This window comes from Phytopseudomonas daroniae (assembly GCF_004327275.1).
Classification (GTDB): domain Bacteria; phylum Pseudomonadota; class Gammaproteobacteria; order Pseudomonadales; family Pseudomonadaceae; genus Aquipseudomonas; species Aquipseudomonas daroniae.
In genome coordinates this window covers 505,619-559,227 of the sequence record NZ_QJUJ01000001.1, presented here as the reverse complement: position 1 = coordinate 559,227, position 53,609 = coordinate 505,619, and the positions used below count along the sequence as shown (strand labels likewise).

Sequence of the window (53,609 nt, the reverse complement as noted above, 5' to 3'; positions counted from 1 at the left end):
GGACGGCAGCTTCGACCGGCCCTTCGTGTTCTCCGCGGGCAGCAACAACGTCGAGGTGCGCAGCCCGGATGGCGGGCAGCGCCGCCGCGTGCAGTTCTACAACAGTGGCGGCGGCGAAACCCCGGCGCGCCTGCGTGTGGTGCTGTCATGGGATAGCGACAACACCGATCTCGACCTGCACCTGGTGACACCCGATGGCGGCCACGTCTGGTACGGCGGTCGCTCCCTGGCCAACGGCGCCGCCCTGGATGTCGACGTGACCACCGGCTACGGCCCGGAAATGATCGCCACCCCGACACCGCTCAAGGGCCAGTATCTGGTTTACGTCAATTACTACGGCGGCGGTTACAGCTATAACGAGGATGGCGAGAGCTCCGCTCAGCAGATTCTCACCACCGGGCAGATCACGGTGATCAGCGAGGAGGGTACGGTCGACGAAAAGCAGGAAAGCTTCCTTGTACCGATGCGCACTCCGGGCGAGCTGACGCTGGTGAAAAGCTTCAGCTACCCCTGAGAACCTGTTCATGATCTTTCGACGAACCCCCATATGCAATGACAGCAAAGTGGCGTAAGCGGACGGTCGTAGGATGGGTGAAACCCATCGGAAATTGATGGGTTTCACCCATCCTACGGGCTGTAGAACGTAGCCTGGATTAGCCGCAGGCGTAATCCGGGGCCGAAGGCCGTGATCCATGGTTCAACGCGGGTCACCGACCGGCTGCTCCCGCCTTATTGCCGTCGATCCATAGGGGTACGGGTTCCCAGGTACACAAAGATCATGAACAGGCTCTGAGGCTTGAAACTGCTCCTTTAATATCAAAAAAACCTTATATATCCTTCATTATTATTCGTTTGATGAAGTTGTCGTCGTTCGTCACACTCCATTTGTCCGAATCGGTTTCTCTGCTGAGGCGGACGCAAACAGACGATTACATTATCCAAGGATGGATACTCCTGTCGGCCGCCATTGGCGGTACCCAGCGAGCCTTTCGTTTGAAAGGCTCGCTTCTTTTTGACGATATCGATGAAGTCCCCAGCGTATTTTTCTCAATGGCTGTCTGCCTTCCTGCCTGACGCCCTGCATACCCGCCCCCGTGAATGGAGCCGTGCCGCGCTCGGCGCCGCTACGGGCTTTCTGTTCAGTACCTGGGTGTGCAGCCAACTGTTCGGCCTGCACATGGCGGTGCATTTTTCCGGCCCCCTGGCGGCTTCGGCCGTGTTGCTGTTCGCCGTCTCCTCGGGTGCGCTGGCGCAGCCCTGGTCGATTCTCGGCAGTTATCTGTGTGCCTGCGCGGTCGCGCTGACGGTCAGTCATTTTATCGACCACAGCCTGGTGGGCGCCGCCTTGGCGCTTGGCCTGAGCCTGCTGCTGATGTGCCCGTTGCGCTGCCTGCATCCGCCGGGTGGCGCCATCGCCTTTTGCATGGTGTTCGCCACACCGCTGCCGGGCGACCCCGTCTGGCAACCGGCACTGGCGGCCATGACCGCCGGTGTTGCACTGATGGCCTGCGCCCTGCTCTACAACAACCTGACGCGGGTGCCTTACCCACGTCCGCATCCGGGCTCGATCACCCTGCACCACACCCATGATCCACTGCCCAGCGAACGAACAGGGATCAATACCGATGACCTCGATCACGCGCTGGACGAACTGGGCTCCTTCGTCGATATCACCCGTGAGGATCTTGAGCTGATCGTGCGCAGCACCGAGAAGCATGCCCTGCGCCGCAGCATGGGTGACATTCGCGCTGGGCAGATGATGTCCCGCGATCTGGTCTACGCCACACCCGAAACTCCCGTTGCCAAGGGCCTGTACCTGCTCACTCATCATCAGCTCAAGGCGTTGCCGATTCTCGACAGGGACAAGCAACTGGTCGGCATCGTCAGCCTGGTGGATCTGGTCAGCGCCGTACGTTCCAACAGCTTCAACCTGCGCGCGATGCTCGGTCTGGAAAAGAAGCAGGTACTTGGCGAGTTGATGAGTTCGCCCGTGCAGTCGGTGGAGGTCGATGCCCATGTCGTCGACCTGATCGCGCTGCTCTCGGACGAGGGCCTGCATTGCTTGCCGGTTCTGGATAACGGTGCTCTGGTCGGAGTGATCACCCAGACCGATCTGGTGGCGGCGCTGCATCGCGATCTGCTCACACGTCTCAACTGAAACATCGAATGATCGGCCTGACACCCTTACACTGGGCGCCGGATCAATCTTGAGGAGTTGCCAGCACCCATGACGCTGGCCCAGTGACGATGGATATCGACCTTACCCGCACCTTTCTGGAAATCGTCCGCAGTGGCAGCTTCATCGCCGCCGCCGAACGCATGCACGTCACCCAGACGGCCATTACCGCACGTATCCAGAAGCTCGAAAGCCACCTCGGCAGCACGCTGTTCGTGCGTAACCGTGCGGGCGCGCGACTGACGGCCGATGGCGAGGCCTTCGTCACTTATGCCAACCAGATCCAGCAGACCTGGGAGGCCGCGCAGCGCGACCTGCCATTGCCGGATGGTTATCACAACGTCATCCACATTGGCGGCGAAGTCAGCCTGTGCAACCCGCTGATGCTGCACTGGGTGAGCGCGATTCGCCAATCCATCGACGGCTACGCGGTGCGCGCGCAGATCGGTGATGGCGCCGGCCTGCTGCGCCAGCTGGAGCTCGGCGTGCTGGATGCAGCGCTGGTTTACCAGCCCACCTATTGGGCGGGCATGCAGGTCGAGCAGATCCTCGAAGAGAAGCTGATCCTGGTGAAGGCGGCGAACCCGGAGCCTTACGTTTACATCGACTGGGGCGACAGCTTCCGCGCGCAACACGACCGCGCCTTGCCGGACAAGGCCAGGGCGCCGGTGTCCTTCAATCTCGGGCCGCTGGCCCTGCAGTACATCCTCGAACATGGCGGCTCGGGGTATTTCCGTACGCGAGTGGTGCAGAGCTATCTGGACAGCAAGGTGCTCAAGCGCGTGGCCAAGGCGCCTGAGTTCAGCTATCCAACCTATCTGGTCTATTCCCGCGAACGCGATTCGGCGGCCCTGCAGCAGAGCTTCGCGCTGCTGCGCGAGATCGCCGCTCAGGATGCCGACTGGTCGCAGCGCTGGGATCCGGCGATCTGAGCGGATTCTGTGATATCTGTGGGAGCCGCGACCTCGCGGCGAATATCTCTGGCAGCGCTGATATCACGGAACGATCACTATCATTTCGCGCCGGGGCGACGCTCCTACGCACTAGTGGCTGTTCTCACTTCAGGTTTTCGATTCTGACTGACACCACGCCGGAGCGAATCATGTCCAGCGCTTCGGCGGCCTTGTGCGAAACATCGATGATGCGCCCGCGAGTGAAGGGGCCGCGGTCGTTGATGCGCACCACCACGCTACGGTTGTTGTTCAGGTTGGTGACCTTGACCCGCGTGCCGAAGGGCAGGGTACGGTGCGCTGCGGTCAGGTCGTTCTGGTTGAAGCGTTCGCCGCTGGCGGTCTTGTTGCCATGGTGTGCCTTGCCGTAATACGAAGCCTTGCCTTCGGCCCGATAATCGCCGGGTACGCCGCCAAAGGGCAGGCCATTACAGCCAGCGAGCAGGCTGAACAGGATCAGCAGAACCGATAATCGACGCATTACTTCTCTCTCTTGGAACCTGTTCGCGACCTGCTACGCGCTGCCTGCAGATGTTTCATTACGGCCATGAAAAGGCGGTAGCGGCCGTTCGTAGGGTGGACGACGCTTCACCTGCGCGGCCCGACCCGTCCACCGCTCCGCAATCGCAATGGTGGATGAAAAAAGCGTCATCCACCCTACGCGAAGCCCGTAGGATGGGTGAAACCCATCAATTGTCGATGGGTTGCACCTGCGCCGCCCGACCCATGCTACGACCGTCCGCTTACGCCTTGTCGCGCCTCACCGACCGGTTCCTGGCATGGGCTCATGAGCAGGCCTTCTGCCAGACACAAAAACGCCGGGAATCCCCGGCGTTTTCAAATCGCTCAGCCTTCGAGCTTTTTCTTCAGCAGTTCGTTCACTTGCCCCGGATTGGCCTTGCCTTTGGAGGCTTTCATGGCCTGGCCGACGAAGAAGCCGAACATCTTGCCGCGCTTGGCTTCGTCGCTGGCGCGGTACTGTTCGACCTGCTCGGCGTTGGCCACCAGCACGTCGTCGAGCATTTTCTCGATGGCACCGGAGTCGGTGACCTGCTTGAGGCCTTTCTTGTCGATGACTTCGTCAGCCGTCGCGCCTTCGCCGGCAGCCAGGGCTTCGAAGACCATCTTGGCGATCTTGCCGCTGATGGTGTTGTCCTTGATGCGCAGGATCATGCCGCCCAACTGCTCGGCGGAAACCGGCGACTGGTCGATCTCCAGGTTGTCCTTGTTGAGCAGGCTGGACAGTTCGCCCATCACCCAGTTGGCGGACAGCTTGGCATCGCCGCAGGTCTTCTCGACCACCTCGAAGTAGTCGGCCAGTTCACGGCTCGCCGAGAGTACGCTGGCGTCGTAGGTGGACAGGCCGAACTGGCTCTCGAAGCGTTCGCGCTTCTGCGGCGGCAGCTCAGGCAACTGGCCGCGCAATTCGTCGAGGAAGCTCTGCTCGATCACTACCGGCAGCAGATCGGGGCAGGGGAAGTAGCGGTAGTCGTTGGCTTCTTCCTTGCTGCGCATGGAACGGGTCTGATCCTTGTTCGGGTCGTACAGGCGGGTTTCCTGCACCACCTTGCCGCCGTCTTCGATCAGCTCGATCTGGCGCTGCACTTCATGGTTGATGGCTTTCTCGATGAAGCGGAACGAGTTGACGTTCTTGATCTCGGCACGGGTGCCGAACTCGGCCTGGCCCTTGGGGCGCACCGAGACGTTGCAGTCGCAGCGCAGCGAGCCTTCGGCCATGTTGCCGTCGCAGATGCCGAGGTAACGCACCAGTGCGTGGATCGCCTTGACGTAGGCCACCGCCTCCTTGGCGCTACGGATATCCGGCTCGGAGACGATCTCCAGCAGCGGTGTGCCCGCACGGTTCAGGTCGATGCCGCTCATGCCCTGGAAGTCTTCGTGCAGGCTCTTGCCGGCGTCTTCTTCCAGGTGCGCGCGGGTGATGCCGATACGCTTGACGGTGCCGTCTTCCAGGGTGATGTCGAGGAAGCCCTTGCCAACGATGGGGTGATCCATCTGGCTGGTCTGGTAGCCCTTCGGCAAGTCCGGGTAGAAGTAGTTCTTGCGGGCGAAGACGTTGCGCTCGGCGATCTCGGCATCGATGGCCAGGCCGAACTGGCAGGCCATGCGCACCGCCTGTTCATTGAGCACCGGCAGGGTGCCGGGCATGCCGAGGTCGACCAGGCTGGCCTGGGTGTTGGGCTCGGCGCCGAAGGTGGTGGCGCTGGCCGAGAAAATCTTCGATTGGGTGCTGAGCTGAGCGTGGATCTCGAGCCCGATTACCGTTTCCCATTGCATCTGTAGTGTTCCTCGATCCTGTATGGCGTGCTGCCTTTGCCCTCACTCGGCGCTTCGCGCCACCCTCTCCCGTAGGGAGAGGGGGATGGGCTGCATGGCTACGCCATGACTTAGAAGCTTTTGGGTGCTTGTTTATGCCAGTCGCTGACCTGCTGGTACTGGTGTGCGACGTTCAGCAGGCGGCCTTCCTGGAAGTAGTTGCCGAGCAACTGCACGCCGACCGGCAGGCCGTCGACGAAGCCCGCAGGCATCGACAGACCCGGGATACCGGCGAGGTTGGCGGTGATGGTGTAGATGTCTTCCAGGTAGGCCGAGACCGGATCCGCGTTCTTCTCGCCAAGCTTCCAGGCCAGGTTCGGCGTGGTTGGGCCGAGAATCACGTCTACATCCTTGAAGGCCGCGACGAAGTCGTTCTTGATCAGGCGGCGGATCTTCTGCGCCTTGAGGTAGTAGGCGTCGTAGTAGCCGGCGGACAGCGCGTAGGTGCCGACCATGATGCGGCGTTTGACCTCGGCGCCGAAGCCTTCCTCACGGGAGCGCTTGTACAGATCCTGCAGATCCTTGGGATTCTCGCAGCGATAACCGAAGCGCACGCCGTCGAAGCGCGACAGGTTGGAGCTGGCTTCGGCCGGTGCGATCACGTAATAGGCCGGAATCGCGTGCTGCAGGTTTGGCAGGCTGATGTCCTTGACGGTGGCGCCGAGCTTCTTAAGTTCCTCGACCACGGCGATGATCTTCTCGCCGATGCGGGCGTCGAGACCCGCGCCGAAGTATTCCTTCGGCAGACCGATACGCAGGCCGGCCAGGGGTTGGGCGAGGGCTGCGAGGTAGTTGTCCACCGGCTGATCGACGCTGGTCGAATCCTTGGGATCGAAACCGGCAATGGCGCCGAGCAGCAGGGCGCAGTCTTCGGCGGTGCGCGCCAGCGGGCCGCCCTGATCGAGGCTGGAAGCATAGGCGATCATGCCCCAGCGCGAGACGCGGCCGTAGGTCGGCTTGATGCCGGTGAGATTGGTCAGTGCCGCCGGCTGGCGGATCGAGCCGCCGGTGTCGGTGCCGGTGGCAGCCGGTAGCAGGCGTGCGGCAACGGCTGCGGCCGAGCCGCCCGAGGAGCCACCAGGCACGCGGGTCAGATCCCAGGGGTTCTTGACCGGGCCGTAGTGGCTGGATTCGTTGGCCGAGCCCATGGCGAACTCGTCCATATTCAGCTTGCCCAGGCTGACGGTGCCGGCGCTGGCCAGCTTCTCGACCACGGTGGCGTCATAGGGCGCCTTGAAGCCGGTGAGGATCTTCGAGCCGCAACTGGTCAGCACGCCCTGGGTGCAGAACAGATCCTTGTGGGCGATCGGCGCGCCGAGCAAGGCATTGTTTTCGCCAGCAGAGCGGCGGGCATCGGCAGCCTTGGCCTGTTCGAGGGCGAGGTCGGCGGTGACGGTGATGAAGCTGTTGAGCTGTGGATCGAGCTGCTCGATGCGAGTCAGCAGGGTCTGGGTCAGCTCGGCGGAGGAGAATTGCTTGTCGGCGAGTGCGCGGGCGATCTCGGCCAGGGTCAATTGATGCATGGCGTGGCGCTTTCCTTACTCGATGACTTTGGGAACCAGGTACAGACCGCTTTCCACCGCCGGAGCGATAGCCTGGTAGGCTTCGCGCTGGTTCACTTCGGTGACCACGTCTGCACGCAGGCGCTGGGTGGTTTCCAGCGGATGCGCCAGTGGCTCGATGCCGTCGGTGTCGACCGCTTGCATGCGGTCGATCAGGCCGAGGATGCTGTTGAGGGTTGCGGTAGTATGTGGCAATTCGCCTTCACTCAAGCCCAGTCGGGCCAGGTGTGCGATCTTTTCCACCTCGGAGCGTTCAAGCGCCATCGGGTTCTCCCTATAAAGGCTGGCCGCTATCGGGCCGCCAGTGAAAATATGAGCAGGTGCCGTGCACGGAGGGCAGGGAACGGATGTGTCTGGCCCGCGGTCAAAGGCGGCGCTGTATGGCTCGGGGCATATGCTGGTCGCGCATGACAGTTTTTGTCACTATCACCACCATTGTACGAATATGCCTCAAAGCCGCGGAAAAACAGGCAATCTAACATATTGGTGCCTTGCTCAAAATCCCTGCCGTTGTTAGAGTTTGCCGCACTTTTTTACCTGCGTGTTTTCTTGCGCTGTATCTTTACCCACGCGTTGCCTAGGGTCCCTATCCCATGTTCAAAAAACTGCGTGGCATGTTTTCCAGCGATCTCTCGATTGACCTGGGCACTGCCAATACCCTTATTTATGTTCGCGAGCGCGGCATCGTCCTGAACGAGCCGTCGGTCGTCGCCATCCGTACCCATGGCAATCAGAAAAGTGTTGTAGCCGTCGGCACCGACGCCAAGCGCATGCTCGGTCGGACGCCAGGCAATATCGCCGCCATCCGCCCGATGAAGGATGGCGTGATCGCCGACTTCAGCGTCTGTGAAAAGATGCTGCAGTACTTCATCAACAAGGTTCACGAAAACAGCTTCCTGCAGCCGTCGCCGCGTGTGCTGATCTGCGTACCGTGCAAATCGACTCAGGTCGAGCGTCGCGCGATTCGTGAATCCGCACTGGGCGCTGGTGCCCGTGAGGTGTTCCTGATCGAAGAGCCGATGGCCGCCGCCATCGGTGCCGGCCTGCCGGTCGAGGAAGCCCGCGGTTCGATGGTCGTCGATATCGGTGGCGGTACCACTGAAATCGCACTGATCTCCCTGAACGGTGTGGTTTACGCCGAATCCGTACGGGTTGGTGGCGATCGTTTCGACGAAGCCATCATCACCTACGTGCGCCGCAACTACGGCAGCCTGATCGGCGAGTCCACGGCCGAGCGCATCAAGCAGGAAATCGGTACCGCCTACCCAGGTGGCGAGCTGCGTGAAGTCGACGTCCGTGGCCGTAACCTGGCCGAAGGCGTGCCGCGCAGTTTCACCCTCAACTCCAATGAGGTGCTCGAGGCTCTGCAGGAATCCCTGGCGACCATCGTTCAGGCGGTCAAGAGCGCCCTGGAGCAATCGCCTCCGGAGCTGGCTTCGGATATCGCCGAGCGCGGCCTTGTGCTGACCGGTGGCGGCGCGCTGCTGCGTGACCTGGACAAGCTGTTGTCCCAGGAAACCGGCCTGCCGGTGATCGTTGCCGAAGACCCGCTGACCTGCGTCGCCCGTGGCGGCGGCAAGGCGCTGGAAATGATGGATCGCCACACCATGGATCTGTTGTCCACCGAATAAGCCGCACGCCTTCCGCTGCAGCAGCCTGGATGCCGCATGCAGCTCCGGGCAGGCTGCCGCGAGGTAAATGCCATAAAGCCGCTATTCGCCAAAGGTCCTTCGCTCGGTGTACGCCTGTTGGTGTTCGCCGTGCTGTCGGCTGTGCTGATGGTCGTCGACGCGCGCATGACCGCCTTGCAGTCGGTGCGCAGCCAGCTCGGCCTGATCGTCGAGCCGGTGTACTGGCTTGGCCGCTTCCCGGTAACCCTGTGGGAAAGCGCGACCCAGGAATTCAGCTCACGCAGTGAGCTGGCGGCCGAGAACGAGAAGCTCAAGGCCGAGCAGTTGATGATGCAGCGCCGCCTGCAGAAGCTGGCTGCGCTGACCGAGCAGAACGTGCGTCTGCGCGAGCTGCTCAACTCTTCTGCATTGGTCGACGATGAGGTGCTGGCCACCGAACTGATCGGCATAGACCCCAACCCCTTCACTCACCGCATTCTCATCGACAAGGGCGAGAAGGACGGTGTGGTGCTCGGTCAGCCGGTGCTCGATGCTCGCGGTCTGATGGGGCAGGTGGTCGAGGTGATGCCTTACACTTCGCGTGTACTGCTGCTCACCGATACCACCCACAGCATTCCGGTACAGGTCAACCGCAATGGCCTGCGCGCCATCGCCAGCGGCACGGGTAATCCGGAACGCCTGGAGCTGCGCCATGTTGCCGACACCGCCGACATCAAGGAAGGCGATCTGCTGGTCAGCTCCGGACTGGGGCAGCGCTTCCCGGCGGGTTATCCAGTGGCCACGGTGACTGAGGTGGTGCATGACTCCGGTCAGCCCTTCGCCATCGTGCGCGCCGTACCGACCGCCAATCTCAATCGCACCCGTTACATGCTGCTGGTGTTCACCGACCCGCGAACGCCGGAGCAGCGCGCCACCGAGTCGGCCGAGGCGCAGGAAGAAGTCGATCGCCAGGCTCTCGAGCAGCCCGGTGGCGAAACACCTGATGCCGATACACCACCTGCTGACGCGCCTGTAACGGATAATCCGGCCACGGCTCCCGCCGGTGGTGAGGAGGCCAGCCAATGATCGCCGTTCGTTCGAACAATGTCTGGGTCATATGGGTCAGCATGGCACTGGCGCTGCTGCTCAGTGTTTCCACCCTGCCGCGCTTCATGGAAATCGGTCGCCCGCTGTGGCTGGCGCTGTTTCTCACCTACTGGGTGCTGGCAGTGCCGCATCGCGTCGGGATGACCACTGCCTGGTGCGTCGGCCTCCTGGCGGATGTGCTCAACGGCACCTTGCTGGGGCAGAACGCGCTGATCCTCACGCTGATCACCTTTCTGGTGCTGAGCCTGCATCAGCGTTTGCGCATGTTCCCCATGTGGCAGCAGAGCATGGTGTTGCTGGTGGTGTTCGGCGTCGCGCAACTGGTGCAGTTGTGGCTCAACGCGCTGACCGGCAGCCGTCCGCCAACCATGGCGTTCGTGCTTCCTGCGCTGGTCAGTGCCTTGCTCTGGCCGTGGATCTGTACGTTGCTGCGTGCCGTGCATCGTCGCCTGGGTGTCAACTGAAACCGCGCTGCGGCGCCTGATTGCGAGACGTCTGCATGCCAACGCTTTACCTGGCCTCCGCTTCTCCGCGCCGCAGTGAACTGCTGACGCAGATCGGCGTTCCTTTCATCACCCGGATCGTGCCCATCGACGAAACGCCGCAGGCCGGCGAAGCCCCGGCTACCTACGTCGAGCGTTTGGCGCGGGCCAAGGCCGAGGCTGTGCTGAACACCCAGCCTGAGCGCGATGGTGTGGTGGTGCTCGGCTCCGACACCGCCGTGGTGCTCGATGGCCGCATCCTCGGCAAACCCGTCGACCGTGCCGACGCCTTGGCCACGCTCGGCGCGCTGTCCGGGCGCGAGCATCAGGTGCTGACCGCCGTCGCTCTGGCCAGCGAAGAGCGGGTTGCCACGCGGGTGGTGACCAGTACGGTGCGCTTCAAGACGCTCAGCCAGACACAGATCGAAGCGTATTGGGATACCGGAGAACCGCGCGACAAGGCAGGCAGTTATGGTATTCAGGGTCTGGCGGCGGTCTTCGTCAGCCAGATGCAGGGCAGTTATTCAGCGGTAGTCGGCCTGCCGTTGTGCGAGACTGCCGAGCTGCTCGCGGAATTCGCGATTCCGTGCTGGCAATGACTGCCAGCGCATAACCCAGAGGTTGCAGGCCGCGATGGTCGGGCTCAACTGAGCCTGCCGCTGCTTTCAGCTTCATCTCAAGCAGAGATGGGCGCATGAGTGAAGAGATTCTGATCAACATCACGCCGATGGAATCGCGCGTGGCGGTGGTGGAAAACGGTGTTCTGCAGGAGGTACACGTCGAGCGCACCCAGCGCCGCGGCATCGTCGGCAACATCTACAAAGGCAAAGTGGTGCGCGTGCTGCCTGGCATGCAGGCGGCTTTCGTCGATATCGGCCTGGAGCGGGCGGCGTTCATTCATGCGTCGGAAATCTCCAGCCGTGAAGGCAGCGCGGTGGAAACCATCAGCGCGCTGGTGCATGAAGGCCAGAGCCTGACGGTGCAGGTCACCAAGGATCCCATCGGCAGCAAGGGCGCGCGCCTGACCACTCAGCTGTCGATCCCCTCGCGCTACCTGGTGTACATGCCGCGCACCAGCCATGTCGGCATTTCCCTGAAGATCGAAGACGAAGGCGAGCGCGAGCGCCTCAAGCAGGTGGTGGCCGATTGCGTCGCCGCCGAAGGCATCGAGGAAGCCGGTGGCTTCATCCTGCGTACCGCCGCCGAGGGCGCGCGGGCCGACGAGATTCTGGTCGATATCCGTTACCTGCGCCGCTTGTGGGATCAGATCGGCGAACAGATGAAGACCGCGCCCACGCCGTCGGTGATCTACGAAGACCTCAGCCTGGCCCTGCGCACCCTGCGCGATCTGGTTGGCCCGCGCAGCGAGAAGATCCGCGTCGACTCGCGGGAGACCTTCCAGAAGATCACCCAGTTCGTCGCCGAACTGATGCCGGAAATCGCCGACCGCCTCGAACATTACCCCGGCGAACGGCCGATCTTCGATCTGCACGGCATCGAGGACGAAATCCAGAAGGCCCTGGAGCGCAAGGTGCCGCTCAAGTCCGGTGGTTACCTGATCATCGACCCGGCCGAGGCGATGAGCACCATCGACGTCAATACCGGCGCCTTCGTCGGTCATCGCACGCTCGAAGAAACCATCTTCAAGACCAACCTCGAGGCGGCCACCGCCATCGCCCGGCAACTGCGCCTGCGTAACCTCGGCGGGATCATCATCATCGATTTCATCGACATGGAAGACGAAGAGCATCAGCGCCAGGTGCTGCGTACCCTGGAAAAGCAGCTGGAGCGCGATCACGCCAAGACCAACATCATCGGCATCACCGAGCTCGGCCTGGTGCAGATGACCCGCAAACGCACCCGCGAAAGCCTCGAACAGGTGCTGTGCGAGCCGTGCAGCCACTGCCAGGGCCGTGGCAAGCTGAAGACTGCGGAAACCACCTGCTACGAGATCTTCCGCGAGATACTCCGCGAGGCCCGCGCCTATCAGCCCGAAGGCTACCGCGTGTTGGCCAACCAGAAGGTGGTCGACCGCCTGCTCGACGAGGAGTCGGGCAATGTCGCCGATCTCGAAGCATTCATTGGGCGAACCATCAAGTTCCAGGTCGAAACCATGTACTCCCAGGAACAATACGATGTGGTGCTGCTATAACGAGACCCGGCCGGGCCGGGATGTGAACTGAATGGAGCGACAGGGGCTGGCGTTCGTCGCACTGTTGCGCTGGAGTCTGGGGCTGTGTGCGCTGGGCTTGGTGTTGGCCGCCTTTTACGTGAGCCTTGGCCGTCAGTTGGTGCCTTTGCTCGCCGAGTACCGGGAAGAAGCTGAAGCTCGCGCCACCGAAGCGCTGGGCATGCCGGTCGGCATCGGCGCGCTGGAAGGGCACTGGAGCGGCTTCTCGCCGTTGTTGACGGTGCGCGACCTGCACCTTGGCGAAGGTGAGCAGGGGCTGGTCCTTCAACAGGTGCGTGTGGTTCCCGATCTGCTTGGCAGTCTGATGGCCTGGCAACCCCGCATTGCCGAGTTGCAGCTCGACGGCGTGAGCCTGACGCTGCGTGAGGACGAGCAGGGCGCCTGGAGCGTGGAAGGCCTGCCGCAGCGGCAGGATCAGCCGCCGCTGGATATCGCCAAGGTGCTGCGCCAGTCGCAGATGGTCAGCCGTATCTCGCTGTTCGATAGCCAGATGAGCATTCAGGCGCACGATCGGAAACCGCTTGAGCTCACTGCCATCAACCTGAGCCTGAGCAATGGCAGCACCCGCCAGCGTCTGGATGCCCGCGTGCAGTTGCCGGACGGCAAGCCACTGGCCCTGCAACTGCGTACCCGTATTCAAGCCGAACATTGGCAGGATGCGCGCGCCGAGTTCTATCTCAGCGCACCGCAAAGCGATTGGGCGTCCTGGCTGCCACCGGCGTTGACCCGCGAGTGGCACCTTGAGCACCTGCAGCTGGGTGGTGAGGTGTGGGGGCTCTGGGACAAGCGCAACCTGCAGCGGGCCGTTACCCGTCTGCATGCTCCACAGCTGGCAGGGCATTATGGCGAACGCGAGGCCGTGGCGCTCGAGGATCTGTCCCTGAATGCCTATTTCGAGCGCAAGGATGACGATTTCGACCTGTTGCTCGACGACTTCGCCTTCAGCCGTGACGACAACCGTTGGGGCGGAGCGCGTATCGCCCTCGGCCATCAGGCGGCCAGCGGTGACGAGTCCCAGCGCTGGAGCCTGAGCGCCGATCGCCTGGATGTCGCCCCCCTGGTGCCGCTGGTGGAAGGTCTGGCGCCGATGCCGGAAAGTGCCCTGGAATTGCTGCAGACGCTCAAGCCCCATGGCGCCTTGCGCAACCTGAATGTCAGTTTTCGCCCAGAATTCGAAGGGCCGGAGCGCCTGCAGTTCTCGGCGAACCTGGAGCGCGTCGGTTTTTCCGCCTGGCATGCCTCGCCGGCCGTGGAGAACGGCAGCGGCAGCATCACCGGTGATCTCGGCCAGGGCGAGCTGAAGGTCGACAGCGAAGACTTCTCCCTGCACCTCACCACGCTGTTCCCCAAAGCCTGGGAGTATCAGCAGGCCAAGGGCCGGCTGACCTGGACGCTCAACGATGAAGGCTTCACCCTGCGTGCGCCTTACCTGCAGGTCGTGGGCGAAGAGGGCAAGATCGCCGGCGACTTCCTGATCCGCATGCTCAAGGATCCGGAGCGTGAGGACTATATGGATCTGCGTGTCGGGATGCGTGACGGCGATGCGCGCTTCACCGAGAAATACCTGCCGACACCGGTGCTCAGCCCGGCGCTCGACGAGTGGCTGAAAACCGCGATTCGCGGTGGCAAGGTCGATGAAGGCTATTTCCAGTATCAGGGCTCGATCAATCGCGACCCGGATCCCGCTGTGCGCAGTATCAGCCTGTTCTTCGCCGTGCAGGATGCCGAGCTGGCCTTCCAGCCCGGCTGGCCAGCGTTGCACGATGCCCGTGGCCAGGTGCTGATCGAGGACAGTGGGGTTCGTGTGCGCGTTTCGGAAGGGCGCATTCTCGACAGCCAGGTGCGTGAGGCCTACGCCGATATCGCCCATGTCGATACCGGTGAAACGCCGCACCTCAAGCTCAAGGGCAAGCTGCAGAGCAGTGTCGGCGACGGTTTGAAGATCCTTCAGGAGACGCCACTGGGTGTCGCCGACATCTTCGACGGCTGGAAGGGCGCGGGGGCACTGAATGGCGCTCTGGATCTGGATATCCCGCTGCACAAGGGCGAGCAGGCGAAGGTGATCGTCGACTTCAGTGCCGACAAGGCCTCGCTGAGCATCCGCGAACCGGCGCTGGAACTGAGTGACGTGACGGGTGATTTTCGCTACGACACCAGCAAGGGCCTTAGCGCGCCGTCGATCACCGCCCGCGCGCTGGGCCATGCGGTACGCGGCAAGGCCGTCGCCGACGGCCGGCCCGGCCAGGCCCGCAGCCGCATCGAGGCCAACGGGATCATTCCCCTGGGCAACCTGACCGGCTGGCTGGGCGTGAAGCAGCCGCTGCCGGCCCAGGGCAGCCTGCCGTATCGCCTGCGTCTGAGCCTTGAGGGTTCGCAGAGCCAGCTACGTGTCGATTCCAACCTCAAGGGCCTGAGCATCGGGCTGCCAGCGCCGTTCGGCAAAACGGCCAGCGAGGAGCGCTACGCCGATTGGCGCATGAGTTTCGGCGGGCGCGAACAGCGTTACTGGCTGGATTACGCCGACGTGGCCAGCTTCACTCTGGCCGCGCCGCCTGGGCAGTTCAATCAGAGCCGTGGTGAGCTGCGTCTGGGCGATGGGCCAGCGATCCTGCCGGCCGCTCGTGGCATACGGATTCGCGGTCGGGTCGCGCAAGTGAATCTGGCGGCCTGGCAGAGCGTTGCCAAGACTTACGAGCAAACGCCTCGTGAAGGTGCCCAACAGCTGTTCACCGATGCCGAGCTGCGTATTGGTCGTTTCGAGGGGCTGGGGCAAACGCTCGAGGATCTCGATGTGGGCTTCCGGCCCATTGACGGCGGCTGGTCGCTGAGCATGGACAGCGCCCTGGCCAAGGGCCGTGTCGATCTGTTCGAAGCGGCTGCTCGACCGATCATCGCCAACCTGGAATATGTGCGCCTGCCGGCGATCAAACCGAAAACCGAGGATGAGCCGGAGCCTGAGACTCCGGATCCGCTGGCCGATTTCGATCCACGGCAGATTCCGGCGCTTGATCTGCACATCGCCCACGTATTCCAGGGCGACGACGATATGGGGGCCTGGTCGCTCAAGGCGCGGCCGGATGCTCAGGGCGTGCGGTTCAGCGATCTGGATATCAACCTCAAGGGGTTGCATCTCGGCGGCGCCATTGGTTGGCAGGGTGTCCCGGGGCAGACGCGCAGCTGGTACAAGGGCCGTATGCAGGGCGAAAAACTCTCCGAGGTTTTGAAAGCCTGGGGCTACGCGCCGTCGGCTACCAGCGAGAGCTTCCGCCTGGATGCCGATGGGCATTGGCCAGGCTCGCCGGTCTGGTTCAGCCTCAAACGCTACTCGGGTAGCCTGGATGCGTCGCTGCGCAAGGGGCAGTTCGTTGAGGTGCAGGGCTCGGCCTCGGCGCTGCGGGTCTTTGGCCTGCTCAACTTCAACTCCATCGGCCGCCGTTTGCGTCTGGACTTCTCCGATCTGCTCGGCAAGGGCCTGAGCTATGACCGTGTGAAAGGCAATCTGAGTGCAACCGATGGCGTGTTCGTGACGAAGGAACCGATCACCATGACCGGTCCGTCGAGCAATCTGGAGTTGAACGGCACCCTGAACATGATCGACCAGGGCATCGATGCCAAGCTGCTGGTGACCCTGCCGGTCACCAACAACCTGCCTCTCGCGGCGTTGATCGTCGGTGCGCCGGCCATTGGCGGTGCGCTGTTCCTCGCCGACAAACTGCTGGGTGACCGTGTGGCGCGCTTCGCCAGCGTGCAATACGACGTGAAGGGCACTTTGCACGACCCGCAACTGACGTTCGACAAACCTTTCGAGAAACCCAACTGACGTGTCGTCATTCCTGACAGAGGAACCGTGATGTCTTTCGCCGTGATCCAGATGGTCAGCCAGGACGATATCGCCGCCAATCTGCTGCAGGCCCGGCGCTTGCTGGAGCAGGCCGCCGCAGCCGGTGCCCGGCTGGCGGTACTGCCGGAGAACTTCTCTGCCCTCGGGCGGCGCGATGCCGCCGACCTGGGGCGCCTGGAAGCCAGTGGCGAGGGCCCGGTGCTGCCCTGGTTGAAACGCACCGCACGTGACCTCAGGTTATGGATAGTGGCCGGCACCTTGCCGTTGCCGCCGGACGACCAACCCCGCGGCAAGCCGAGGGCCTGCTCGCTGCTGATCGACGAACAGGGTGAAACCGTCGCCCGCTACGACAAGCTGCACCTGTTCGATGTGGATGTCAGCGACAGTCGTGGCCGTTATCGCGAGTCGGACGACTACGCCCACGGCGAACAGCTGGTGGTCGCCGATACGCCCGTTGGGCGTCTGGGTTTGACCGTATGCTACGACCTGCGCTTTCCTGAGCTCTATGGCGCGTTGCGTGAAGCGGGGGCCGAACTGATCAGTGCGCCGTCGGCGTTCACCCGGGTCACCGGTGCGGCCCACTGGGACGTGCTGATCCGTGCCCGCGCCATCGAAACCCAGTGTTACCTGTTGGCGGCGGCTCAGGGCGGCGTTCATCCGGGTGGTCGAGAAACCTATGGCCACACGGCCATCATCGATCCCTGGGGGCGTAAGCTGGTAGAACGTGCGGATGGCGAAGCGGCCTTGCTGGCCGAGCGCGATGGCGTCGAGCAAGCCTCGATCCGCGAGCGCATGCCGGTAGTGCGACACAAACGATTTTTCGCTGCGGCCGAACCGCGGCAGCCTGATGTGGAGACGTTATGAGCGACATGTTGTTGACCGTCAGCGAGCAGATGCTGAGCCCCGGCGGTCTGACCCTGGAGCATCTGCCGGGCGTACTCGGCGAATTGGCCGGCCCCGGCATCGATGCCGCCGATCTGTACTTCCAGACCCAGGTGTCCGAAACCTGGGTGCTGGAAGATGGCATCGTCAAGGAAGGCAGTTTCAACCTCGACCAGGGCGTCGGCGTGCGCGCCCAGTCCGGAGAGAAGACCGGCTTCGCCTACAGCAATGCGATTACCCCCGAGGCGCTGAGCCAGGCCGCCCGTGCCGCGCGCTCGATTGCCCGCGCCGGGCAGCAGGGGCGCGTGCAGGCGTTTGCCGCGACCCAGGTGACGCCACTGTATGCGCCGGAGAATCCGCTGGACGTGATCGATCGCGCCCAGAAGGTCGAGCTGCTCAAGCGTGTCGACCAGGCCACCCGTGCTCTGGATTCGCGGATCAAGCAGGTGACGGTGAGTCTCGCCGGTGTCTGGGATCGCATATTGGTCGCCGCCACTGACGGCAGCCTGGGCGCCGATATCCGTCCGCTGGTGCGCTTCAACGTCAGCGTGATCGTCGAGCACAACGGTCGCCGTGAACGCGGGGGCCATGGCGGTGGCGGGCGTACGAATTACAGCTATTTCCTCAATGAGGATCGCGCCATGGGCTATGCCCGTGAAGCCCTGCGTCAGGCTCTGGTCAACCTCGAGGCGATTGCCGCGCCGGCGGGCACCTTGCCGGTGGTCATGGGCGCTGGCTGGTCGGGCGTGCTGCTGCACGAGGCGGTCGGCCATGGCCTGGAAGGCGACTTCAATCGCAAGGGCAGCTCCAACTACAGCGGCAAGATCGGCCAGCAGGTGGCGTCCAAGCTGTGCACCATCGTCGATGACGGTACCCTGGCGGAGCGCCGCGGCTCACTGAGCATGGACGACGAAGGCACACCTACCCAGTGCACCACGCTGATCGAGAATGGCGTGCTCAAGGGGTACATGCAGGACAAACTCAACGCCCGTCTGATGGGCGTGGCACGTACCGGCAATGGTCGCCGCGAGTCTTACGCGCACCTGCCGATGCCACGCATGACCAACACCTACATGCTGGCCGGGGAGAGCGACCCCGAGGAAATCATCCGTTCGGTGAAGAAGGGCATCTACTGCGCCAATCTGGGCGGTGGTCAGGTCGACATCACCAGCGGCAAGTTCGTGTTCTCCACCAGCGAGGCGTACCTGATCGAGGATGGCAAGATCACCGCGCCGGTCAAGGGCGCGACCCTGATCGGCAATGGCCCCGAGGCCATGAGCAAGGTGTCGATGGTCGGTAACGACCTGGCGCTGGACAGCGGCGTCGGCACTTGTGGCAAGGATGGTCAGTCGGTGCCGGTCGGCGTTGGCCAGCCGACCCTGAAGATCGATGCGATCACGGTCGGCGGTACCGGAGCCTGAGGATTTGGGCCGGGAGTGCCTCGGCCCAAAGCCTAGCGCAGGCCGCGCTGGGTTTCGTCGAGATCGCGGATGTACTTGAAGATTTTGCGTGACGAGGCCGGAGCTTTTTCCTGTGCCGCTTCATGCTGGGCATGGCGGATCAGCCCGCGCAGGTGCTGACGGTCGGCGTCGGGGTACTCGGCGACGAACTTCTCCAGCACTTCGTCGTTACCGGTGATCAGGCGATCGCGCCAGCGTTCGAGGTTGTGGAAGCGTTCGTTGTACTGGCGCGTGGAGGCGTCGAGCTGGTCGAGCAGCGTCAGGATCGCTTCGATGTCCTGATCGCGCATCAGCTTGCCGATGAACTGCATATGGCGCTTTTTCGCCGAATTGGCGGTGTGCTTCGGGGATTCTTCCAGAGCACGGCGCAGACCATCGGTCAGCGGTAGCTTGTTCTGCAGCTCGGGCTTGAGGCCGGCCAGACGCTGGCCTAGCTCCTGCAGGGCGTGGAACTCACGCTTGACCTGGGTTTTGCTCTTCTCGCCGGAGAAGTCGTCGAGGTAATCAGACATTTGCGGTGATCCAATGGGAAACGCCGCCATGATAACAGCAGCTTCAAGCTTCAAGCTTCAAGCTTCAAGCTTCAAGCTTCAAGCTTCAAGCGAAGAGCGAATGGCAAAAGATTTACTCGCGGCTGGTAGCTGGCCGCTTGCAGCTGCTTTCAAAAATGTGGAGTCGTTATGAGTGAAGTGGAAGTAGTCGGGCCAGGTGCGTTACCGGGTCTGCAGGCGCAGGTCGAACAGATCCTCGCCGAGGCGAAGAAGCAGGGCGCGAGCGCCTGTGAAGTGGCGGTTTCGGTGGAGCAGGGGCTGTCCACCACAGTGCGTCAGCGTGAGGTGGAAACCGTCGAGTTCAACCGCGACCAGGGCTTCGGCATCACCCTTTACGTTGGCCAGCGCAAGGGCTCGGCCAGCACCTCGGCAACCGGCGAGGCGGCGATCCGCGAAACCGTGGCAGCCGCCCTGGCCATCGCCAAGCATGCTTCCGAGGATGAAAGCGCCGGCCTCGCCGACGCTGCGTTGATGGCTCGTGATCTGCCGCAGCTGGATCTCTACCACGCCTGGGACATCACCCCGGAACAGGCGATCGAGCGCGCGCTGGTCTGCGAAGCAGCGGCGTTCGATGCCGATTCGCGCATTCGCAACGCCGATGGCACCAGCCTGGGTACCCATCAGGGCTGCCGTGTCTATGGCAACAGCCATGGCTTCATCGGCGGCTACGCCAGCACCCGGCACAGCCTCAGCTGCGTGATGATCGCCGAAAGCGACGGGCAGATGCAGCGCGATTACTGGTACGACGTGAACCGGCAGGGCGAGTTGCTCGCCGATGCCGCGAGCATCGGGCGTCGCGCCGCGCAACGTGCAGTCAGCCGCCTCGGCGCTCGTCCGGTGCCGACCTGCGAGGTTCCGGTACTGTTCTCCGCAGAGCTGGCCACCGGGTTGTTCGGCAGCTTCCTCGGCGCCATTTCCGGTGGCGCGCTGTACCGCAAGTCGTCGTTCCTCGAAGGTTCTCTGGGCGAGCAACTGTTTCCCTCCTGGCTGAACCTCGATGAGCGTCCGCACATTCCTCGTGCCATGGGCAGCGCCGCGTTCGATGGCGATGGTCTGGCTACCTACGCGAAACCCTTCGTGGAGGGCGGCAGGCTGGTCTCCTACATTCTGGGCACCTACGCCGGGCGCAAGCTGGGTATGCCCAGCACGGCCAATGCCGGGGGCGTACACAACCTGTTCGTCAGCCATGGCGATGAAGATCAGCAAGCGTTGATCAAGCGTATGGGCCGCGGCCTGCTGGTCACCGAGTTGATGGGCCAAGGCCTGAACATGGTCACCGGCGATTACTCCCGCGGCGCGGGTGGCTACTGGGTGGAGAATGGCGAGATTCAGTTCGCCGTGCAGGAGGTCACCATCGCCGGCAACCTGCGCGACATGCTCAAGCAGATCGTCGCCGTCGGCAGCGACCTGGAGCTGCGCAGCAATATCCGCACGGGCTCGGTGCTGATCGAGAAAATGACCGTCGCTGGCAGTTGATTCACTCGGGCGCCAATCGGCGCCCGGTTCTTTTCGGGCATGCCACGCAATGTGGCGATCTCACGCCTGCTTTCCTTCGCCGGTTCGAAACCGCTAGCGGCCGATGGCGGCGTATTAGCAGCCGTTCGGTAGCTTTCGCCCACTTCAAGCCTTTCTTCCCAGGTGCTGGTTGTGAACCTGCCCGAACAGGCCAATGGCGCTTCGGTCTAATTCGGTATTGATTATTCTTTCTATATAGGAATTAATATTATTATCTTTTGAGGGGGCGCCATGAGATTTCGCTCAAGCAATACGCCATGTCTGGATTGTTGGTATTGGCAGGGGTTCAGGATCCGCTGTGCCCTGCTTCCAGATGAACCACGGCTGCTTGAACTGCACTGGGCGCAGGGCCGGCAACTGGTCGAGCATGGCCGCCTGTGCCCCTGGCGGATGTCGCTGACCACCCTGAACCTGCTCATGGATACCGCCTGCGATACGGCGCTGCCCTGGCACTGGCGCAGTGTCTGTCTGGATCACGCCTATCGCTCCCTCTACGCGCTGCAGCATCTGGCGGCCAACCGCGATCAGCAACACAGCCTGAATCGCGTCCGCAATCGCTTGGCCACCTTGCGTATGCAGCCCTCCCTTTCAATGTCCGAATTGGCAGAAGGAAATCCCTATGAATAACACCCGTGGCGGCACCCGCATCGAACGCGACAGCATGGGCGAACTGGCAGTACCCGCCGAGGCGCTTTACGGTGCCCAGACCCAGCGCGCGGTCAACAACTTCCCGGTATCGGGTCTGGCCATGCCCAAGGCATTCATTCGTGCGCTGGTACTGGCCAAGGCGGCAGCCGCCCGTGCCAACGTCGATCTGGAGCAGATCCTGCCGGCCCAGGGCGATGCCATCGTCTCGGCGTGCCAGCAGTTGCTGGCTGAAGATTTCATGCGGCACTTCCCGGTGGATGTGTTCCAGACCGGTTCCGGCACCAGCTCCAACATGAACGCCAACGAAGTGATCGCCACCCTGGCCACGGGCATTCTTGGCGAGCCGGTCAATCCGAATGATCACGTCAACTGCGGGCAAAGCAGCAACGACATCATTCCCACCACCATCCATGTCAGTGCCGCCATCGAAGTGAGCGAAAGGCTGCTGCCGGCGCTCGGCCATCTGCTCAAGGTACTCTGCGAGAAATCCCTCGAAGTGCAGCCCTTCGTGAAGACCGGTCGTACGCACCTGATGGATGCCATGCCCGTGCGTATGAGCCAGGTGCTCGATGGCTGGGCTCAGCAGATCCAGGGCAACATCCAGTTGCTTACCAGCCTGCTGCCGGCTCTGCAGGCCCTGGCCCAGGGGGGGACTGCAGTCGGCACCGGTATAAACGCGCATCCGCGATTTGCCGAGCTATTCTGTCAGGAGCTGAATGCCCTGACTGGCCGGCAGTTCACCCCTGGCGCCAATTTCTTCGCCCTGATCGGCTCCCAGGACACCGCGGTGGCGCTGTCCGGGCAACTGAAAACCACGGCAGTGTCGCTGATGAAGATCGCCAACGACCTGCGCTGGATGAACTCGGGCCCCTTGGCCGGCCTTAGCGAAATCGAACTCGAGGCGCTGCAGCCCGGCTCCTCGATCATGCCTGGCAAGGTCAACCCGGTGATTCCGGAAGCGACGGCCATGGTCGCCGCTCAAGTCATCGGCAACGACGCCACCATTGCGGTGGCGGGGCAGTCCGGCAACTTCGAGCTGAACGTGATGCTGCCGGTGATCGCCCATAATTTGCTTGGCAGCATCGAACTGCTGGCCAACGTCAGCCACCTGCTGGCGGATCGCGCCATCGCCAGCTTCAAGGTCAACGAACCCAAGCTCAGGGAAGCGCTGGGCCGCAATCCGATATTGGTGACCGCGCTGAACCCGCTGATCGGCTACCAGAAGGCCGCGGAAATCGCCAAGAAGGCGTACCGGGAAGGTCGACCGATCATCGACGTGGCTGAGGAAATGACCGACCTGGGACGTGCCGAGCTGGAACAGTTGCTCAACCCGGAGCGCCTTACCGAAGGCGGTCTGTAACAGCAGAAACGGTCGTGCGCAGGTCTTGTGTTCTGCGCGTTTTCGCCCTAGGGCGAGGAGGCAATCCCATGGAGCAGTGGAAGCGACTCATCGAAGCCGGTAACCGCCACTTCGCCGACGGTTCCTGGGTCGAGGCCCGTGAACAGTATCTGCAGGCGCTGGCTCTGGCTCAGGTGCTCTTCGAGCGCTGGCGTGACGCCGACGCCGCAGTGGCGGCTTTCGTCGTCTCCCAGCACAACCTGGCCGATCTACAATTGATGATCGGCCATCCGGAGGAGTCCGCAGAGCACCTGTGCGCCTGCCACGAGCACCTGTTGCGCTGCATGGGCAGCGAGCACCTGGCGCCGTCCCTGCGCCAGGCTGCGCTGAATCACAGCAGTCGCACCTATACCAGTCTGTTGAACTTTGTCGCCGAGCACGGGGCCTACCCCCGTACAGATCGATTGCTGGGCGCTAACACGCCTGGCGATGCGTCACCGGCAGAACGCTCAGTGTCTGTCGTCCGTCAGTACCATTAGAGGAGTGAAACCATGCCGTATAGCCTGCCTGCTCTGCCTTACGCCTACGATGCCCTGGAACCGCATATCGATGCGCAAACCATGGAAATCCACCATAGCAAGCACCACCAGACCTACGTCAACAACCTCAACGCTGCCCTGGAAGGCAATCCGCTGGCCGAGTTGCCGGTCGAAGAACTGCTCACTCGCCTCAAGGAGGTGCCGGAAGACAAACGCGGCGCGGTGATCAACAACGGTGGCGGGCACGCCAACCACTCGCTGTTCTGGACGGTGATGAGCACCGGCGGCGGTGGTGAACCGCAAGGCGAACTGAAAGCCGCTATCGACAGCCAACTGGGTGGTTTGGAAGCCTTCAAGGAAGCCTTCACAAAAGCTGCACTGACCCGTTTCGGCAGCGGCTGGGCCTGGCTCAGCGTGACGCCGCAGAAGCAACTGGTGGTCGAAAGCACCGGTAACCAGGATAGCCCGCTGATGAACGGCAATACGCCGATCCTCGGCCTGGACGTGTGGGAGCATGCCTACTATCTGCGCTACCAGAACCGTCGTCCCGAATACATCGGTGCCTTCTACAATGTCATCGATTGGGCCGAAGTCGCTCGCCGCTATCAGGCTGCTCTGGCTTGATGGTTTGTCTTTGAGGCGACATCGAGATGCGCATGAGCCCATTGCATGAGCTGATCGTGGCCAACCGCCGCTCGTTGCGTTATGCATTGGGCTTGATGCTGCTTTTTGGGGGCGGGTTAATCCTCGCCCTCAAAGTTTGCGAAGGTATGCAAAACTGGCTTTAAGCGCTTTTCCAGGCTGGGTGCCATAGAGGCGTCTAGGCGTCTTCGTGTATCCGCAGCGCCCGCCAGGCACGCTTGGGCAACAGTGATCGACCCTGTTACTCGCCTTCGTCGAAGTAATCGTTGATCAGGTCGGTCAGCGCCTGCAGCGCCTCTTCATCCCGTTCGCCTTCGGTAGATAGATGCACCGTGGTGCCTTTACCGGCAGCGAGCATCATCACCGCCATGATGCTTTTGCCATCGACAAGGCTTTCAGTGCTGCGCCCGATCTTCACCTGGCAGGGAAAACGCCCTGCAACCCCGACGAACTTGGCGGCCGCGCGCGCGTGCAGGCCGAGCTTGTTGATGATGGTGATTTCGCAGGCGGGCATCGCGGCAATTCCTTAACTGAGGTCGCGGTGGCGGATCTGAACGTTCTTCAGCAGCGGCTTGAGGGCGTGCCCCAGGCGATTGGCGAGGTACACCGAGCGATGATGGCCGCCCGTGCAGCCGATCGCAACGGTGACATAGGAGCGGTTGCTGGCAGCGAAGCGCGGCAGCCATTTGTGCAGGTAGGCGAAGATGTCCTGGTACATGTCCTGAACATCCTCCTGGGCTGCCAGGTACTCCTCTACCGGCTGCTCGAGGCCGGTGAAGTCGCGCAGCTCAGGCTTCCAGTAGGGGTTTGGCAGGCAGCGCACATCGAACACCAGGTCGGCATCCACCGGCATCCCGCGCTTGAAACCGAAGGATTCGATCAGGTAGGCGGTGCCCGGCTCCGGCTGGTTGAGCAGACGCAGCTTGAGTGTGTCGCGCAGTTGATAGAGGTTCAGGTGGGTGGTGTCGATCTTCAGATCGGCACGGTCGATGATCGGGCTCAGCAGCTTGGTTTCGTCGGCCATGGCTTCGGCCAGCGAACGCTGGTCGTTGGTCAGCGGGTGACGTCGACGGGTTTCCGAAAAGCGCTTGAGCAGCGTTTCTTCGCTGGCATCCAGGTACAGGACATCGCAACGGATGTTGCGGCCGCGCACCTCATCGAGCAGTTCGGAAAAACGCTTGAGCTGGCTAGGCAGGTTGCGTGCGTCTATCGACACCGCCACTTGCGGGTGCAACAGCTCGGTGTGCAGCAACGCCCGTTCGGCCAGCTCGGGAAGCAGGCCGGCAGGCAGGTTGTCGATGCAATAGAAGCCGTTGTCCTCGAGCACGTCGAGGGCGGTGCTCTTGCCCGAGCCGGAACGGCCGCTGACGATGATCAGGCGCATGGGCTCATCCTGTAGGGCTATTGACCGTTCTGCACGTTCACTACGGTCTGGTACAAAGATTCGCTGTCTTGAGCCTGGCGAAGCCGCTCGCGGACATCCTCTCGGTCGAACATGCTGGCGATCTGACGCAGCAGTTCCAGGTGCTCATCGGTCGCCGCTTCGGGAACCAGCAGCACGAACAGCAAGTCGACAGGCGCACCATCGATTGCATCGAAATCGACCGCGATATTCAGCTTCAGCAGGGCACTGATCGGCGTGCTGCAGCCAGGCAGGCGGCAGTGGGGAATGGCGATGCCATTGCCGAAGCCGGTCGAGCCGAGCTTTTCCCGGGCGATCAGGCTTTCATAGATGGTCTGGCCATCGAGATCGGGCAGGTCGCGCGCGATCACGGCGGCTATCTGTTCGAGTACGCGTTTTTTACTGCCGCCCGGCACGTTCACGAGGGAACGGCCGGGGGTCAGGATATTTTCAAGTCGGATCATAGGAGAAGGACGAGGTCAGCGGGCCATTGCGCCCTGCTGGCGGTCGAGCTGTTTTTCCTTGTGCTTGATGAGTTGGCGGTCGAGTTTGTCGGTCAGTAGATCGATGGCTGCGTACATGTCGTCATGTTCGGCATTGGCCACCACTTCGCCTCCGGCGATATGCAAGGTAGCTTCGACTTTCTGCTTGAGCTTTTCGACCTCCAGGATGACCTGCACATTGGTGATCTTGTCGAAGTGTCGCTCGAGACGCCCGAGCTTTTCTTCGATGTAGCTGCGTAGTGCGTCTGTCACATCCAGCTGGTGTCCACTGATGTTGACTTGCATACCGCTTCTCCTTGTTGCCGTGTGTGAGTGGCAGGCTTTCAAACCTGCCGCAGGAACACTGGGGGCTTTGCTACAAGGGCACCTTACATCAGTCGCTTGCGTTCGCTCGAAGGCGCTATACCGAGCGATTCACGGTACTTGGCGACTGTGCGGCGCGCCACTTGAATGCCCTGTGCTTCCAGTAGACCAGCGATCTTGCTATCGCTCAATGGCTTTTTCGCATTTTCCGCAGCGACCAGTTTCTTGATGATCGCGCGGATCGCGGTGGACGAACATTCGCCGCCTTCGGAGGTGCTGACGTGGCTGGAGAAGAAGTATTTCAGCTCGTAAATGCCACGCGGCGTGTGCATGTATTTCTGCGTGGTGACGCGTGAAATGGTCGATTCGTGCATGCCTACCGCTTCAGCGATGTCGTGCAGCACCAGAGGCTTCATGGCTTCATCGCCGTAGTCGAGGAAGCCACGCTGATGCTCGACGATCTGCGTCGCAACCTTCATCAGGGTCTCGTTGCGGCTCTGCAGGCTCTTGATGAACCAGCGCGCTTCCTGCAGCTGGTTACGCATGAAGGTGTTGTCGGCGCTGGAATCGGCACGTTTGACGAAACCTGCATACTGCGCATTGACGCGCAGGCGCGGCATGGCTTCCTGATTGAGCTCCACCAGCCAGCGGTCGTTGTGCTTGCGCACGATCACGTCAGGTACCACGTACTCGGGCTCGCTGGATTCGATCTGCGAACCGGGGCGTGGGTTGAGGCTCTGGATCAGTTCGATGATCGGACGCAGCTCATCTTCCTTGAGCTTCATGCGGCGCATCAGTTGGCTGTAGTCGCGGCTGCCGAGCAGATCGAGATAATCGCTCGTCAGGCGTTGGGCTTCGCTCAGCCAGGGCGTGTTGGTCGGCAGTTGGCGCAGTTGCAGAAGCAGGCATTCGCGCAGGTCGCGGGCCGCGATGCCGGACGGCTCGAATTGCTGGATGCGATGCAGCACGGCTTCGACTTCGTCGAGCTCGACATCGAGTTCGGGGTCGAAGGCGTCGGTGATTTCCTCGAGGGTTTCTTCGAGGTAGCCCTGGCCGTTGATGCAGTCGATCAGCGTGACGGCGATCAGGCGATCCTTGTCGGACATCGGTGCCAGGTTGAGTTGCCAGAGCATGTGGCTCTGCAGGCTTTCCCCGGCAGAGGTGCGAGTGGTGAAGTCCCACTCGTCATCATCATTGCTCGGCAGGCTGCTGGCGCTGGTCTGGTAGACATCTTCCCAGGCGGTATCGACAGGTAGTTCGTTGGGAATGCGCTCGCCCCATTCGCCTTCTTCCAGGTTGTCGACGGTCTGTGTGTTTTCCTGGAAGGTCGGTTCCTGAAATTTCTCTTCCTGGGTGGCGCTCGCAGTGGCACTTTCCGCGCCGTCGGCCATGGGATCCGAGTCGAAGTCGTCGCCTTCTTCCTGACGCTCGAGCATCGGGTTGGACTCCAGCGCCTCCTGGATCTCCTGTTGCAGATCCAGGGTCGACAGTTGGAGCAGGCGAATGGCTTGTTGCAGCTGCGGTGTCATCGTCAGCTGCTGGCCCATTTTCAGGACTAGCGATGGTTTCATTGCAGACCTTATCCGGCGTCTGTGCGCGATCCACGACAGGGCGCCAAAGCGCCACTAGGAAGCAAATTATATGCCTGAATCAGAGTGCTTTGCCTAGGGCCTGTTACCATTTCATTGCAGCAATGCCGTGAGGGTAACAGGCTCATGGGTGCGCTCATCGATGGGGGAATCCATCACAGGCGGAATTCGTGGCCCAGATAGACTTCCTTGACCACCTGGTTGGCCAGAATGGCAGCGGAGTCACCTTCGGCGATCAGTTGACCGTCGCTGACGATATAGGCGGTTTCGCAGATATCCAGGGTTTCGCGTACGTTGTGGTCGGTGATCAGCACGCCAATGCCTTTGGCCTTGAGGTGATGAATGATCTGTTTGATGTCGCCGACCGAGATCGGGTCGACACCGGCGAAAGGCTCGTCGAGAAGGATGAATTTCGGCGAGGTGGCCAGGGCGCGGGCGATTTCCACGCGGCGGCGCTCACCGCCCGACAGGCTCATGCCCAGGTTGTCGCGGATATGGGTGATGTGGAATTCCTGCAGCAGGCTGTCCAGCTCCTGCAGGCGCTGCGCGCGGTTCAGATCCTTGCGCGTTTCCAGGATCGCCATGATGTTGTCGGACACGCTGAGCTTGCGGAAGATCGACGCTTCCTGGGGCAGGTAGCCGATACCGGCGCGAGCGCGGCCATGCATGGGCTGGTGGCTGACGTCGAGGTCGTCGATCAGCACGCGCCCCTGGTCGGCCCGAACGAGGCCGACGATCATGTAGAAGCAGGTGGTCTTGCCGGCGCCGTTCGGGCCGAGCAGGCCGACGATCTGCCCGCTTTCGATACTCAGGCTGACGTCGCGAACGACCTGACGATCTTTATAGCTTTTGGCCAGGTGCTGGGCTTTCAGGGTGGCCATCGTTATTGGCCCTGCCCATCGGCGGGTCTATTCTTCGGCTGGATCACCATGTCGATGCGCGGACGCGGGGTCGACACATTGGTGCCCGTGGCACGGCCCGCGTTGACGATCTGGCGCTGGGTGTCATAGACGATCTTCTCGCCTTCGAAGGTGTTGCCTTCCTGAACGACCTTGGCCTGATCGATCAGTATGATGCGCTCATTGGCCGCAAAGTACTGGATGGTCAGCCCATAAGCCTTGACGATCTGCTTGTCGACCGAGGGTTTCTGTTCGTAATAGGCAGGCTTGCCCACCGACGTGAACACGTCGACATCACCCTGCGCGTTCTGGGTGATGGTGACGGTATCGCCAGTGATTTTCATGGTGCCCTGAGTGATGACGACGTCGCCGCGGTACACCGCTACGCCTTGTCTGTCGTCCAGCTCAGCACTGTCGGCCTGCACGCGGATCGGTTGATCGCGGTCGCTCGGCAGAGCCCAGGCGCTTGCGCTTCCTAGCGTTGCGCCGAGGCTGAGAAGTAGGGGGAGGGTTTTAACGAACCTCATGCTGGCCTCTTACGTTGGACTGCAGGAGCATCCTGCCGTCATTCAAGTACGCTTTCATTCCTTGTGCCGTGGTCACCCCGTTGGCCGCGTCGATTCTAACGGCTTGCTGGGTCTGCGCATATTCCTTCTGTGGGAATACGGTCAGGCGGCTGGTGGTGAGTATAGTGGTGCGACCTTTGTCATCCGTGCGTTCCACACGCACCTGGTCGATCAGTTCGACCTCGTCACCATCGGGGCCGACTTCACCGCGAGCGCTACGTACCTTCCAGGGAAAGTCGGTGCCGCGGAACAGGTTCATGCGGGGCTCGGTCAGCAGGGTGACGTCGGTACTCTGCACGTGTTCGAGCAGATCGCTGGTCATGTCGCTCTGCACTTTGCCATCGGGCAGGTACTGTACGCTGTGGGCGTTGATCGCGTAGAAGTCGATGGGGTTGTCCGGGCCGCTATGCTGCGGGCTGCTGGAGAAACTGTCCGGGTTGATGTTCCAGTAGCCGGCGGCGGCCAGCAGCAGGGCACCAAGGGTCAGCAGGGCGGGTGTGATGAATTTGCGCAGCATCGGCAGGCCCTAGAGGTAGGCGGATTGGGCGGCTTCGAGAGTGCCCTGGCCGCGCATGATCAGTTCGCAGAATTCGCGGGCCGCACCTTCACCGCCGCGCGCCTGAGTGACGCCATGGGCATGCTCGCGTACGAAACCGTTGCCACTGGCTACCGCCATGCCCAGGCCGACTCGGCGAATCACCGGCAGATCCGGCAGGTCATCGCCCAGGTAAGCCACTTGTTCGTAGCTCAGGCCAAGTTCGGCGAGCAGTTCGTCGAGCACGTCGAGTTTGTCTTCGCGGCCCTGGTACAGGTGCTGGATACCCAGGTTCTGTGCACGGCGCTCGACCACGGGCGTCTTGCGGCCGCTGATGATGGCGGTGCGTACGCCCGAGTTGATCAGCATCTTGATGCCCTGACCGTCCAGGGTATTGAAGGTCTTGAACTCGCTGCCGTCGACGAGAAAGTACAGCTTGCCGTCGGTGAGTACGCCGTCGACATCGAAGATGGCCAGTTTGATTGCGCGCGTGCGCTGCAGCAGGTCGCTCATCACATCACCCCCGCGCGCAACAGGTCGCCAAGGTTGAAGGCACCTACCGGGCGCCCGCTGGTGTCCACCACGACCAGTGCACTGATCTTGTTGTCTTCCATTATCTTCAGGGCCTCGGCGGCGAGCATGTCGGCACGGGCGGTTTTGCCGTGCGGGGTCATGACGTCGTCGATGCGTGCATCACGCACGTCGACGCCTTTATCCAGAGCGCGGCGCAGATCGCCGTCGGTGAAGATCCCGGCGAGCCGGCCATCGGCTTCCAGTACGGCGGTCATGCCCAGGCCTTTCTGGGTCATTTCCAGCAGTGCATCGCGCAGGCTGGTGCCGCGCCTGACCTGAGGCAGGCTGTCGCCCGTGTGCATGACATTCTCGACCTTGAGCAGCAGGCGCCGACCCAGAGCGCCACCTGGATGGGAGAAGGCGAAATCTTCGGCGGTGAAGCCACGAGCTTCCAGCAGCGCGATGGCCAGAGCGTCGCCCAGTACCAGTGAAGCGGTAGTGGAGGAGGTCGGCGCCAGATTGAGCGGGCAGGCTTCCTTGGCTACGCGGGTGTCGAGGTTCACTTCGGCAGCCTTGGACAGCGGCGACTCCGGGTTGCCGGTCATGCTGATCAGGGTGATGCCGAGGCGTTTGATCAACGGCAGCAGGGTGACGATCTCTGCCGTGGAACCCGAGTTGGACAGGGCGAGTACCACGTCGTCACGGGTGATCATGCCCATGTCGCCGTGGCTGGCTTCTGCAGGGTGCACGAAAAAAGCAGTGGTGCCGGTGCTGGCCAGGGTGGCGGCGATCTTGTTGCCGATATGCCCGGATTTGCCCATGCCGACCACGACCACGCGGCCCTTGCTGGCCAGGATCAACTCGCAAGCCTTGACGAAATTGGCGTCGATACGGGGCAACAGCTCTTGTACCGCCTCGATTTCGAGGCGGATGGTGCGTTGGGCGGAATCAATCAGGTCGCGGGTCTGGTTCATGCTTGGCTTGGACTGCTGGACGAAAAAGACGGGGATTATAACGGGAAAGACTACAGGACTCATCATCCATGGCGCCGAGGTGAAACGGCAAAGCTGTCACAAGCCTGAACGGTCAGGGTGCTCGGCTTTGGCGGGTAATGAGGCAAATGCTATAGTCCGCAGCCATTTTTGGCTCGTATGGCCGATCGCCGTGCCCTTATCCCGATGCAGGGCATCTGATTAGGCAAGGCAGTACGTAATGGAGTTCCGATGAGCGCCGAAAATCAGTACGCGGTCGAGCTTAAGAACGTAAGTTTTCAGCGCGGCGAGCGGCACATCTTCAAGAACGTCGATATACGCATCCCGAGGGGCAAGGTCACCGGGATCATGGGCCCCTCCGGCTGTGGCAAGACCACGCTGTTACGGCTGATCGCCGCCGAGTTGCGGCCAAGCGCGGGCGAAATCCACGTCAACGGCCTGAACCTACCCGATCTGTCGCGCAGCGAGCTGTTCGACATGCGCAAGCAGATGGGCGTGCTGTTCCAGAGCGGTGCGTTGTTCACCGACCTCGACGTGTTCGAAAACGTGGCATTTCCGCTACGCGTGCATACGCAACTGCCCGAAGAAATGATTCGTGACATTGTTCTGATGAAGCTGCAAGCGGTTGGCTTGCGTGGCGCCATCGAGTTGATGCCCGATGAACTCTCCGGTGGTATGAAGCGGCGTGTGGCGCTGGCCCGGGCAATCGCCCTGGATCCGCAGATACTCATGTATGACGAGCCGTTCGTCGGGCAGGATCCCATCGCCATGGGCGTGCTGGTGCGCTTGATTCGTTTGCTCAACGATGCCCTGGGCATTACCAGTATCGTGGTGTCTCACGATCTGGCGGAGACGGCGAGCATCGCCGATTACATCTATGTCGTCGGTGACAGTCAGGTTCTGGGCCAGGGAACGCCGGCCGAGCTGCGTGACTCCGAAAATCCACAGGTGCGTCAGTTCATGCAGGGCACGCCGGACGGGCCGGTTCCTTTTCATTTTCAAGCGCCGAGCTACCGCGACGATCTACTGGGGGGGCGCTGATGCGCAGGACATCTTCACTCGAACGCGTGCGCCTGTTCGGGCGTGCGGGTATCGACGTGGTCGCCACGCTGGGGCGTTCGACGGTCTTTCTGCTGCGCGCACTGTTCGGGCGTGGCACATCGGGCCATTCGCTGCAGCTTTTGATCAAACAGCTGTATTCGGTGGGCGTGCTGTCCCTGGCGATCATCGTGGTTTCCGGCCTGTTCATCGGCATGGTGCTGTCGCTGCAGGGCTTCAGCATTCTCGCCAAATACGGCTCCGAGCAGGCGGTGGGGCAGATGGTCGCCCTGACCTTGTTGCGTGAACTGGGGCCGGTGGTCACCGCACTACTGTTCGCCGGCCGTGCCGGCTCGGCGTTGACTGCCGAGATCGGCAACATGAAATCAACCGAGCAGTTGTCGAGCCTGGCGATGATCGGCGTCGACCCGCTCAAGCACATCGTCGCGCCGCGTCTGTGGGCCGGTTTCATTTCCATGCCACTGCTGACGATGATCTTCAGCGTGGTCGGTATCTGGGGCGGCGCGATGGTCGCCATCGACTGGCTGGGCGTTTACGAAGGCTCGTTCTGGGCCAACATGCAAAACAGCGTTTCGTTCCGCGAAGACGTGCTCAACGGGATAATCAAAAGCCTGGTCTTCGCCTTCGTCGTCACCTGGATCGCCGTGTTCCAGGGTTACGACTGCGAGCCGACCTCGGAAGGCATCAGCCGCGCGACCACCCGAACGGTGGTGTATGCCTCGCTGGCCGTATTGGGGCTGGATTTCATTCTGACCGCTTTGATGTTTGGAGATTTCTGATGCAAAACCGCACGATGGAAATCGGTGTCGGCCTGTTCCTCCTGGCCGGCTTGCTGGCCCTGCTGTTGCTGGCCCTGCGGGTCAGCGGCCTGGCGCCCGGCAACACCGTCGACACCTACAAGGTCTATGCGCACTTTGACAATATCGCCGGCCTCACCATGCGCGCCAAAGTGACCATGGCGGGCGTGAGCATTGGCCGCGTAACGGCGATCGATCTGGATCGTGACAGCTACACCGGGCGCGTAACGATGGAACTCGACGGCAGCGTCGACAATCTTCCGGTGGATTCCACCGCGTCGATCCTGACTGCCGGCCTGCTCGGTGAAAAGTATGTGGGGATCAGCGTCGGTGGCGACGAAGAGTTGCTGGCCGATGGCGGAACCATTCATGACACCCAGTCTTCTCTGGTACTCGAAGACCTGATTGGCAAATTTCTGCTCAATTCGGTCAACAGGGATCAGGACAGCCAATGAGGTACCCGATGATGATCAAGACCGTGCGTAACAGCCTTGTCGCCCTGCTGGCCGCGCTACCATTGCTGGCTGTGGCCGCGCCTGCCGCCCATGAAGTGGTGCAGGAAACCACCGAGACCCTCCTGGCCGACCTCAAGGCCAACAAGGAGGAGTACCGCAGCAACCCGGATGCCTTCTACAACTCGCTCAACGAGATTCTTGGTCCGGTGGTGGATGTCGATGGCGTGTCCCGCAGCGTGATGACGGTGCGCTACTCGCGTAATGCCACGCCTGAACAGATGACTCGTTTCCAGGAGAACTTCAAGCGTAGCCTGATGCAGTTCTATGGCAACGCGCTGCTCGAGTACAACAACCAGGACATCCGTGTGCTTCCGGTTTCCGGCAAACCGGATCCGCAGCGTACCTCGGTCAACATGGAGATCCGCGATGGCAAAGGTACGGTCTATCCGTTGTCCTACACCATGGTTGCCATGGACGGAACCTGGAAGCTGCGTAACGTGGTGATCAATGGCATCAACGTCGGCAAGCTGTTCCGTGACCAGTTCGCCCAGTCGATGCAGAACAACCGCAACGATCTGGACAAGGTCATCGACTCTTGGGCCGACACCGTCGCCAGGGCACGTCAGGCTCGGGGGGCGTCGTGAGTTCAGCGGCTATCGTCGAACAGGCACCGGGATTACTGGCGCTTTCCGGCGTGCTCGACTATCGGAGTGGTCCTGCCCTGCGTGAGCAGGGCGGTCGCCTGATCCGCGCCACCCAGGCGTCTACCTGTGTGGTCGATTGCTCTGCAGTGGAAAAGTCCAGCAGCGTCGGCCTGTCTCTGCTGCTTTCTTATACCCGCGACGCCCAGGCCGCCGGTAAAGCGTTGAGCATTCGCAGTCTGCCCCAGGACATGAGTGGGATCGCCAAGGTGTGTGAGTTGCATCATGTGCTGCCTCTGGAGGCCTGAGAACGTTCTCCGAGCCCGGCGATCACCTTCGGGCGCTGCGGCTCGTTACCGAGAATTTCTCCCGAAAAGCATTTGTGGTCTGTCGTCCCTGGTGGCCATCCTTCGGATCATCGCGAGCGACGTCAGAAATCGCTCCCGGCGATTTTTTGGTATGATGCCCGCCCCATGTCTACAGGCTCGTGTCGCGTGCCGCAGGCGGATCGTGCAACCAGCGTCATCGCTGCCTGACCTTCCCCGCAACCGTTGGCCGAACACTGTATACAGACGTCGCCGTGCGACGTTCACGCTTACTGAATACGTTGTCGAGGTTGAGCATGCAGGCCCTTGAGGTAAAAAGTTTCTTGGAGACCAAACTGCCGGATACTCAGGTAGAGGTCGACGGCGAAGGCTGCAACTTCCAGCTCAATCTGATCAGCGACGAGCTGGCCGCGCTCAGCCCGGTCAAACGCCAGCAGCAAATCTACGCTCACCTGAATCCCTGGATCGCCGATGGCAGCATCCACGCCGTGAGCATGAAATTTTTCAGCCGTGCCGATTGGGCCGCTCGTTCCTGAGGCTACGAACCAGCTATGGATAAATTAAGCATTACCGGTGGTGTACGCCTCGATGGCGAGATCCGCATTTCCGGTGCAAAGAACTCCGCACTGCCGATTCTGGCAGCCACCTTGCTCGGCGATGCGCCGGTGACCATCTGCAATCTGCCACACCTGCACGACATCACCACGATGATCGAGCTGTTCGGCCGCATGGGCATCGAGCCGATCATCGACGAGAAACTCAGCGTCGAGGTTGATGCGCGCACCATGAAGACTCTGGTCGCGCCGTACGAGCTGGTGAAAACCATGCGCGCTTCGATCCTGGTGCTCGGCCCCATGGTCGCGCGCTTCGGTGAGGCTGAAGTGGCGCTGCCTGGTGGCTGCGCCATCGGCTCGCGTCCGGTCGACCTGCACATCCGCGGCCTGGAGGCCATGGGGGCGGTGATCGATGTCGAGGGTGGTTACATCAAGGCCAAGGCGCCGGAAGGCGGCCTTCGCGGTGCGCACTTCTTCTTCGATATGGTCAGTGTGACCGGTACCGAGAACATCATGATGGCCGCAACGCTGGCCAAGGGCCGTAGCGTGCTGGAAAACGCCGCCCGCGAGCCTGAAGTGGTCGACCTGGCCAACTGCCTGATCGCCATGGGTGCGAAGATCGAGGGTGCCGGTACCGACACCATCACCATCGACGGCGTCGAGCGCCTCACCGGCGCACGCTTCAGCGTGATGCCCGACCGCATCGAGACCGGTACCTACCTGGTGGCCGCCGCTGCGACCGGCGGCCGCGTCAAGGTCAAGGATGCCGATCCGAGTACCCTGGAAGCTGTGCTGGCCAAACTGCAGGAAGCGGGTGCCGAAATCACTACCGGCCCCGACTGGATCGAGCTGGACATGAAAGGCAAACGTCCCAAGGCCGTGAACCTGCGTACCGCACCCTATCCGGCGTTTCCCACCGACATGCAGGCGCAGTTCATCGCCCTCAATGCGATTGCCGAAGGCACTGGCACGGTCATCGAGACGATCTTCGAAAACCGCTTCATGCACGTCTACGAAATGAGCCGCATGGGCGCGCAGATCCAGGTCGAAGGCAACACCGCCATCGTCACCGGTACCGCTCAGCTCAAGGGTGCTCCGGTAATGGCCACCGACCTGCGCGCTTCGGCCAGCCTGGTCATTGCCGCGCTGGTTGCCCAGGGCGACACGGTGATCGATCGCATCTACCACATCGACCGTGGCTACGAATGCATCGAAGAAAAATTGCAACTGCTGGGGGCGAAGATTCGCCGCGTGCCGGGCTGACCACATGCTGACCATCGCCCTGTCCAAAGGCCGTATTCTCGATGACACCCTGCCGCTGCTCGCGGCGGCAGGCATCGTGCCGACCGAGAATCCGGACAAGAGTCGCAAGCTGATCATTCCGACCACCCAGGATGACGTGCGTCTGCTGATCGTGCGGGCCACCGACGTGCCGACCTATGTCGAGCACGGCGCTGCCGATCTTGGCGTCGCCGGCAAGGACGTGCTGCTCGAATACGGTGGCCAGGGGCTCTACGAGCCACTGGATCTGCGTATTGCCCGCTGCAAGCTGATGACCGCTGGCGCGGTCGGCGCGGCCGAACCCAAGGGCCGCCTGCGCGTGGCCACCAAGTTCGTCAACGTCGCCAAGCGCTACTACGCCGAGCAGGGCCGTCAGGTCGATATCATCAAGCTGTACGGCTCGATGGAGTTGGCGCCGCTGGTGGGCCTGGCCGACAAGATCATCGATGTGGTCGACACCGGCAACACCCTGCGCGCCAATGGTCTGGAGGCCCAGGAGCTGATCGCTCACATCAGCTCGCGCCTGGTGGTCAACAAGGCCTCGATGAAGATGCAGCATGGCCGCATCCAGGCCCTGATCGACACGCTGCGTGAAGCGGTCGAGACGCACCATCCGCATTGACCCTCTCCCCGCGCGGCCTCGCGGTCGCGCAACGCCTATCCGTGTCAAGTTCTCAGGTGCCCGCACGGTGGGCTTGCTACGCTAGCGGCGCCTGAGAGCCTGTCCAATGTCTGCTGCGCTTCGGCCCTGCGGCGTTAAAAACAGGCTCGGAATGCTCATTTACTGCAGTAAACTCCGCTTCCTCGCCTGTTTTTGCCTTGCATTGCTCTAGCTCGCGAGACCTTGAACAGGCTCTGAGAACACGCCATCCAGATGAGGCTCTAGCTATGACCGCTCCCGTTGCCATCCGCCGACTCAATGCCGCTGATCAGGATTTCGCGCGCCATCTGGATCATCTGCTGAGCTGGGAAAGCGTCTCGGACGACGGCGTCAATCAGCGCGTACTGGACATCATCAAGACCGTGCGTGAGCGCGGCGATGCGGCGCTGGTCGAGTTCACCCAGCGTTTCGATGCGCTGGAAGTGGCGTCCATGGCCGACCTGATCCTGCCGCGCGAGCGCCTCGAGCTGGCGCTGACCCGTATTACCGCCGAGCAGCGCCAGGCGCTGGAAATCGCCGCCGAGCGGGTGCGCAGCTACCACGAGAAACAGAAGCAGGACTCCTGGACGTACACCGAGGCCGACGGCACGGTGCTCGGGCAGAAGGTCACACCGCTGGATCGTGCAGGCCTGTACGTGCCCGGCGGCAAAGCGTCCTACCCGTCCTCGGTGTTGATGAATGCCATTCCGGCCAAGGTCGCCGGGGTGCCGGAAGTAGTCATGGTGGTGCCGACGCCGCGTGGCGAGATCAATGAGATCGTCCTTGCCGCGGCGGCGATTGCCGGCGTCGACCGGGTGTTCACCATCGGCGGCGCCCAGGCCGTCGCCGCACTGGCCTATGGCACCGAAAGCGTGCCGCCGGTGGACAAGATCGTCGGCCCGGGCAACATCTATGTGGCCACCGCCAAGCGCCATGTGTTCGGCAAGGTCGGTATCGACATGATCGCCGGGCCTTCGGAAATCCTCGTGGTCTGCGACGGCCAGACCGACCCGGACTGGATCGCCATGGATCTGTTCTCCCAGGCCGAACATGACGAAGACGCCCAGTCGATCCTGGTCAGCCCGGATGCGGCGTTCCTCGACAAGGTCGCCGAGAGCATCACTCGTCTGCTGCCGAGCCTGGAGCGTGAAGCGATTGCCCGTACCTCCATCGAGGGCCGTGGCGCGCTGATTCAGGTTGCCGATATGGCCCAGGCCATCGAGGTGGCCAACCGTATCGCGCCCGAGCACCTGGAACTTTCGGTCGAGAACCCCGAACAGTACCTGCCGCAGATCCGCCACGCGGGCGCCATCTTCATGGGGCGTTATACCGCCGAAGCGCTGGGTGATTACTGCGCTGGGCCGAACCACGTATTGCCGACATCGGGCACTGCGCGTTTCTCCTCGCCATTGGGGGTCTACGACTTCCAGAAGCGTTCGTCGATCATCCATTGTTCGGCCGAAGGTGCTTCCGAGCTCGGCAAGGTGGCCTCGGTGCTGGCCCGCGGCGAGTCGCTGACCGCCCATGCCCGTAGCGCCGAGTACCGCATTAAAAAGTGATAGCTGGTTGTAGGGTGGACGACGCTTTTCTCGTCCACCGTTTCGTCCGCCGGAAAATGCTGCGCGGTTTTTTACTCTACGCATACTGAACAATTTCGAGGAGAGAAGGGCAGATGAGCAAATTCTGGAGCCCCTTCGTCAAAGACCTGGTGCCCTATGTGCCGGGTGAGCAGCCCAAGCTGAGCAAGCTGGTCAAACTCAACACCAACGAAAACCCCTACGGCCCGTCGCCCAAAGCCCTCGCCGCGATGCGCGAGGAGCTGAACGACGATCTGCGCCTGTATCCCGATCCCAATGGCGAGCGCCTGAAGCAGGCGGTTGCCGGCTATTACGGCGTGCAGCCTGCTCAGGTGTTCGTCGGCAACGGCTCCGACGAGGTGCTGGCCCACGCCTTCCACGGCCTGTTCCAGCACGGCAAGCCGCTGCTGTTCCCGGATATCAGCTACAGCTTCTATCCGGTGTATTGCGGGCTGTATGGCATCCAGGCCGAGCCTCTGGCGCTGGACGAGCAGTTCCAGATTCGCGTCGAGGATTATGCGCGGCCAAATGGTGGCATCGTCTTCCCCAACCCCAATGCACCCACCGGTTGCCTGCTGGCGCTGGAGGCCATCGAGCGTTTGCTGCAGGCCAACCCGGATAGCGTGGTGCTGGTGGACGAGGCCTATATCGACTTTGGCGGCATGTCGGCCATCGCTCTGGTGGATAAGTACCCGAACCTGCTGGTCACGCAGACGCTATCCAAATCCCGCTCGCTGGCTGGCCTGCGTGTTGGCCTGGCAGTCGGGCACGTGGATCTGATCGAGGCCCTGGAGCGGATCAAGAACAGTTTCAACTCCTACCCGCTGGATCGCATCGCCATCGCGGGTGCTGCGGCGGCGTTCGAGGATCAAACCTATTTCGAGCAGACCTGCGCGGCGGTGATCGACAGTCGCGAGCAAGTCACGGCCGGTTTGCAGGCGCTGGGCTTCGAGGTACTGCCATCGGCCGCCAACTTCATCTTTGCCCGTCATCCGCAGCGCGATGCTGCCGGCATCGCTGCGGCGCTGCGTGAGCAGGGCGTGATCGTGCGCCACTTCAAGCAGGAGCGCATCGCCCAGTTCCTGCGCATCAGCATCGGTTCGCCGGAGCAGAACCAGGCATTGCTGGATGGCCTGGCAACGCTCTGATAATTTCGCGCAGCAATGAAAAAGCCAGGGCACTGCCCTGGCTTTTTCATTGCCGATGAAGCGTGGCTCAGCTCAGGCGACCGTTCGTAATATCGGTGTTGCCATCGCCATTCGCTGCGGGGCGCAGCTCCTACAAGGTGGCGCGAGACGGCTACCAGCTGCGTAGGAGCGTCGGCCTCGGTGCGAAACAACGGTGGGCGTGCTGCGAGTGTTGTGCGCTAGTTGCTGTTGGCGACTGGTGGGCGTACGCCGATTTCGGCGCTGAGCTCCATCATCTTGCCGTTGCGCATGACCTCGATGCGAATCTTCTCGCCCGGTTTGGCGCGAGCGACCTGGTTCATCGAACGGCGAGCATCGCCGGCAGGTTCGCCGTCGATCTTGAGGATCAGGTCATTGGGCTGCAGCCCAGCCTTTTGCGCCGGCCCATTGCGGTAGATACCGGCGACGATGATGCCCTGACGCCCTTCCAGCCCGAATGACTCGGCCAGTTCCGGAGTCAGTGGCTGCACTTCGAGGCCCAACCAGCCACGGATCACCTGGCCGTGTTCGATGATCGACTGCATCACTTCAATCGCCAGTTTCACCGGGATGGCGAAACCGATGCCCTGAGAACCGCCGGATTTGGAGAAGATCGCCGTGTTGATGCCGACCAGATTGCCGTAGGCATCGACCAGTGCGCCGCCGGAGTTGCCCGGGTTGATCGCCGCATCGGTCTGGATGAAATCTTCGTAGGTGTTGAGGCCCAACTGGTTACGCCCGGTGGCGCTGATGATGCCCATGGTCACGGTCTGGCCGACGCCGAAGGGGTTGCCGATGGCCAGGGAGACGTCACCGATCCTGATGTTGTCGGAACGCCCAAGGGTCATCGAGGGCAGATCCTTGAGGTCGATCTTCAAGACCGCCAGGTCGGTTTCCGGGTCGCTGCCTATCACCCGTGCGAGCGTCTCACGCCCATCCTTGAGGGCTACCACGATCTGATCCGCATTGGCGGTCACGTGGTTGTTGGTCAACAGGTAGCCTTCCGGGCTCATGATTACCGCCGAGCCGAGGCTGGACTCCATGCGTCGCTGACCCGGCAGGTTATCGCCGTAGAACTTGCGGAATTGAGGGTCTTCGAACAGCGGATGGTTCGGTTTGCTCACATACTTGGTGGTGTACAGGTTGGCCACTGCCGGCGAGGCGGTGCTCACCGCACTGGCGTAGGAGGCAGGGCCCTCTCGGGTATGCGTATAGGCAGGCGCCTGGCGCAACTGCACGTCGTGCATCGGCAGGCCCACCAGTTGCGGGTACTGTTGCATGATCAGCAGCGATACCAGAACGCCGACCAGTAGTGGCCAGCCGAAGAAACGCAGGGCCTTGAGCATCGATCCAATCCTGAGGGTTGCGAGGCCCTGAACAGGCCCTTAAGGTGCGCCATTATAGAGAACCGCGCCAAGAAAGCAGCGGTTCGCAACAGCTCGTGAGGAAACTGTATGGCCATTGCTCTGACGACCCTGGTAGAGGACGCCGAACGCTATCTCGGTGCTTCGCGGATCAGCGATTATTGCCCCAATGGCCTGCAGGTCGAAGGCCGGCCGTACGTGCAGCGCATCGTCAGTGGCGTGACCGCCAGCCTGGCGCTGATCGAGGCCGCCGTGGAGGCACGGGCGGATGTACTGCTGGTGCACCATGGCTATTTCTGGAAGGGCGAGAATCCCTGCATCACCGGCATGAAGCAGCGTCGCCTGAAAACCCTGCTGGCCAACGAGATCAGTCTGCTGGCTTATCACCTGCCGTTGGATCTGCACGCCGAGGTGGGCAACAACGTGCAGCTTGCCCAGCAGTTGGAGATCACCGTCGAAGGGCCGCTGGAGCCGGACAACCCACGCACCGTCGGCCTGGTCGGCTCGCTGGCGCAGCCCATGAGCGCGCGGGATTTTGCCCGCCGTGTCCACGAGGTGCTGGGCCGTGAACCCTTGCTGGTGGAAGGCGACCGCATGATCAGCCGCATCGGCTGGTGTACCGGCGGTGGGCAGGGCTATATCGATCAGGCCGTCGCGGCGGGCGTCGACCTCTATCTGACGGGGGAGGCGTCCGAGCAGACTTACCACAGTGCCCGGGAAAACGGCATCAGCTTCATCGCTGCTGGCCACCATGCGACCGAGCGTTACGGCGTTCAGGCATTGGGCGAATACCTGAGCCGCCGCTTCGCCATCGAGCATCTGTTCATCGACTGCCCTAATCCGATCTAGCATCGGCTTGACTACGAGGCTCGCACGAAGAGCGAGCCGGCTGTGCGCATGGGTGCCGTTTCCGACGCAGCGGTAGCCGCTGGCGTGCCTCTCAGTAGCGGATGTCGATCAGGGCCTTGGGATTGGCCTCCAGGACGCGCCTGGCGAGTAGGGTGAGCAGGAGCTCGTCGTTCAGCGGCGCGGGCAGGTCGTAATGATGCAGGGCGATGGCATGGGCGCGCTGACGCCCCTTCAATCTGAGCTGACGACCGTACGTGCCCTGGCGACGGTAGCTGAGGGCGAGGACGTCACGATAGGCGAAAGGGTGTCCGTTGCAGGCAATAGCATCGTGGCCGATGACCACCGTCGTGCGTTGCAGACGCCACTCCATGATGGGGTACCAGAACAGGCCGGCCATGGCGTAGAGCAATGGCGCGATGGCGCAGAGCATCAGCCAGCCGATGCCGGAGCTGAAGGCCAGGATGGCGACCGCTCCCACGGCGAGGTTTCTCCCCAGGCTCCGGGCCATGGTGCTCGGGAGGAGATCCAATGGGTGCAGGGTGATCGGTGTCATGCTCGTCCGGGTGCCCATAGGGATTGAAAAGTATCGTTCAGCCATATTTTTAAAGTCAAGCAGTGCGATACGACACCGAAGCGATCGCTCCTTACACTCTGCCCAATCGTAAGAAGAGTGGGCCATGAGCATTTTCGGCAAAACCCTGCGCAAAGCCCGGTTGGCGGCTGGCCTGACCCAGGAGCATCTGGGGTTCGAGGTCGGGGTGACCAAGGCGTCGGTGTCTGCCTGGGAGAACGGTCGGGAAATGCCGAGCTTTAATGCGCTGCTGAGCCTGCGCGCGGCGTTGAAGATCTCGCTCGACACCCTGGTGGACGGTTGGCCGGACGAGACGCTCGTGCAGGAGCGACCTTCTGCCTATCTCAGCGATCCGCGGCGCACCTGGAGCGAGCGCGAGTTCGCCCTGCTCCAGCGTTTCCGCGGCATGAGTGGCCGACGCCAGGAGGCCTTTCTCGAAATCATGTGTCCCGGCGAGTAGCTGGTGCTCCGTTGCGGAGCGGTATAACGCTAGATCGTTTCGATCTAAGTGCCTTCCTGATTAGAATGAGACGCTGTGCTAGAGTGCGCGCTCGTCCAAGGCCCGTCGGCCTGAATAAATATCGTTATCCCGTGAGTAGCCATGCTCGACAAACTGACGCACTTGAAACAGCTCGAGGCGGAAAGCATCCACATCATTCGTGAAGTGGCCGCCGAATTCGATAACCCGGTGATGCTCTATTCCATCGGCAAGGATTCCGCCGTGATGCTGCATCTCGCGCGCAAGGCCTTCTTTCCCGGGAAGCTGCCGTTCCCGGTGATGCACGTGGACACCCGCTGGAAATTCCAGGAGATGTATCGCTTCCGCGACCAGATGGTCGAGGAAATGGGCCTGGATCTGATCACCCACGTCAACCCGGATGGCGTCGCTCAGAATATCAACCCCTTCACCCATGGCAGTGCCAAGCACACCGACATCATGAAGACCGAGGGCCTCAAGCAGGCGCTGGACAAGTATGGTTTCGATGCAGCTTTCGGCGGCGCCCGACGTGACGAGGAAAAATCCCGGGCCAAGGAGCGCGTCTATTCGTTCCGCGACAGCAAGCACCGCTGGGATCCGAAGAACCAGCGCCCCGAGCTGTGGAACGTCTACAACGGCAAGGTCAAGAAGGGCGAGTCGATCCGCGTGTTCCCGCTCTCCAACTGGACCGAGCTGGATATCTGGCAGTACATCTACCTCGAGCAGATTCCGATCGTGCCGCTGTACTTCGCTGCCGAACGCGATGTCATCGAGAAGAACGGCACGCTGATCATGATCGACGACGAGCGCATCCTCGAGCACCTCTCCGACGACGAGAAGGCGCGTATCGAGAAGAGGAAAGTACGTTTCCGTACCCTCGGCTGCTACCCGCTGACCGGTGCGGTGGAATCCGATGCGACCAGCCTGACCGACATCATCCAGGAAATGCTCCTGACCCGAACTTCCGAGCGCCAGGGCCGCGTGATCGATCACGACGGTGCCGGTTCCATGGAAGAGAAAAAACGTCAGGGGTACTTTTAAGCCGCAAGCTGCAAGCGACAAGCTTCAAGTGGACTGGAGCTGGGACAAAATGGATTTTGAGAGGCTTGAGGTCTGGCAACGTTCCAGGCAACTGACGGTACAGGTGTTCTTGGCGCTGCGAGAATGTGGCGATTATGGTTTTCGAGACCAGGTCGGGCGTTCTGCGCTGTCCGTGCCCAGTAACATCGCTGAAGGCATGGAGCGTGGTAGTGGTAAAGAAAAATGCCACTATTTGCGCATTGCCAAAGGATCCTGTGCAGAGTTGCGAACCCAATTGCTGATCGGTAGCGATATCGGCTACATCCCTAAGGCGCTTGCAAGTCAGTGGATACAGGAAACCCGTGAGCTTTCCAGAATGCTCAGCGGGTTGATCAACAGAATTTCAGGCTAGCTGAGTGCTTTTACTTGCCGCTTGAAGCTTGCCGCTTGGAGCTACGAAGAATGAGTCACCAATCCGAACTGATCAGCGAAGACATCCACGCGTACCTGGCGCAACACGAGCGCAAGGAGCTGCTGCGTTTTCTCACCTGCGGCAACGTCGATGATGGCAAGAGCACCCTGATCGGGCGTCTGCTGCACGACTCCAAGATGATCTACGAAGACCATCTTGAAGCCATCACCCGCGATTCGAAGAAGAGTGGCACCACCGGCGAGGAAGTCGATCTGGCGCTGCTGGTCGACGGCCTGCAGGCCGAGCGTGAGCAGGGCATCACCATCGATGTCGCCTACCGCTATTTCTCCACCGCCAAGCGCAAGTTCATCATCGCCGACACCCCCGGCCATGAGCAGTACACGCGCAACATGGCCACCGGCGCCTCGACCTGCGACCTGGCGATCATCCTGATCGACGCCCGTTACGGCGTGCAGACCCAGACCAAGCGCCACAGCTTCATCGCCTCCCTGCTGGGCATCAAGCATATCGTCGTCGCCATCAACAAGATGGATCTCAAGGACTTCGATGAGGGCGTGTTCGAGCAGATCAAGGCCGATTACCAGGCCTTCGCCGACAAGATCAACCTCAAGCCCACTTCGCTGTTCTTCGTGCCGATGTCGGCGCTGAAGGGCGACAATGTGGTCAACAAGTCCGAGCGCTCGCCGTGGTACAGCGGCCAGTCGCTGATGGAGATTCTCGAGACCGTGGAAGTGGCGGGTGACCGCAATTTCACCGACCTGCGCTTCCCGGTGCAGTACGTCAACCGCCCGAACCTGAACTTCCGCGGCTTCGCCGGCACCCTGGCCAGCGGCATCGTGCGCAAGGGCGACGAAGTCATTGCCTTGCCGTCGGGCAAGGTCAGCAAGGTCAAGTCCATCGTCACCTACGAAGGTGAGCTGGAGCAGGCTGGCCCAGGTCAGGCGATCACCCTGACCCTGGAAGACGAGATCGACGTCTCGCGCGGCGACATGCTGGTGCATGCCGACAACCGTCCTCAGGTGGTCGACAGCTTCGACGCCATGCTGGTGTGGATGGCCGAAGAGCCGATGCTGCCGGGCAAGAAGTACGACATCAAGCGCGCCACCAGCTATGTGCCGGGCTCCATCGCCAGCATCGCCCACCGGGTGGATGTGAACACCCTGGAAGAGGGTACTGCGAGCAGTCTGCAGCTCAATGAGATCGGCAAGGTCAAGATCGCCCTCGACGCGCCGATCGCTCTGGACGGTTATGCGCATAACCGCACCACCGGCGCGTTCATCGTCATCGACCGCCTGACCAATGGCACCGTCGGCGCCGGCATGATCATCAGCGACGCTCGTGTCTCGGGTTCGGGCCACCATAGCGAGTCCGGTCATGTCTCCACCGAAGAGCGTGCCTCGCGCTTCGGCCAGCAGCCGGCCACCGTGCTGTTCAGCGGCCTGTCTGGCGCGGGCAAGAGCACCCTGGCCTACGCCGTGGAGCGCAAGCTGTTCGACATGGGCCGGGCGGTGTACGTGCTCGATGGGCAGAACTTGCGTCATGATCTGAACAAGGGCCTGCCACAGGATCGCGCCGGGCGTACCGAGAACTGGCGCCGTGCCGCTCACGTGGCGCGTCAGTTCAACGAAGCCGGTCTACTGACCCTGGCGGCTTTCGTGGCGCCGGATGCCGAGGGCCGCGAGCAGGCCAAGGCGCTGATCGGTGCCGAGCGCCTGATCACCGTCTACGTGCAGGCTTCGCCGCAGGTATGCGCAGAGCGTGACCCGCAGGGGCTGTATACGGCGGGCGGCGATAACATCCCGGGCGATTCCTTCCCCTACGATGTACCGCTGAACGCTGATCTGGTGCTGGATACCCAGAGCCTGTCGGTGGACGAGTGCGTCAAACAGGTGCTGGCGATCCTGCGCAGCCGCGGCGCGATCTGATAAAGGCAGCTGCAAGCGACAAGCTTCAAGCCACAAGACTATAAAGCGCCGCTCAATTGGGATTGGCTTGGCTTGAAGCTAAAAAATGCCCGCTCTCCTTGGAGGCGGGCATTTTTCATTGCGAGCGACCGAATCAGATGCCGTGACCGCGGGCGCGTTCGCGTTCGTTGATTTCCATCTGCTCGCAGGTCAGGAAGCCTTTGCCGTCGACGCGATCGGCAGAGTTGAAGGCAACGTAGTAGGGCTGCTCCTTGCCATCCCTGTTGAGGACGTAGTTATTGCAGCTACCAGGCTGAACCGTGCGGGTGATTTCCGAGGAAGGTGGGCCGCCCAGTTCCAGAACGGTCGACTTGCTCATGTCTTTCTCGACCTGCTTGACCAGCGGCTCGTTACGGTAAGTGATGTGGTCGACCGGATTCTCAGGCGTGCCGGCACAACCGGTAAGGACGGCCAGAACGCATGCGGCACCCAGACTTTGTTTGAACATGATGGATTTCCCTTGTGATGAACCAGACCATTTTTCGAACCCGGCGAGTGTGGATAAGTTCGTCCTAAATCACCCATGGCTCGGTCTGGTCGTGCCCGCAGTCGCACTCACATGCTGTCGCGGGCTTTCATCCTGAGGCTAGCGGTCGATTTGCGGTTGTTGCTGGCTGCTATCTACGGCCTCGCCCAGAATGGGCGCTGGGCCGCGGCTGGGCAATGCGAGCGCATTGGCGCTCAAAAGACTCAGGGCCAGGGCGATGGTCAGGGCTTTCATGGTTGCACCTCGTTCTCTCTGCATACGGTGTTTCACGGAACCATGCTAAGGGCGAGGTAGTCAGGGATGAAGTCGACTGTCTCGATAGTGGCCATCGACGATCATGATGTGCTTTCCCTGGTGCTTGCCTGATGCCTGCCATTGGCCAGGCGGCACCCTCCATGGAGTCTGAAATGGGTCATCGTGCAGTTCCCCAGTATCCACTGGTGCTAGTTCCTGGTTTTCTGGGCTTCGTCAGCCTGCTCGGTTTCGAATATTGGTATGGCATCGTCACGGCCCTGCGCAATCAGGGCGTCGATGTTTACCCGGCGCGTCTGTCGTCGGTGCATGCCACTGAGCTTCGCGGCGAACAATTGCTGCTGCAGATCGCCGACGCCCGTCGGCGTAGCGGAGCGCAAAAGGTGCATCTGATCGGCCATAGCCAGGGTGCTCTGGTGTGCCGCTACGCCGCTGCACACAGGCCGGAATGGGTCGCGTCGGTGACTTCCCTGGCCGGCCCCCACCAGGGTTCGGAGCTCGCCGATCATATAGAGCGCAAAGCCGCGCCAGGCAGCCTGCGCGGCAAGTTGCTGCTGCTCGGGGTGCATATGCTGGCGCGCGTGGTAACGCTGCTGGACAGTGGTGCTCGTGGCGCGAGCATGCCGATCAATGCCACAGCCGCCCATCGTTCGCTGACCACCGAAGGCGTAGGCATCTTCAATCACCAGTACCCCCAGGGACTACCGTCGGTATGGGGCGAGGAGGGGCCTGAAAAGGTCAATGGCGTGCGCTATTACTCCTGGTCCGGGATCCTGCAGCCCGGTATCACCGACCAGGGCGGCAATCGACGCGATCCGTCGCATTGGTTCTGCCGGCGCTTCGCCCGCACCTTCGTGCGTGAGGCCGGGCAGTGCGATGGCATGGTTGGCCGTGTCAGCTCCCATCTGGGTAAGGTGATTCGCGACGATTACCCGCTGGATCACCTGGATATCGTCAACCAGCACTTCGGCCGTGCAGGCGAGGGCGTCAATCCGGTCAGCCTGTATATCGAGCACCTGCGCCGGTTGCACGAAGAGGGACTGTAGGTCTATCCGTTCCGGCGAATTGATCGCCGGCAAGCCGGCTCCTACGAGACGGTAGTTCGTGAGCGACAATTGCCAGGCGCCCCAGCTTCTGCAATTGATTCGCGCGGAACCGTCGCCTGGGGTGAGCGAAGCGATACCCGGGAAAGCCATGTCGGAGCGTCAGCGGTGGAGCGATCATGCCGTTCCACCTACGCACGTGATGAGCTTACTGCTCGGCTTGCGCCGCTTTCAGGGTCTCATAGGCCGGAGCCGCGTAGATGCCCACTTCCACGGCCAGCTCAAGCACCCGTGGCAAGTCGGTTGTGTACACCAAGACCGCCTGCAGTTCGTCGTCCAGCGGTTCGCTGAAGTCGACCAGCACATAGCCCTGGGTTTCCTTGGACAGGCTGCTCAGCTGCACCTGGATACGGTTCAGGGCCTTGAGCGGTTCGACCTTGTGCAACTGCTTGGCGGTGAGCACGAAGCTCACCTCGGCGCCGAAGGACGCAGTGATCTGGCTGAACAGCTCGTCATAGCTGTCGGCCTGGAACAGCACGGTATCCGGCAGGTTGCCGACCACCATCCATTCGCCCAGAGGGATGGGGAAGCTGTCGTCGTAGTTGATATCCGGGTTGGCCGCCAGAAAGGCAATCGGGTCGGCATAAGCCTGGGCGGCTTCGTCGGCGATACGGGTGATCTCGTCCTGCGGCAGGCAGCCCGAGCTGATTTTGCCGATGAGTTCTTCGAGCTGGGCGTGCATGGTGGATTCCTGATCATGAATTGGGGGCAACAGGCTGTGTGAAAACTACTGCGCTCGGTCATGCGGCGTTAAAAACCGGCTGGAATGCCAGCCCAGTCAAAATGCTCATTTACAACTCGTAAACTGCGCTTTTTCGCCGGTTTGCGGGGGCGCCTAGCCCTTGCCTGACCTTCGCTCGCTACGTTTTCACACGGCCTGGCAAGGCTGCCCGTTACCGGCGGTCAGCGCAACTGACTTTCCGCCAGGCTGCGTGTACGCGGAATGCGACTGGCATCCCAGCGACCTGCGCTCCAGAGCAGCAGCTCCTCGGCGCTGGCGTCCGCAAGCTCGCTCGGTGCCTCCTGGCCGAGTGCGCGCAGGGCGCGAAGCAGCAGCTGCGTGGCCTGATCGCCTGGCAGCGGTGGCGAGCGGTAAGACTTACCGAGCTTGTGGCCATCAGGCTGGATAATCAGCGGGACGTGCAGATAGCGTGGCTGGGGCAGCCCGAGCAGTTCCTGCAGATAGAGCTGCCGTGGGGTCGAATCGAGCAGGTCGGCGCCGCGCACCACGTTGTTGATGCCTTGCCAGGCATCGTCCAGAACGACGGCGAGCTGGTAGGCGTACAAGCCATCACGACGGCAGATAACGAAATCGCCGACTTCCCGGCCCAGGTGCTGGCTGTACTCGCCCTGTACCCGATCGGTGAAGCGGTAGGTCAGCTGTGGTACGCGCAGGCGGATAGCAGCATCATGGCGACCGTGTCCGGCATTGCCGCAGTAACCCGGATAGATACCGCCGCTGCCTTCCAGCTTTTTGCGCGAGCAGGTACAGGCGTAGGCCAGGCCCTGATCGAACAGGCGCTGCACCAATGCTTCGTAGTCGGCGTGGCGTTCACTCTGGCGTACCAGCTCGCCGTCCCAGTGCAGGCCGTAGCGCTCGAGGGTCTGCAGAATCGCGGTTTGTGCGCCAGGGACTTCCCGGGGTGGATCGAGATCCTCCATGCGCAGCAGCCAGAGGCCGCCCACGGAACGGGCATCAAGGTAAGACGCGAGGGCGGCGACCAGCGAGCCGAAGTGCAGATAGCCACTGGGCGTAGGGGCGAAGCGACCGATGTAAGCGGAGCTGTGCATGCGGGCGGGTGTATATGAAGGGGAAACGAAACGGGGCGCCTGAGCGCCCCGTTGTCTGATCGGCTCAGGAGCCGACCTGTTTTTCCTTGATTTCCGCCAGGGTCTTGCAGTCGATGCAAAGCGTGGCAGTGGGGCGGGCTTCCAGACGGCGGATGCCGATCTCGACGCCACAGGAGTCGCACCAGCCGTATTCTTCGTCTTCGATCAGTTGCAGGGTTTCGTCGATTTTCTTGATCAGCTTGCGCTCGCGATCACGGGCACGCAGCTCCAGGCTGAACTCTTCTTCCTGGCTGGCACGATCTGCCGGATCAGGGAAGTTGGCCGCCTCGTCCTGCATGTGGTGCACGGTACGATCGACTTCCTGCATCAGCTCCAGCTTCCATTTGTTCAGGATGCCGGTGAAGTGGGCGCGCATCGCCTCGCTCATGTATTCCTCACCCTTGGTTTCCTTATAGGGTTCGAAGCCACGAATCAATTGGCCGTTTGTTGCTTTTGCTTTGATGGGCATGGATGACCGCCTCTCACTCTCTCTAATCCACTGCGCAGGGAATGTGTCCGTTGCCGTTTACAATAACGGCCCTGCGACTGCAAGCGGGCGAACTTACCAGATCGACTCAAGCCGCGCCACTCCCGGATGTCGCGGTTGTGCGTCTTGGTTCGATAGAGCGTCCCCAGCGGCTTTGCAGAGGGCCTCATGGCCACGCCACGGACGCCGTACTATCTGCCGAACGGGCCTTTGCAATCGCAGTGTAAACACCTGTTTCAGTATCCTGTCGGCACGGTATGACAGAGCCGGCCTGATAGAATTCCACCTTTAATAGGTTTCCCAAGGCATTTCCCATGGCCCAGCTCTACAGCGCCCGCAGCCGCGCGATCGAACCCTTCCACGTGATGGCACTGCTGGCTCGCGCCAACCAGTTGCAGGCCGAGGGCCATGACGTCATCCACCTGGAGATCGGCGAGCCGGACTTCACCACCGCAGCACCCATCGTCGCAGCCGGCCAGGCTGCGCTGGCCGCGGGGCACACCCGCTATACCGCGGCTCGCGGGCTACCGGCTCTGCGTGAGGCGATCGCCGCTTTCTATGCGCAACGCTACCGGCTAAGCATAGACCCGCAGCGCATCCTCATCACGCCCGGCGGCTCCGGTGCGCTATTGCTGGCTGCCAGCTTGCTGGTCGATCCTGGCAAGCACTGGTTGCTGGCAGACCCTGGCTATCCCTGTAATCGACACTTCCTGCGTTTGGTAGAGGGCGCCGCACAACTGGTGCCGGTCGGCCCCGAGGAACGTTATCAACTGACCGCTCAGGCGGTGGCCGAGTGCTGGAACGCCGATAGCGTCGGTGCCTTGCTCGCCTCACCCGCCAACCCCACCGGCACGATGCTGAGTGCGCAAGAGCTGGCGGCGTTATCCCAGGCCCTGAAAGCCCGCGGCGGCCATATGGTGGTCGATGAGATCTATCACGGCCTGACCTATGGCGTGGATGCCAGCAGCGTGTTGGAAGTGGATGATGACGCCTTCGTGCTCAACAGCTTCTCCAAGTATTTCGGCATGACTGGCTGGCGCCTGGGCTGGCTGGTGGCGCCCGAAGGGGCGGTGAGCGATCTTGAAAAGCTGGCGCAGAACCTCTACATCAGCGCGCCGAGCATGGCCCAGCATGCGGCGCTGGCCTGTTTCGAGCCACAGACCCTGGCCATTCTCGAAGAACGCCGCGGCGCTTTCGCCGAGCGTCGGGACTTCCTGCTGCCCGCGTTGCGCGAACTGGGTTTCGGCATTGCCGTGGAACCCCAGGGCGCCTTCTATCTGTATGCGGATATCCGTGCCTTCGGCGGCGATGCCTATGGTTTCTGCCAGCACTTCCTGGAAACCGAACATGTGGCCTTCACCCCGGGTCTGGACTTCGGGCGCCATCAGGCGGGGCACCACGTGCGCTTCGCCTACACGCAGAGCTTGCCGCGCCTGGAACAAGCCGTGGAGCGCATTGCCCGTGGCCTGAAGAGCTGGAGCGCCGATGCGATTTGATCCGCCGCTCGAAGAAGGCCGCCTGCTGCGCCGTTACAAGCGCTTTCTCGCCGATATCGAAACCGTAACTGGCGAGCTGCTGACCATCCACTGCCCGAACACCGGCTCGATGCTCAACTGCATGAGCGAGGGCTGCAGAGTCTGGTTCAGCCGCTCCAATGACCCCAAGCGCAAGCTGCCGGGCACCTGGGAGATCGGCGAAACGCCCCATGGTCGTCTGGCCTGCATCAACACCGGGCGAGCCAATGGCCTGGTCGAGGAAGCACTGCGCGCCGGCCTGATCCCCGAGCTCGCCGACTTCAGCGCCTTGCGCCGCGAAGTGCCCTACGGCGTGGAGCGCAGCCGGGTGGATTTCTGCCTGGAATACCCGAGCGGCGTGGCCTTCGTCGAAGTGAAGAGCGTGACCCTGGGCTTCGCCGATAGCGCCGTGGCGGCATTTCCGGATGCGCGCACCGAGCGCGGTGCCAAGCATTTGCGCGAGCTTGCGGCCCTGTCGCGCAGTGGTGTGCGTGCCGTGCAGCTGTATTGCGTGAACCTGTCGGGCATCGAGGCGGTGCGGCCTGCCCGGGAAATCGACCCCGCCTACGCGGCGGCCTTGGTCGAGGCGGTGAGCGCTGGTGTGGAGGTACTGGCTTACGGCGTGGATATCTCCCCGCAGGGGATCGAGGTCATGCGACGTCTGGATGTGCTGCTGACGTAAGACTGCTGCCGGGTTTTGACTACAGATCGACCCAGATTCCGTCACTCGCCTCTCGGCTGTCGATGACCTGCAGGGCATCGCCTTCGCAAGGGCCGGCCACGCACTCGCCGGACTCGATCAGAAACAGCGCGCCATGCCGGGCACATTGAATCAGGCTGGCGCTGGGGTCGAGAAACTGGTCAGCCTGCCATTCCAGTGGCACGCCACGATGTGGGCAGCGATTGCGGTACACGAACACCTCACCATCCTTGCGAACGGCGAACAATTGCGTACCTCCAACGGAAAAGCCCCGGCTTTGAGCTTCTGGAAGCTCATCCGGGGCGCATAGACGAATCATCGAAGTCTCCAGGCCTGAGCGGGGGATTATCCCGTATCGGCCTGGCGATGGAAGAGGGGGCGCGTCCTTGCGCGAAATCTAGAACTGCCAGGAAGCGGACACGCGGAAATTGCGTCCGGCTTCGCTGTAGTAATCCTCTGGTTGGCTCAAGGTGTCGATGGACACTGCGTTCCAGTACTTCTTGTCGAGCAGGTTGAACAGGCCGGCCTGCAACTTCACACCATCGAGCGCTACGGGTTGCCAGTAGCCGGTGAGGTCGAGCACACCGTAGCCGGGTGCCTTGAAGTCGGTGTCGGACTCTACCTTGTGCCAAATGCCTTGCCGTCGGCTAGCAGGTCATCAGCGTCCGCAGTTGCAGGGCGCCGCCAAGAGCTCCGGAGCCTATCTGGCTGGAGTTCGCGCCGCGCGATACGTCGATATCCGAAAGGCTGTTGAAGTCGATCGAGTCGAGGCCGCCCGATACGCCCCGTACCGCATCGTTCAACTACGGCATCCGTCGACGTCGTGGTGGGGAGGGGTTGTTCGATCGCTGTATCGACGACGTTCGTACTGTCGAGTTCGGTAGTCGTGTTGCCGATGCTCTGGGCCATGGTCAGAGAGGGGCTCAGAAG

The 53,609-nt window shown here is 61.9% G+C and carries 61 protein-coding genes (1 of these 61 cut by a window edge); 36 read left to right on the top strand and 25 right to left on the bottom strand.

Annotated elements, in window-relative coordinates:
* From DNK10_RS02740 to DNK10_RS02730, 3 genes are all read left to right on the top strand, one after another.
* Positions 1-514, top strand: the 3' portion of a protein-coding gene (locus tag DNK10_RS02740; RefSeq protein ID WP_423228043.1) for a YfaP family protein. Its footprint begins 281 nt before the window's first position; only the last 514 of its 795 coding nucleotides appear in the window; its start codon lies off the left edge, out of view; it ends in the stop codon at positions 512-514.
* 510 nt (positions 515-1,024) lie between these two features.
* On the top strand, positions 1,025-2,158 hold the full coding sequence (locus DNK10_RS02735) for an HPP family protein (RefSeq protein ID WP_131190478.1): 1,134 nt from the start codon (positions 1,025-1,027) through the stop codon (positions 2,156-2,158).
* Positions 2,159-2,247: 89 nt separating this feature from the next.
* Positions 2,248-3,108 carry a LysR family transcriptional regulator gene (locus DNK10_RS02730; protein WP_131178690.1) on the top strand — a complete coding sequence of 287 codons (861 nt, stop codon included), beginning with the start codon at positions 2,248-2,250 and terminating at the stop codon, positions 3,106-3,108.
* 124 nt (positions 3,109-3,232) lie between these two features.
* Here the strand turns inward: DNK10_RS02730 and DNK10_RS02725 are convergent, their stop codons facing one another.
* The 4 genes from DNK10_RS02725 to gatC all read right to left on the bottom strand — a co-directional run bounded on the left by DNK10_RS02725 (position 3,233) and on the right by gatC (position 7,286).
* Positions 3,233-3,607 carry a septal ring lytic transglycosylase RlpA family protein gene (locus tag DNK10_RS02725; protein WP_131178691.1) on the bottom strand — a complete coding sequence of 125 codons (375 nt, stop codon included), beginning with the start codon at positions 3,605-3,607 and terminating at the stop codon, positions 3,233-3,235.
* Positions 3,608-3,972: 365 nt separating this feature from the next.
* The gene (gene gatB / locus DNK10_RS02720; RefSeq protein WP_131190477.1) at positions 3,973-5,421 is read right to left on the bottom strand and encodes an Asp-tRNA(Asn)/Glu-tRNA(Gln) amidotransferase subunit GatB; all 1,449 of its coding nucleotides are present in this window, start codon (positions 5,419-5,421) and stop codon (positions 3,973-3,975) included.
* 110 nt (positions 5,422-5,531) lie between these two features.
* On the bottom strand, positions 5,532-6,983 hold the full coding sequence (gene gatA / locus DNK10_RS02715) for an Asp-tRNA(Asn)/Glu-tRNA(Gln) amidotransferase subunit GatA (protein WP_131190476.1): 1,452 nt from the start codon (positions 6,981-6,983) through the stop codon (positions 5,532-5,534).
* A gap of 15 nt (positions 6,984-6,998) precedes the next feature.
* A complete protein-coding gene (gene gatC / locus DNK10_RS02710) occupies positions 6,999-7,286 on the bottom strand; it encodes an Asp-tRNA(Asn)/Glu-tRNA(Gln) amidotransferase subunit GatC (RefSeq protein ID WP_131178694.1) in 288 nt (95 codons plus the stop codon).
* Between the two features lie 329 nt (positions 7,287-7,615).
* Here gatC and mreB point away from each other — a divergent pair, with 329 nt between their 5' ends.
* From mreB to tldD, 8 genes are all read left to right on the top strand, one after another.
* Complete coding sequence (gene mreB / locus DNK10_RS02705) at positions 7,616-8,653, top strand: rod shape-determining protein MreB (RefSeq protein WP_042554791.1); 1,038 nt, start codon at positions 7,616-7,618, stop codon at positions 8,651-8,653.
* 36 nt (positions 8,654-8,689) lie between these two features.
* Complete coding sequence (gene mreC, locus DNK10_RS02700; protein WP_242674618.1) at positions 8,690-9,718, top strand: rod shape-determining protein MreC; 1,029 nt, start codon at positions 8,690-8,692, stop codon at positions 9,716-9,718.
* The gene (mreD, locus tag DNK10_RS02695; protein WP_131178695.1) at positions 9,715-10,203 is read left to right on the top strand and encodes a rod shape-determining protein MreD; all 489 of its coding nucleotides are present in this window, start codon (positions 9,715-9,717) and stop codon (positions 10,201-10,203) included. The genes mreC and mreD overlap by 4 nt, the downstream gene beginning before the upstream one ends.
* Positions 10,204-10,238: 35 nt before the next feature.
* Positions 10,239-10,820, top strand: a complete 582-nt coding sequence (locus DNK10_RS02690) for a Maf family protein (protein WP_131190475.1) — start codon at positions 10,239-10,241, stop codon at positions 10,818-10,820.
* Positions 10,821-10,915: 95 nt separating this feature from the next.
* The gene (gene rng / locus DNK10_RS02685) at positions 10,916-12,373 is read left to right on the top strand and encodes a ribonuclease G (RefSeq protein WP_131178697.1); all 1,458 of its coding nucleotides are present in this window, start codon (positions 10,916-10,918) and stop codon (positions 12,371-12,373) included.
* 31 nt (positions 12,374-12,404) lie between these two features.
* Positions 12,405-16,232, top strand: a complete 3,828-nt coding sequence (locus DNK10_RS02680) for a YhdP family protein (protein ID WP_131190474.1) — start codon at positions 12,405-12,407, stop codon at positions 16,230-16,232.
* Between the two features lie 30 nt (positions 16,233-16,262).
* The gene (locus tag DNK10_RS02675) at positions 16,263-17,117 is read left to right on the top strand and encodes a carbon-nitrogen hydrolase family protein (protein ID WP_131178699.1); all 855 of its coding nucleotides are present in this window, start codon (positions 16,263-16,265) and stop codon (positions 17,115-17,117) included.
* Positions 17,114-18,556 (top strand): metalloprotease TldD, encoded by a 1,443-nt coding sequence (gene tldD / locus DNK10_RS02670; protein ID WP_131178700.1) that lies wholly within the window; start codon positions 17,114-17,116, stop codon positions 18,554-18,556. Before DNK10_RS02675 ends, tldD begins: the two co-directional genes overlap by 4 nt.
* 32 nt (positions 18,557-18,588) lie before the next feature.
* On the opposite strand, the gene yjgA is transcribed toward tldD, so the two are convergent.
* Complete coding sequence (gene yjgA, locus DNK10_RS02665; RefSeq protein ID WP_131178701.1) at positions 18,589-19,107, bottom strand: ribosome biogenesis factor YjgA; 519 nt, start codon at positions 19,105-19,107, stop codon at positions 18,589-18,591.
* A gap of 28 nt (positions 19,108-19,135) precedes the next feature.
* On the opposite strand from yjgA, the gene DNK10_RS25820 reads away from it, so the two are divergent.
* The 7 genes from DNK10_RS25820 to DNK10_RS26280 all read left to right on the top strand — a co-directional run bounded on the left by DNK10_RS25820 (position 19,136) and on the right by DNK10_RS26280 (position 23,975).
* Complete coding sequence (locus tag DNK10_RS25820; RefSeq protein WP_165495934.1) at positions 19,136-19,279, top strand: hypothetical protein; 144 nt, start codon at positions 19,136-19,138, stop codon at positions 19,277-19,279.
* The gene (gene pmbA / locus DNK10_RS02660; protein WP_131178702.1) at positions 19,276-20,622 is read left to right on the top strand and encodes a metalloprotease PmbA; all 1,347 of its coding nucleotides are present in this window, start codon (positions 19,276-19,278) and stop codon (positions 20,620-20,622) included. Before DNK10_RS25820 ends, pmbA begins: the two co-directional genes overlap by 4 nt.
* 429 nt (positions 20,623-21,051) lie before the next feature.
* Entirely contained in the window at positions 21,052-21,288 is a 237-nt protein-coding gene (locus DNK10_RS02655) for a hypothetical protein (protein WP_131178703.1), read from the top strand.
* A complete protein-coding gene (gene fumC, locus DNK10_RS02650) occupies positions 21,281-22,669 on the top strand; it encodes a class II fumarate hydratase FumC (RefSeq protein WP_131190473.1) in 1,389 nt (462 codons plus the stop codon). Before DNK10_RS02655 ends, fumC begins: the two co-directional genes overlap by 8 nt.
* Before the next feature lie 68 nt (positions 22,670-22,737).
* Positions 22,738-23,187 carry a hypothetical protein gene (locus DNK10_RS02645; RefSeq protein ID WP_131190472.1) on the top strand — a complete coding sequence of 150 codons (450 nt, stop codon included), beginning with the start codon at positions 22,738-22,740 and terminating at the stop codon, positions 23,185-23,187.
* A gap of 12 nt (positions 23,188-23,199) precedes the next feature.
* The gene (locus DNK10_RS02640) at positions 23,200-23,811 is read left to right on the top strand and encodes a superoxide dismutase (RefSeq protein WP_131178706.1); all 612 of its coding nucleotides are present in this window, start codon (positions 23,200-23,202) and stop codon (positions 23,809-23,811) included.
* A 32-nt stretch (positions 23,812-23,843) separates the two neighbouring features.
* Positions 23,844-23,975, top strand: coding sequence for a hypothetical protein (locus tag DNK10_RS26280; RefSeq protein WP_279635810.1), 132 nt, complete (start codon positions 23,844-23,846; stop codon positions 23,973-23,975).
* Between the two features lie 95 nt (positions 23,976-24,070).
* Here DNK10_RS26280 and DNK10_RS02635 read toward each other — a convergent pair whose 3' ends face one another.
* The 10 genes from DNK10_RS02635 to DNK10_RS02590 form a co-directional block, all read right to left on the bottom strand.
* The gene (locus DNK10_RS02635; RefSeq protein WP_131190471.1) at positions 24,071-24,343 is read right to left on the bottom strand and encodes an HPr family phosphocarrier protein; all 273 of its coding nucleotides are present in this window, start codon (positions 24,341-24,343) and stop codon (positions 24,071-24,073) included.
* A gap of 12 nt (positions 24,344-24,355) precedes the next feature.
* Positions 24,356-25,213: an RNase adapter RapZ gene (gene rapZ, locus DNK10_RS02630; RefSeq protein ID WP_131178708.1), complete on the bottom strand. Its 858-nt coding sequence runs from the start codon at positions 25,211-25,213 to the stop codon at positions 24,356-24,358.
* Between the two features lie 17 nt (positions 25,214-25,230).
* Positions 25,231-25,695, bottom strand: a complete 465-nt coding sequence (ptsN, locus tag DNK10_RS02625; protein WP_131178709.1) for a PTS IIA-like nitrogen regulatory protein PtsN — start codon at positions 25,693-25,695, stop codon at positions 25,231-25,233.
* 15 nt (positions 25,696-25,710) lie between these two features.
* The gene (hpf, locus tag DNK10_RS02620; protein WP_074881400.1) at positions 25,711-26,019 is read right to left on the bottom strand and encodes a ribosome hibernation-promoting factor, HPF/YfiA family; all 309 of its coding nucleotides are present in this window, start codon (positions 26,017-26,019) and stop codon (positions 25,711-25,713) included.
* A gap of 83 nt (positions 26,020-26,102) precedes the next feature.
* On the bottom strand, positions 26,103-27,608 hold the full coding sequence (locus DNK10_RS02615; protein WP_131190470.1) for an RNA polymerase factor sigma-54: 1,506 nt from the start codon (positions 27,606-27,608) through the stop codon (positions 26,103-26,105).
* Positions 27,609-27,781: 173 nt separating this feature from the next.
* Complete coding sequence (gene lptB, locus DNK10_RS02610; protein ID WP_131178711.1) at positions 27,782-28,507, bottom strand: LPS export ABC transporter ATP-binding protein; 726 nt, start codon at positions 28,505-28,507, stop codon at positions 27,782-27,784.
* 2 nt (positions 28,508-28,509) lie between these two features.
* Positions 28,510-29,052, bottom strand: coding sequence for a lipopolysaccharide transport periplasmic protein LptA (gene lptA, locus DNK10_RS02605; RefSeq protein ID WP_131190469.1), 543 nt, complete (start codon positions 29,050-29,052; stop codon positions 28,510-28,512).
* Positions 29,039-29,608, bottom strand: a complete 570-nt coding sequence (lptC, locus tag DNK10_RS02600; protein ID WP_131190468.1) for an LPS export ABC transporter periplasmic protein LptC — start codon at positions 29,606-29,608, stop codon at positions 29,039-29,041. Before lptC ends, lptA begins: the two co-directional genes overlap by 14 nt.
* Positions 29,609-29,617: 9 nt before the next feature.
* Positions 29,618-30,139 (bottom strand): KdsC family phosphatase, encoded by a 522-nt coding sequence (locus DNK10_RS02595; protein ID WP_131190467.1) that lies wholly within the window; start codon positions 30,137-30,139, stop codon positions 29,618-29,620.
* Positions 30,139-31,113: a KpsF/GutQ family sugar-phosphate isomerase gene (locus tag DNK10_RS02590; protein ID WP_131178715.1), complete on the bottom strand. Its 975-nt coding sequence runs from the start codon at positions 31,111-31,113 to the stop codon at positions 30,139-30,141. Before DNK10_RS02590 ends, DNK10_RS02595 begins: the two co-directional genes overlap by 1 nt.
* Before the next feature lie 249 nt (positions 31,114-31,362).
* On the opposite strand from DNK10_RS02590, the gene DNK10_RS02585 reads away from it, so the two are divergent.
* The 10 genes from DNK10_RS02585 to hisC all read left to right on the top strand — a co-directional run bounded on the left by DNK10_RS02585 (position 31,363) and on the right by hisC (position 39,609).
* The gene (locus DNK10_RS02585) at positions 31,363-32,172 is read left to right on the top strand and encodes an ATP-binding cassette domain-containing protein (protein ID WP_131178716.1); all 810 of its coding nucleotides are present in this window, start codon (positions 31,363-31,365) and stop codon (positions 32,170-32,172) included.
* Positions 32,172-32,969 carry a lipid asymmetry maintenance ABC transporter permease subunit MlaE gene (gene mlaE, locus DNK10_RS02580; protein ID WP_131178717.1) on the top strand — a complete coding sequence of 266 codons (798 nt, stop codon included), beginning with the start codon at positions 32,172-32,174 and terminating at the stop codon, positions 32,967-32,969. The genes DNK10_RS02585 and mlaE overlap by 1 nt, the downstream gene beginning before the upstream one ends.
* Positions 32,969-33,442: an outer membrane lipid asymmetry maintenance protein MlaD gene (mlaD, locus tag DNK10_RS02575; RefSeq protein WP_131178718.1), complete on the top strand. Its 474-nt coding sequence runs from the start codon at positions 32,969-32,971 to the stop codon at positions 33,440-33,442. Before mlaE ends, mlaD begins: the two co-directional genes overlap by 1 nt.
* Positions 33,443-33,453: 11 nt before the next feature.
* Positions 33,454-34,086 (top strand): MlaC/ttg2D family ABC transporter substrate-binding protein, encoded by a 633-nt coding sequence (locus DNK10_RS02570; protein ID WP_131178959.1) that lies wholly within the window; start codon positions 33,454-33,456, stop codon positions 34,084-34,086.
* Positions 34,083-34,391 (top strand): STAS domain-containing protein, encoded by a 309-nt coding sequence (locus DNK10_RS02565; RefSeq protein WP_131178719.1) that lies wholly within the window; start codon positions 34,083-34,085, stop codon positions 34,389-34,391. Before DNK10_RS02570 ends, DNK10_RS02565 begins: the two co-directional genes overlap by 4 nt.
* 314 nt (positions 34,392-34,705) lie before the next feature.
* A complete protein-coding gene (locus tag DNK10_RS02560) occupies positions 34,706-34,945 on the top strand; it encodes a BolA family protein (protein WP_131178720.1) in 240 nt (79 codons plus the stop codon).
* Between the two features lie 15 nt (positions 34,946-34,960).
* On the top strand, positions 34,961-36,226 hold the full coding sequence (gene murA, locus DNK10_RS02555; RefSeq protein WP_131178721.1) for a UDP-N-acetylglucosamine 1-carboxyvinyltransferase: 1,266 nt from the start codon (positions 34,961-34,963) through the stop codon (positions 36,224-36,226).
* A 4-nt stretch (positions 36,227-36,230) separates the two neighbouring features.
* Positions 36,231-36,866 (top strand): ATP phosphoribosyltransferase, encoded by a 636-nt coding sequence (hisG, locus tag DNK10_RS02550; RefSeq protein WP_131178722.1) that lies wholly within the window; start codon positions 36,231-36,233, stop codon positions 36,864-36,866.
* A 266-nt stretch (positions 36,867-37,132) separates the two neighbouring features.
* The gene (gene hisD, locus DNK10_RS02540; RefSeq protein WP_131178724.1) at positions 37,133-38,443 is read left to right on the top strand and encodes a histidinol dehydrogenase; all 1,311 of its coding nucleotides are present in this window, start codon (positions 37,133-37,135) and stop codon (positions 38,441-38,443) included.
* A 113-nt stretch (positions 38,444-38,556) separates the two neighbouring features.
* Positions 38,557-39,609 carry a histidinol-phosphate transaminase gene (gene hisC, locus DNK10_RS02535; RefSeq protein ID WP_131178725.1) on the top strand — a complete coding sequence of 351 codons (1,053 nt, stop codon included), beginning with the start codon at positions 38,557-38,559 and terminating at the stop codon, positions 39,607-39,609.
* A gap of 218 nt (positions 39,610-39,827) precedes the next feature.
* Here the strand turns inward: hisC and algW are convergent, their stop codons facing one another.
* Positions 39,828-40,973 carry a Do family serine endopeptidase AlgW gene (algW, locus tag DNK10_RS02530; RefSeq protein ID WP_131178726.1) on the bottom strand — a complete coding sequence of 382 codons (1,146 nt, stop codon included), beginning with the start codon at positions 40,971-40,973 and terminating at the stop codon, positions 39,828-39,830.
* A 108-nt stretch (positions 40,974-41,081) separates the two neighbouring features.
* Between algW and DNK10_RS02525 the strand changes: the two genes are divergently transcribed.
* Positions 41,082-41,840, top strand: coding sequence for a Nif3-like dinuclear metal center hexameric protein (locus DNK10_RS02525; protein WP_131178727.1), 759 nt, complete (start codon positions 41,082-41,084; stop codon positions 41,838-41,840).
* A 91-nt stretch (positions 41,841-41,931) separates the two neighbouring features.
* Here DNK10_RS02525 and DNK10_RS02520 read toward each other — a convergent pair whose 3' ends face one another.
* Entirely contained in the window at positions 41,932-42,393 is a 462-nt protein-coding gene (locus DNK10_RS02520) for a hypothetical protein (protein ID WP_131190466.1), read from the bottom strand.
* A gap of 124 nt (positions 42,394-42,517) precedes the next feature.
* Between DNK10_RS02520 and DNK10_RS02515 the strand changes: the two genes are divergently transcribed.
* From DNK10_RS02515 to cysN, 4 genes are all read left to right on the top strand, one after another.
* Entirely contained in the window at positions 42,518-42,871 is a 354-nt protein-coding gene (locus DNK10_RS02515) for a helix-turn-helix domain-containing protein (protein WP_131178729.1), read from the top strand.
* Positions 42,872-43,012: 141 nt separating this feature from the next.
* Positions 43,013-43,930, top strand: coding sequence for a sulfate adenylyltransferase subunit CysD (cysD, locus tag DNK10_RS02510; RefSeq protein WP_131178730.1), 918 nt, complete (start codon positions 43,013-43,015; stop codon positions 43,928-43,930).
* A 49-nt stretch (positions 43,931-43,979) separates the two neighbouring features.
* Positions 43,980-44,321 (top strand): four helix bundle protein, encoded by a 342-nt coding sequence (locus DNK10_RS02505; RefSeq protein ID WP_131190789.1) that lies wholly within the window; start codon positions 43,980-43,982, stop codon positions 44,319-44,321.
* A 50-nt stretch (positions 44,322-44,371) separates the two neighbouring features.
* Positions 44,372-46,267, top strand: a complete 1,896-nt coding sequence (cysN, locus tag DNK10_RS02500; protein ID WP_131190465.1) for a sulfate adenylyltransferase subunit CysN — start codon at positions 44,372-44,374, stop codon at positions 46,265-46,267.
* Between the two features lie 133 nt (positions 46,268-46,400).
* Here the strand turns inward: cysN and osmE are convergent, their stop codons facing one another.
* The gene (osmE, locus tag DNK10_RS02495; RefSeq protein ID WP_131178733.1) at positions 46,401-46,754 is read right to left on the bottom strand and encodes an osmotically-inducible lipoprotein OsmE; all 354 of its coding nucleotides are present in this window, start codon (positions 46,752-46,754) and stop codon (positions 46,401-46,403) included.
* Positions 46,755-46,892: 138 nt separating this feature from the next.
* Positions 46,893-47,027, bottom strand: coding sequence for a hypothetical protein (locus DNK10_RS26275; protein WP_279635809.1), 135 nt, complete (start codon positions 47,025-47,027; stop codon positions 46,893-46,895).
* Between the two features lie 173 nt (positions 47,028-47,200).
* On the opposite strand from DNK10_RS26275, the gene DNK10_RS02490 reads away from it, so the two are divergent.
* A complete protein-coding gene (locus DNK10_RS02490) occupies positions 47,201-48,091 on the top strand; it encodes a lipase family alpha/beta hydrolase (protein ID WP_244216191.1) in 891 nt (296 codons plus the stop codon).
* A gap of 205 nt (positions 48,092-48,296) precedes the next feature.
* Here the strand turns inward: DNK10_RS02490 and DNK10_RS02485 are convergent, their stop codons facing one another.
* The 3 genes from DNK10_RS02485 to dksA all read right to left on the bottom strand — a co-directional run bounded on the left by DNK10_RS02485 (position 48,297) and on the right by dksA (position 50,447).
* Positions 48,297-48,830, bottom strand: a complete 534-nt coding sequence (locus DNK10_RS02485; protein WP_131178735.1) for a hypothetical protein — start codon at positions 48,828-48,830, stop codon at positions 48,297-48,299.
* Between the two features lie 221 nt (positions 48,831-49,051).
* A complete protein-coding gene (gene gluQRS / locus DNK10_RS02480; RefSeq protein ID WP_131190463.1) occupies positions 49,052-49,939 on the bottom strand; it encodes a tRNA glutamyl-Q(34) synthetase GluQRS in 888 nt (295 codons plus the stop codon).
* Positions 49,940-50,003: 64 nt separating this feature from the next.
* On the bottom strand, positions 50,004-50,447 hold the full coding sequence (gene dksA / locus DNK10_RS02475; protein WP_131178737.1) for an RNA polymerase-binding protein DksA: 444 nt from the start codon (positions 50,445-50,447) through the stop codon (positions 50,004-50,006).
* 332 nt (positions 50,448-50,779) lie between these two features.
* Here dksA and DNK10_RS02470 point away from each other — a divergent pair, with 332 nt between their 5' ends.
* Positions 50,780-51,961 carry a pyridoxal phosphate-dependent aminotransferase gene (locus DNK10_RS02470; protein WP_131178738.1) on the top strand — a complete coding sequence of 394 codons (1,182 nt, stop codon included), beginning with the start codon at positions 50,780-50,782 and terminating at the stop codon, positions 51,959-51,961.
* Positions 51,951-52,661, top strand: a complete 711-nt coding sequence (gene sfsA, locus DNK10_RS02465) for a DNA/RNA nuclease SfsA (RefSeq protein ID WP_131190462.1) — start codon at positions 51,951-51,953, stop codon at positions 52,659-52,661. The genes DNK10_RS02470 and sfsA overlap by 11 nt, the downstream gene beginning before the upstream one ends.
* Positions 52,662-52,680: 19 nt before the next feature.
* On the opposite strand, the gene DNK10_RS02460 is transcribed toward sfsA, so the two are convergent.
* From DNK10_RS02460 to DNK10_RS02450, 3 genes are all read right to left on the bottom strand, one after another.
* The gene (locus DNK10_RS02460; protein ID WP_131178740.1) at positions 52,681-52,998 is read right to left on the bottom strand and encodes a Rieske (2Fe-2S) protein; all 318 of its coding nucleotides are present in this window, start codon (positions 52,996-52,998) and stop codon (positions 52,681-52,683) included.
* Positions 52,999-53,076: 78 nt separating this feature from the next.
* Positions 53,077-53,262, bottom strand: coding sequence for a hypothetical protein (locus tag DNK10_RS02455; protein WP_425273840.1), 186 nt, complete (start codon positions 53,260-53,262; stop codon positions 53,077-53,079).
* A 64-nt stretch (positions 53,263-53,326) separates the two neighbouring features.
* On the bottom strand, positions 53,327-53,482 hold the full coding sequence (locus DNK10_RS02450) for a TonB-dependent receptor plug domain-containing protein (RefSeq protein ID WP_131190460.1): 156 nt from the start codon (positions 53,480-53,482) through the stop codon (positions 53,327-53,329).
* Positions 53,483-53,609 lie beyond the last annotated feature (127 nt).

What these genes read in the sequence shown, in the direction of transcription:
- DNK10_RS02735 (WP_131190478.1), top strand. Translation starts at nt 1,025, where the DNA reads ATGAAGTCCCCAGCGTATTTTTCTCAATGGCTGTCTGCCTTCCTGCCT.
- DNK10_RS02730 (WP_131178690.1), top strand. Translation starts at nt 2,248, where the DNA reads ATGGATATCGACCTTACCCGCACCTTTCTGGAAATCGTCCGCAGTGGC.
- DNK10_RS02725 (WP_131178691.1), bottom strand. Translation starts at nt 3,607, where the DNA reads ATGCGTCGATTATCGGTTCTGCTGATCCTGTTCAGCCTGCTCGCTGGC.
- gatB (WP_131190477.1), bottom strand. Translation starts at nt 5,421, where the DNA reads ATGCAATGGGAAACGGTAATCGGGCTCGAGATCCACGCTCAGCTCAGC.
- gatA (WP_131190476.1), bottom strand. Translation starts at nt 6,983, where the DNA reads ATGCATCAATTGACCCTGGCCGAGATCGCCCGCGCACTCGCCGACAAG.
- gatC (WP_131178694.1), bottom strand. Translation starts at nt 7,286, where the DNA reads ATGGCGCTTGAACGCTCCGAGGTGGAAAAGATCGCACACCTGGCCCGA.
- mreB (WP_042554791.1), top strand. Translation starts at nt 7,616, where the DNA reads ATGTTCAAAAAACTGCGTGGCATGTTTTCCAGCGATCTCTCGATTGAC.
- mreC (WP_242674618.1), top strand. Translation starts at nt 8,690, where the DNA reads ATGCAGCTCCGGGCAGGCTGCCGCGAGGTAAATGCCATAAAGCCGCTA.
- mreD (WP_131178695.1), top strand. Translation starts at nt 9,715, where the DNA reads ATGATCGCCGTTCGTTCGAACAATGTCTGGGTCATATGGGTCAGCATG.
- DNK10_RS02690 (WP_131190475.1), top strand. Translation starts at nt 10,239, where the DNA reads ATGCCAACGCTTTACCTGGCCTCCGCTTCTCCGCGCCGCAGTGAACTG.
- rng (WP_131178697.1), top strand. Translation starts at nt 10,916, where the DNA reads ATGAGTGAAGAGATTCTGATCAACATCACGCCGATGGAATCGCGCGTG.
- DNK10_RS02680 (WP_131190474.1), top strand. Translation starts at nt 12,405, where the DNA reads ATGGAGCGACAGGGGCTGGCGTTCGTCGCACTGTTGCGCTGGAGTCTG.
- DNK10_RS02675 (WP_131178699.1), top strand. Translation starts at nt 16,263, where the DNA reads ATGTCTTTCGCCGTGATCCAGATGGTCAGCCAGGACGATATCGCCGCC.
- tldD (WP_131178700.1), top strand. Translation starts at nt 17,114, where the DNA reads ATGAGCGACATGTTGTTGACCGTCAGCGAGCAGATGCTGAGCCCCGGC.
- yjgA (WP_131178701.1), bottom strand. Translation starts at nt 19,107, where the DNA reads ATGTCTGATTACCTCGACGACTTCTCCGGCGAGAAGAGCAAAACCCAG.
- DNK10_RS25820 (WP_165495934.1), top strand. Translation starts at nt 19,136, where the DNA reads ATGATAACAGCAGCTTCAAGCTTCAAGCTTCAAGCTTCAAGCTTCAAG.
- pmbA (WP_131178702.1), top strand. Translation starts at nt 19,276, where the DNA reads ATGAGTGAAGTGGAAGTAGTCGGGCCAGGTGCGTTACCGGGTCTGCAG.
- DNK10_RS02655 (WP_131178703.1), top strand. Translation starts at nt 21,052, where the DNA reads ATGTCGCTGACCACCCTGAACCTGCTCATGGATACCGCCTGCGATACG.
- fumC (WP_131190473.1), top strand. Translation starts at nt 21,281, where the DNA reads ATGAATAACACCCGTGGCGGCACCCGCATCGAACGCGACAGCATGGGC.
- DNK10_RS02645 (WP_131190472.1), top strand. Translation starts at nt 22,738, where the DNA reads ATGGAGCAGTGGAAGCGACTCATCGAAGCCGGTAACCGCCACTTCGCC.
- DNK10_RS02640 (WP_131178706.1), top strand. Translation starts at nt 23,200, where the DNA reads ATGCCGTATAGCCTGCCTGCTCTGCCTTACGCCTACGATGCCCTGGAA.
- DNK10_RS26280 (WP_279635810.1), top strand. Translation starts at nt 23,844, where the DNA reads ATGAGCCCATTGCATGAGCTGATCGTGGCCAACCGCCGCTCGTTGCGT.
- DNK10_RS02635 (WP_131190471.1), bottom strand. Translation starts at nt 24,343, where the DNA reads ATGCCCGCCTGCGAAATCACCATCATCAACAAGCTCGGCCTGCACGCG.
- rapZ (WP_131178708.1), bottom strand. Translation starts at nt 25,213, where the DNA reads ATGCGCCTGATCATCGTCAGCGGCCGTTCCGGCTCGGGCAAGAGCACC.
- ptsN (WP_131178709.1), bottom strand. Translation starts at nt 25,695, where the DNA reads ATGATCCGACTTGAAAATATCCTGACCCCCGGCCGTTCCCTCGTGAAC.
- hpf (WP_074881400.1), bottom strand. Translation starts at nt 26,019, where the DNA reads ATGCAAGTCAACATCAGTGGACACCAGCTGGATGTGACAGACGCACTA.
- DNK10_RS02615 (WP_131190470.1), bottom strand. Translation starts at nt 27,608, where the DNA reads ATGAAACCATCGCTAGTCCTGAAAATGGGCCAGCAGCTGACGATGACA.
- lptB (WP_131178711.1), bottom strand. Translation starts at nt 28,507, where the DNA reads ATGGCCACCCTGAAAGCCCAGCACCTGGCCAAAAGCTATAAAGATCGT.
- lptA (WP_131190469.1), bottom strand. Translation starts at nt 29,052, where the DNA reads ATGAGGTTCGTTAAAACCCTCCCCCTACTTCTCAGCCTCGGCGCAACG.
- lptC (WP_131190468.1), bottom strand. Translation starts at nt 29,608, where the DNA reads ATGCTGCGCAAATTCATCACACCCGCCCTGCTGACCCTTGGTGCCCTG.
- DNK10_RS02595 (WP_131190467.1), bottom strand. Translation starts at nt 30,139, where the DNA reads ATGAGCGACCTGCTGCAGCGCACGCGCGCAATCAAACTGGCCATCTTC.
- DNK10_RS02590 (WP_131178715.1), bottom strand. Translation starts at nt 31,113, where the DNA reads ATGAACCAGACCCGCGACCTGATTGATTCCGCCCAACGCACCATCCGC.
- DNK10_RS02585 (WP_131178716.1), top strand. Translation starts at nt 31,363, where the DNA reads ATGAGCGCCGAAAATCAGTACGCGGTCGAGCTTAAGAACGTAAGTTTT.
- mlaE (WP_131178717.1), top strand. Translation starts at nt 32,172, where the DNA reads ATGCGCAGGACATCTTCACTCGAACGCGTGCGCCTGTTCGGGCGTGCG.
- mlaD (WP_131178718.1), top strand. Translation starts at nt 32,969, where the DNA reads ATGCAAAACCGCACGATGGAAATCGGTGTCGGCCTGTTCCTCCTGGCC.
- DNK10_RS02570 (WP_131178959.1), top strand. Translation starts at nt 33,454, where the DNA reads ATGATCAAGACCGTGCGTAACAGCCTTGTCGCCCTGCTGGCCGCGCTA.
- DNK10_RS02560 (WP_131178720.1), top strand. Translation starts at nt 34,706, where the DNA reads ATGCAGGCCCTTGAGGTAAAAAGTTTCTTGGAGACCAAACTGCCGGAT.
- murA (WP_131178721.1), top strand. Translation starts at nt 34,961, where the DNA reads ATGGATAAATTAAGCATTACCGGTGGTGTACGCCTCGATGGCGAGATC.
- hisG (WP_131178722.1), top strand. Translation starts at nt 36,231, where the DNA reads ATGCTGACCATCGCCCTGTCCAAAGGCCGTATTCTCGATGACACCCTG.
- hisD (WP_131178724.1), top strand. Translation starts at nt 37,133, where the DNA reads ATGACCGCTCCCGTTGCCATCCGCCGACTCAATGCCGCTGATCAGGAT.
- hisC (WP_131178725.1), top strand. Translation starts at nt 38,557, where the DNA reads ATGAGCAAATTCTGGAGCCCCTTCGTCAAAGACCTGGTGCCCTATGTG.
- algW (WP_131178726.1), bottom strand. Translation starts at nt 40,973, where the DNA reads ATGCTCAAGGCCCTGCGTTTCTTCGGCTGGCCACTACTGGTCGGCGTT.
- DNK10_RS02525 (WP_131178727.1), top strand. Translation starts at nt 41,082, where the DNA reads ATGGCCATTGCTCTGACGACCCTGGTAGAGGACGCCGAACGCTATCTC.
- DNK10_RS02520 (WP_131190466.1), bottom strand. Translation starts at nt 42,393, where the DNA reads ATGACACCGATCACCCTGCACCCATTGGATCTCCTCCCGAGCACCATG.
- DNK10_RS02515 (WP_131178729.1), top strand. Translation starts at nt 42,518, where the DNA reads ATGAGCATTTTCGGCAAAACCCTGCGCAAAGCCCGGTTGGCGGCTGGC.
- cysD (WP_131178730.1), top strand. Translation starts at nt 43,013, where the DNA reads ATGCTCGACAAACTGACGCACTTGAAACAGCTCGAGGCGGAAAGCATC.
- DNK10_RS02505 (WP_131190789.1), top strand. Translation starts at nt 43,980, where the DNA reads ATGGATTTTGAGAGGCTTGAGGTCTGGCAACGTTCCAGGCAACTGACG.
- cysN (WP_131190465.1), top strand. Translation starts at nt 44,372, where the DNA reads ATGAGTCACCAATCCGAACTGATCAGCGAAGACATCCACGCGTACCTG.
- osmE (WP_131178733.1), bottom strand. Translation starts at nt 46,754, where the DNA reads ATGTTCAAACAAAGTCTGGGTGCCGCATGCGTTCTGGCCGTCCTTACC.
- DNK10_RS26275 (WP_279635809.1), bottom strand. Translation starts at nt 47,027, where the DNA reads ATGAAAGCCCTGACCATCGCCCTGGCCCTGAGTCTTTTGAGCGCCAAT.
- DNK10_RS02490 (WP_244216191.1), top strand. Translation starts at nt 47,201, where the DNA reads ATGGGTCATCGTGCAGTTCCCCAGTATCCACTGGTGCTAGTTCCTGGT.
- DNK10_RS02485 (WP_131178735.1), bottom strand. Translation starts at nt 48,830, where the DNA reads ATGCACGCCCAGCTCGAAGAACTCATCGGCAAAATCAGCTCGGGCTGC.
- gluQRS (WP_131190463.1), bottom strand. Translation starts at nt 49,939, where the DNA reads ATGCACAGCTCCGCTTACATCGGTCGCTTCGCCCCTACGCCCAGTGGC.
- dksA (WP_131178737.1), bottom strand. Translation starts at nt 50,447, where the DNA reads ATGCCCATCAAAGCAAAAGCAACAAACGGCCAATTGATTCGTGGCTTC.
- DNK10_RS02470 (WP_131178738.1), top strand. Translation starts at nt 50,780, where the DNA reads ATGGCCCAGCTCTACAGCGCCCGCAGCCGCGCGATCGAACCCTTCCAC.
- sfsA (WP_131190462.1), top strand. Translation starts at nt 51,951, where the DNA reads ATGCGATTTGATCCGCCGCTCGAAGAAGGCCGCCTGCTGCGCCGTTAC.
- DNK10_RS02460 (WP_131178740.1), bottom strand. Translation starts at nt 52,998, where the DNA reads ATGATTCGTCTATGCGCCCCGGATGAGCTTCCAGAAGCTCAAAGCCGG.